The following is a 57,671-nucleotide window of genomic DNA, read 5'->3' as shown; positions in this document are numbered from 1 at the left end:
CCGAAAAATTTGGAATGACCAAGATTACACATCAGCTCGATTACTTCTAAAAAGTGCCGACGAAAGCCTAGCCCAAGCTGATGACCCGAGCCTATTACCAGCACGACAAGCCATTAGTAAAGATATCAATTCGCTTGCTCAAGTAAGTTTTATTGATACTGATGGCATTATTATGAAACTCATTGGTTTATCTGAATCGCTTACCGAATTACCTTTAGTGGGTAATTATAAAGATATCGATCTTGGCATGACCTTATATAACGAAGATACTACGAGTACACAAACCAATGACGCTCAAACAGAAAAGGCAGATGCAGGTAGCAATCAGCAAGCCCGAGCGCACAATGCAACTGATAAGTTTAATAATGATGTATCATCATCGGTCAATAATTGGTCGAGTAATTTATTAACTAGTGCCAAAACCTTTGTGGATAAATTTATTACCATTGAAAAGCTTGACGATAAAGATAACAACTTTAAAGCGTGCTTAGAACAAGCGGAAAAAGATGAAAAACAAATTGCCAAATGCCAAATATTAAAAGCGCCATTGAGTTTAGAACAGTCACTTTATTTACGCGAAAACATTCGCTTCCGACTACTGATTGCCGCACAAGCAGTGCCAAGACATCAAGATCTCATTTATCAACGTGCGCTTAATGATGCTGCAATTTGGGGGAATGCTTATTTTGATGGAAATGCACCAAGCGTTAAAGCCTTCATTGATGAGCTTGATAATTTGCAAAATCAACCCATCAGCAATCAAAACGTACCAGACAACCTAACTAGCATTGGCGAGCTTGAAAAACTAATGCAAACCCGTGTTCGCTCGACGTTGACAAAATAGGAGAATAATAATGATAAAAATACTAATTATTTTCTTAGTGTTAGTGGGCGGATTCTTTTTGGGACCATTATTGCAAGGACACCAAGGCTCAGCGGTATTTGAATTTGCTAGGTATCGTGTCAGTATGTCATTTTATTCATTTATCATTCTCGAATTAATTGGCCTGCTATGTCTTTATTTAATTTATTGTTTTTTTAACAAAATATTTAACTCCAAAACGGCGTTAGGCAATTGGTTACGCTTAAAGTCACCTCAAAAATCGATAAAACGCATAGAACAAGCGCAAATGTTATTGCTAGAGGGTGATTACCAACAAGCGGCTAAACTCTTTCTCAAAAGTGCTAAAGGGGCAAAAAATACCACCTTATCATATTTGCTTGCCGCACAAACCCAAATCGATAATAATGAATTCATTAAGGCCAATCAATCACTTGAACAAGCCGCTAGAAATTGTCAACCTAAAGCGTTATTTGCCTTCCAATTAGTACAAATTCGATTGCAACTAAAAAACCGTGAATACACTGCTGCTCGAATAACGTTAGATCAGTTACTAAACGAAAAACCTCGTCATGTTGAAGTACTTAAATTGGCAAATCAACTTTATTATGAAATAAGTGACTACCAAGCAATTATTGACCTATTGCCTGCAATGTACAAAGCTAAAGTGTATAGCGAATCCCAATTAGATCAGTTTAAACAAACAGCTTATATTGGTCGAATCGAGCAATTAGCGACTAACGGTGATGAACAAACACTCGTAAAATGGTGGAATTCACAACCAAGGGCTATTTTGAATAATATTACTTATCAAAAAGCAATGGCCAACTATCTTCAACAACTGGGACAAGATAGTGAAGCTAAAAAGCTATCAAAATCGATTAGCAAACTTGAGGCAAAAGAAAGAACATAAACAGGGCATTTGCCCTGTTTTTGCTCCTGCTCAACATAACAATTTGCCAAAACAACATTAAAAATCAGTTATTGCTCAATCAAACCATAAAATAACGAATTAACGCCATAAAGGACACACCAGCAACTACAATGCACATCAAGTTCTTAGTTAAAAAGGCAACAACTGCGGTTGGAATTGTTGCTAAACAGTATTCCACATTAAAATCTGGAAACTGCCCTTGTTTTGCCACAAATAGGTTTTGTACAAATAGCGCAGTTAAAATACATAAAGGCACGTACGACAAAAAACGAATGATAATATCAGGTAACTGAAACTTTCGAACTAACATAAATGGCATGACTCTTGGCAACCATGTTACGAGTCCACAACCTAAAATGATAAATAAACTATAAATTGTCATGTATCACGCTCCATTGCTATTCCCATAAAGCAACCACAAAAAGTGCTGATTAAAATTGCCATTTCAGGTGATACAAAGCGCATTAACAAAATCAACATAACAGCAACGGTTAACATGGCTAAAAGTCGGTTTTTAAGACTTTTGCTTTTATCACCAATTAATTGTAAATAAAGCAAACCAACAAACATAGCCACTAAAGCATAATCTAAGCCAAATTGAGTTGGGTCTGGTAACCACTCACCAATTAAAGCACCCAGCAAACAAGATACAATCCAAGTAAGATAAGCAGTTAAATTAAGCCCATGCATCCAAGCAGCATTAACAGGCACTTTATTGGTAATTGCATTCATTGCCACAGCAAAACTTTCGTCAGTCAATAAGCTACCAATACCAATATTATTGAATAAAGAGAATTTTCGAAAAGCTGGGGCAGTTGCCATGCTCATTAAAAAATGACGTGAATTAACCAAAAAAATCGTAAAAATAACAGCTGAAATGGGTGTCGCCACCATCATTAATCCAGCAATAATAAATTGTGCAGCACCAGCATAAACAATGATGGCTAATAATGTCACTTCTAATACCGATAGATGAGCTGATTTACCCACCACACCGGCGGCGATACCGATACCAATATAGCCAAGTAAAGTTGGAACACAGGCATAAACACCATCTTTAAAGGTCAAAGGCATAAGAATTCCTTGGTGATACAATATTCTTTAAATTAACGTTGTTTATATTGCAATATATGTAATAAAGCGTACTATTCGAGTCTATTATTTACTAAAACTTATGCACTAAATTAAATAACTTAACTCACAATAAACAACAATATATTACCAAATTTTGCTATAATATCGCTTAACTAATATCAATGACAACAAAAATAACTTCATAGCAATTAACGTGGCAAACATATCTATGTATACAGGAACTCTATTTATCATCTCTGCGCCAAGTGGTGCAGGTAAATCAAGTCTTATTCGAGCTTACTTATCCCAAAAAAACCATCATCAAGCCAAAGTGTCCATTTCGCATACTACGCGCAATCCTCGCCCTGGCGAAGCGCATGGCGAACATTATTATTTTGTAGATCACAAAGACTTTGAATCCTTAATTGAACAGCAGGCATTTGTCGAATATGCTAACGTATTTGACCACTATTACGGCACATCAAAAGCTGAAATCGAACAAAGCCTATTACAAGGGATTAATGTCTTTTTAGATATTGATTGGCAAGGTGCACAGCAAGTACGCAAAAAAATGCCTCAAGCAAAAAGCATATTTATCTTACCACCTTCGCTAAAAGAACTTGAAAATCGCCTAGTTAAACGCGGTCAAGATGACAGTAGTGTGATTGCCAAACGAATGCAAAAAGCACAAGCCGAAATTTCGCACTATAACGAATATGACTATGTCATTATTAATGACGATTTTGATACCTCATTACACGCCTTGAGTGTGATAATTACCGCTGCCAGCCTAGAACAACCAAAACAAACTATCATTAATAAGCAATTATTAGCAGATTTGTTAGGGAATAATTTTAATTAAGGTGCAAAATAATCGCCGAGTGATCGGCGATATTATGAATAGGATAACTTAATGACCTAATGCTTTATCAGCCTGATCGTTTTGAATCAACTCTAGCTTATATCCATCAGGATCTTCAACAAAAGCGATAATGGTTTTCCCCCCTTTTACTGGTCCTGCTTCACGTGTTACTTTGCCTCCAGCTTGTTTTACGTCATTGCACATTTTTGCAACATCATCAACACCAATAGCGATATGCCCAAATGCTGAACCATGATCGTATTTGTCAGTACCCCAATTGTAAGTTAACTCGATAACTGAGCTGGTTGTTTCATCCCCATATCCCACAAAGGCTAATGAATATTTGTATTGCGTGTTTTCGCTAGTTCTTAACACTCGCATTCCCATTACACGAGTATAAAAATCAATTGAACGCTGAAGATCGCCAACTCGGATCATAGTATGTAATATACGCATTGATTTATTGTCCCTTATAACGATTAAGAATTTATTTAAGTTTATACGTTAGTATTCAGACAGGCAAATTTTTGTTGAAGATTGAGTGATTATGGACAAAATGCAAGCAACAATGACAATTGAATCAAGTTAGTTGATAGGTGAGGTATTTCGCTCACCATCAAGATGAGCGAAAGTGACTGTTAGCTAAGGACAATATGCCCACAGCTTAAGATAAAAATTAACTATTATTTTTTTGGACTGCTATTATAACGTGGTGATGCGCTAATTTGCTTACCGTTAGTAACTAAACGAACATGTTGCCCAGCGTAGAACTCATTAACCGAACCCTTTTGGACAATAACTATATTTGAACCATTTTCTTGCTTGATTTCTAACTCAACACCACTAGCTTGGCTAGCTTTATTTTGAATTGCATCCCCTAAAATTGCACCACCAATAGCACCAGTAGCAGCAGCTAATACTCGTCCTGAACCATCGCCAATAGTATTACCTAAAACGCCACCTAACACAGCACCACCTATACTACCTGCTATATTTTCGCTCTTACCATTTGACGCATTAGCTTGAATTTTAACCTGGCGTACTGAAACAACTGTACCATAACTCACTTGTTGAACTTGTTTTGCTTGATCTGCAGTATAAACATCGCCGGAGTAAAGATCACTATTGCTACATCCAGATAAAATTGCAGCTAAAATAGTTAATGTGACGATTTTTTTCATAATTGATTCCTCATATAATATTCATATAAATTTGTTATATATGGTTTAGAATAATATTGTTTTATAAAAACAACAATATCATTTTCATTATTTTATCAATAGCCAATACAATTTATACTTAAGTTGAGTTATACTCAGCGCAATATTTTATCAAGCATACACTGGATATATGAAACGGTTATTTTTTCAATTAATATTATCGGTTATGATAACTGCCTGCCATGATGCTAATCAATCGCCTAAAAAAAACGATAGTGCTGTCTTTGAACAGCCATCGAATGATTGTTTAGATAACAAACCGGCTAATGGTACACATTTTGACAAGATTCCGGCTTTAAAATGTCCCGTAAAATAATCTAATAGGCATATGTAACATAATGAAAACTATCGAAATCGACGAAGAACTATACCAATTTATTGCAGGCCAAACCAAACACATTGGCGAAGATGCATCAAGTATATTACGACGTTTATTGAACATAAACCAACCTACGTTGGCAAAACAACATACTATCGCACAAAAGGAAAATCATTATCCTCTTTTTAATGACTTATTAACTAGCGACACATTCACAAGCGAAAAATCGATAATAAGTCGCTTTATATTATTACTTAGTGCACTGTATAACTATAACCCTGCACTTTTTGCTATTGCTGCCACATCATTACATGGTAGTAAGCGACAATATTTAGCCAAAGATAAACAATTACTCGAAAAATCGGGCAAAAACACTAAACCCCGCGAAATCATTGGCACACCTTATTGGGTGATTAGCAATACTAATACGGCCAGAAAGCTGTATATTATTGAATCAATAATGAGTGATATGGGAATATCTGAAACTATGATACACCAAGTCACCAACGCTTTTTTACCTTAACAGAATACTGAAAAGCAAATATAAAGCTAAAAACGCGATATGAGCTCAAGCAATTCACGTAGTTAGCTATTATAAAATCTTATTTTATGAAAAGGAGTAAAAAATGGCCCAGCAAAGCCGCGCAGGATTGTTAGCTCAACCATCGGATCTTATTAACGTTGAAACATTACGAAATGACTATTACCAAATCCAACCTGATACAGATGATGCTAGCCAATTAGTTATTTTTGGTACATCTGGTCATCGCGGCAGTGCTAACAAAGGTACATTTAATGAAGTACATATATTAGCCATTGCCCAAGCCATTGCCGAATACCGCAAAGCCAACACCATCACAGGCCCATGTTTTATTGGTCAAGATACCCATGCCTTGTCAGAACTCGCATTAAAATCAGTACTTGAAGTGTTTGCTGCTAACCAACAAACAGTGGTTATAGCGCGTGATTGGGGCTATACGCCAACGCCTGTCATTTCACATGCTATTTTAACCTATAATGAAGGCAAACAATCGCAACTGGCAGACGGCATTGTCATTACCCCATCGCATAATCCACCTGAAGATGGTGGCATAAAATATAATCCAATCAATGGCGGACCTGCGGATACCGACATCACCAAACAAATAGAAAACCGTGCTAACGAACTACTAAAAAACAAACTCAAAGGCGTAAAACGTATTACCTTAGATAAAGCTATAAATTCAAATTATATCCACACCAAAGAATACGAAACCGACTATATTAATGACCTTGAAAATATTTTAGATCTATCGCTTATCAAATCATCATCACTTAAAATTGGCGTTGATCCACTTGGTGGTGCAGGCATTACTTATTGGCCACGAATTGCTGAAAAATATGGTATTAACCTCAATATTGTCAATAATAAAATCGATCCAACCTTTAGCTTTATGCATTTAGATCATGACGAGGTCATTCGCATGGACTGCTCAAGTCGTTGGGCTATGGCAGGGTTATTAACATTAAAAGACCAATTTGACCTAGCCTTTGGCAATGACACCGACTTTGACCGTCACGGCATTGTGACGCCTAAAGGGTTAATGAATCCAAATGCCTACCTTTCAACCTGTGTTAATTACTTGTTCCAAAACCGCCCACAATGGCATAAAAATATCGCCATTGGTAAAACACTTGTCACAAGCTCAATGATTGACCGTGTGGCAAATAGCTTAAACAAACAGTACTTAGAATACCCAGTTGGTTTTAAATGGTATGCTGATGGACTTTATCAAGGCAAACTCGGCTTTGCAGGCGAAGAAAGCGCAGGCGCATCGTTTTTAAGATCCAATGGCAAAGTTTGGACAACAGATAAAGACGGTATTATTTTATGCCTACTTGCTGCCGAAATGACCGCGAAACTAGGTAAAAACCCACAAGAACAGTATCAAGAACTCGAAGCTAAATTTGGTTTTTCTTATTACGGACGAATCCAAGCACCCGCATCGTTTAGTGAAAAACAAAAACTAGCCAAACTAGATGCCAGCCAATTAACTACCGACAAGCTCGCAGGCGAAAACATCGCCCAATGCCTAACCACCGCACCAGCAAATAATGCACCAATTGGAGGGCTAAAAGTGATCACTGAAAACGGCTGGTTTGCCGCTCGCCCTTCAGGCACAGAAGATGCCTATAAAATTTATGCAGAAAGCTTTATAAGCAACCAGCATTTAAATACACTACAGCAAGAAGCACAAGAAATTGTAGCTAAAGTAATTAAATAATCGCAAAATAGCAGCCGTATGGTTGCTATTTTTTTATTAAAGTTGGTTAAATTGGTTTTTGGATATTTTATCTATTAGATGAAATAAATAACATTAGTGTCAAATTCTGGGTTGGAAATTTGCGAAATCCCTCAACTCCCTTACTAAACAGCCTTGCTTAATGTGCTAATCTTGCTTTATTGTTGATACATCCCGACGCAAAAATAAAACAACCATATTCGCACCTTTCGGTATTGTAAAAATTATTGTATTTTTGTATAAAAACCATTCAGGTATAGCTTTGATTTTATTTAAGCTTTAATTCAATGTTTCTTAATAAAATCAACATACTACGGAAAATTTTTGGGGGATTTATATTTTGATTAAAGTCTATTTAGTTTCAGCTAGGTTTCGGACGTGTTATCCATTTGTTGTAAAATCGCTACTGTGATAACATCCGAATAAGGGGGGGAATTTTGCAAAAAATCCCCCCCCTTTATTATTTGTATCATCCATAATACTTATCTTTTCAAAACCATCTTTTCTTTACTCTGATGTTCAAATTTTTCCCAGAAAAATTTACTTTTGGTCTTAATATTCCAGCTATTTTTTTGTTATGGTGCTACACAAGCAGCGCGAAGAGCATAAGTGGAATTTTGATCATAAGGATCGGTTATCCCATGACTTCCCCAAATCATAAGCCCTTTTCCATTATAACTATCACTACCGGTCGCATTCTTTGCCACACTGTCACTCCAATACCCTTCATATACATCCCAGTCACTCCCTGGATAACCACTACAGCGAATTGAGTCAATTGCCTCCGCGTTCAAATTATTTACCAAACATCCCCATTCATTGAATATACCTCCTTGCCACTTTGTTGCACTTTCTAGGTAACTTAATTGACGACGATAAGTATTTTCATTTCGACCAGGTACTCCCCCACGCCAGCCATGCGCTGGATAGTTCGAGTTTGTGTACTCATTCACTTCGGGTAATCGATACCCACTCCCTAAACTCTGACAATAGTCTTTGACTCGATTCCGAGCATCCACACCATCATCGGTTCCGCTATAGCTAACTTCTGGCTGTGCGATATACCAGCGCATTAGCTTAAATTCGTATAATAACTTGCTTTTACTTTTATCTGCATATAGTCTAAATGTTACGGGTTTAAAACTTTTATCCCCCGGCGTGTTATATCGCGGACCTTTCAAGGTTATCTTTAAGCCTGGCTCGATATGACCATATATTCCAGAGCCACGAGTTGTTTTATATCTCCAGCCTTGAGTGCTTTCGGCACTAAGTGTTAAACTTACATTTCCTCCCTCTTCTGCAGTAACAATATTGCCATTGGCAATTAATACTTCCTCTGGGGTTATATTTTTAAATAACAAATAAAAAAATAAATTGTGCGCCCCAGTGCTTGGAAAGTTATTTCTGATTATGGAAGATGCACCTTTATAATTTCCACTATTTGATGTGCTCAGTACCTTATAGCCTTTATTAGCAAACCATGTCGGTCCGTCCATATCAACACTTGCATCACCCCATGAAGTATTATCATATGCTAAATTAGGTTGCGCATATTCAACAGAACAAGGTACCATATTGTTTCGATTCGGTTTTATATAATATATATGTTCACTTGCATCAAAAGTACTTGTATTTGGAATACCGTAACGTGTTGATAATTCACCTGAAGTCGATTTTACTGTTATTTTATAACTTGCAGTACATGATGTACTTAATAATCCGGTTGGATTTGCTTTTACGCTTGCTGTTATATCGTTATCAGCGCTGTCTTCCCATTTTATTGTTACACTTCCTGTAGCACTAGCTCCTGTTTCTGCATCCCCATCATCATCACCAAAATAATAATAGGGAGCACCAATTAACTGATTTAAATCAATGCGCGGATAATCACTATTCCCTGCCGTTGGTAAAGGTACCACTGTTTTTATATCACTAAACCTTATTGAGGTTTGCGGTAACTCTATCGGATTTGTGATAGTTGAAACATCATCATTCGCTTTTATTATTGTTCCACTTGATAAACTTATGCCTAATAATGAATTAGTATCATTTATCTTTGTCATTCCACTATCAAAGGTTAAATATGGTGCACTACCATGAATCTCTTTAGAAGTTGTCGCATTTAAGGCTGAAACTATATTGACATTGGACATTAATAACATATTTATGCTAATAAATATTGGCTTTACAAAAAACGATGGAAATAAAAATCTTGAGGATTTTATTGATAAATATGTATTTGCCTTTGAATGGGTCTTTAAATTTACACTTAAATTTGAGTTTGTTTTTGAATAAAAAGGTATTGGTGAATTTGGATTACTTACAACCAAAAAATTGCTCCCGTATTAAAACTACTTTATGGCTAGCTAACTGGTGGGCTGGCCTCTAAATAACTGTATTTTAACATGTTTTCAATCCTTCTATCATGATATATATTTGTTTTATTTTAAATTTTTTCGAAGTATAAATAAGTTAATGGGATTTTGCAAATTTGAAATTAAAGATTTTGTAAGAGAAAGTCTTAGATGATATTTTTTTGTGCAAATATTCCCAACATCTCTTTGGATGGCAAAAAACAATGGTTTAAACTATTTAAGTTTGTGTATTTTGGTCCAACGGTATGTTGCTTGTGAAGAATTAGAATGATATTTACCTTTAATTAGCTCATATTGCCATAGTAAAATACCATTGCTTATTTTATTTATAAAGCTATCTACCATGTTATAAATTGATAGTAACAATCCACTGTTTACTTTTCTCATATTAATAATATGAAAGTTTTTAAAATTACAATTTTTTAAAGTACGCTGAACTACTAAATCACGTTCAATAATACTACCTTTAAAAATTCAGTCAAAACTCATTCTTTTACATATACCCTTTCTTCTGAACCAAGGGCTGGATTGTCTATTTCTGATATAAAAAACCGACCCCAAAAGGTCGGTTTGTCATTTGATGGTTAATTACTGCTTAGCTTCAATATTATCGCCAACAAGATCCAAATGGATAGTTTTTCCTGGAACTAATTTGCCAGACAATATTTGTTGCGCTAATGGGTTTTCAATCTCTTGCTGGATCGCGCGTTTTAGTGGTCTTGCTCCATAAATTGGGTCGAAGCCGACTTTAGCAAGTTGTTCCAACGCCGCATCCGAGATATCCAATTGGTAACCACGTTCATCTAAACGTTTTTCAACATGTGCTAATTGAATTTTTGCAATCGCTTTGATGTTTTCTTGACCAAGTGGATGGAAGACCACTGTTTCATCAATACGATTGATAAATTCTGGTCTAAAGTGTTTAGCAACAACTGTCATCACTAACGCTTTCATTTCGTCATAACTTAGCTCAACTTGACCTTGAATTAGGTCAGATCCTAAGTTTGATGTCATAATTATGACGGTATTACGAAAATCAACCGTGCGACCTTGGCCATCGGTTAAGCGTCCATCATCCAGAACTTGCAGTAAGATATTAAAGACATCTGGATGCGCTTTTTCGACTTCGTCAAGTAAAATGACTGAATAAGGTCGACGTCTAACTGCTTCTGTTAAGTATCCGCCTTCTTCATAACCAACATAACCCGGAGGTGCACCAATTAAGCGAGCAACAGAGTGTTTTTCCATAAACTCTGACATATCTATACGCACCATGGCATCTTCGCTATCAAACATAAAGTTAGCCAGTGATTTGCAAAGCTCGGTTTTACCCACCCCTGTTGGTCCTAAGAATAGGAACGATCCAATTGGTCTGTTTGGATCTGAAAGCCCAGCTCGGCTACGGCGAATCGCATTAGCAACCGCTAATACCGCTTCATTTTGGCCAATGACACGTTTATGTAAAGCATCTTCCATATGTAATAATTTGTCTTTTTCGCTCTCAAGCATTCTAGAAACAGGAATACCTGTCGCTTTAGATAGCACTTCGGCAATTTCGTTATCGGTCACTTTGTTACGCAATAACTTCATGGTTTTGCCTTCTAACTGAGTTGCTGAAACAAGTTTCTTTTCGAGCTCTGGTATTTTACCGTATTGTAATTCAGACATTTTGCTCAAGTCGCCAGCTCGACGTGCTTGCTCTATTTCAGTCCGCGCTTTTTCCAGTTCAGCTTTGATGCTTTGCGTGCCCGAAACAGCTGCTTTTTCTGATTTCCATTCTTCTTCAAGTGATGCATATTCCTTTTCTTTTTCAGAAAGTTCATCATTTAACATCTCAAGTCGTTTTTTACTGGCATCGTCAGACTCTTTTTTAAGCGCTTGTTGCTCAAGTTTAAGTTGAATTATGCGCCTTTCAAGTCGATCTAAAGATTCAGGTTTTGAATCCATTTGCATACGAATACTCGATGCGGCTTCGTCAATTAAGTCAATTGCTTTATCAGGCAACATACGATCAGAAATATAACGATGCGATAGCGTTGCCGCCGCCACAATTGCTGGATCGGTAATTTGTACATGATGATGCAATTCATAACGTTCTTTTAATCCACGCAAAATGGCAATAGTATCTTCAACTGTTGGCTCGGCAACATAGACTTTTTGGAAACGACGTTCTAACGCCAGATCTTTTTCGATATATTGACGATATTCATCAAGTGTTGTTGCGCCCACGCAGTGCAATTCTCCACGAGCTAATGCAGGTTTTAGCATATTACCAGCATCCATTGCACCATCACTTTTACCTGCACCAACCATGGTATGGATTTCGTCGATGAACAATATTATGCGACCTTCTTCTTTTGCTAAGTCTTTAAGCACGGCTTTTAACCGTTCTTCAAATTCACCACGATATTTAGCACCCGCAATTAATGCGCCCATATCTAGCGATAAAACGCGTTTATTCCGCAATCCTTCAGGCACTTCGCGGTTAACAATACGTTGAGCTAAACCTTCCACAATGGCGGTTTTACCAACACCTGGTTCACCAATTAATACCGGATTATTTTTAGTACGGCGTTGTAATACCTGAATTGTTCGGCGAATTTCTTCATCACGACCAATAACAGGATCAAGTTTACCTTGTTCTGCCCGTTGAGTTAAATCAATGGTATATTTTTTAAGAGCACCACGTTGATCTTCTGCATTAGGATCGTTCACGTTATCGCTACCTCTTACTTGATTGACTGCTTGGCTAAATTTGTCTTTATTGACACCCGATCTTTTAAGAATATCACTTAAGCTACCTTTGTCTTCTAAAGCAGCTAATATAAAGAGTTCTGATGATATATAACTATCGCCATTTTTTTGGGATAATTTGTCGCATAGATTTAATACGCGAATAAACTCTTGCGATGGCATAACATCCCCACCAACACCTTGAACTTGGGGTAATCGATCAATAGCTTGCGTTAATTCTTGTTGCAAAATAGCAATATTTGCACCAGCAGTAGTCAATAATGGTGTTATACTGCTACCTTCTTGATTAAGCATGGCTGATAGGACATGCACAGGCTCTATATATTGATTGTCTTTACCCAATGCAATAGACTGCGCACTAGCTAAAGCTTGTTGAAACTTGTTTGTTAATTTATCTAACCTCATAGTATTTATCTCCTGAGCAATAGATTTGGATTCAATGTTTAACACATTCAACCCATTTGCATGTGATCTAAATGTGTGTTGCAATCTAAATTTCAAGAGCAAATCCAGAATATTTTTTATAAAATTTATACAGCAAGATGAGCAAGTATTTAAAGCTTCACTAGCTTCAAAAATAAAGGTTACCGCAATTCAATCAATTACCACTCAATGTTGTTTTAAATAAAACTTGCAAGATGACAACTCAGCTTTTATCTATTATATTAGCGCCTTTATTTTGTTAGGTTAGCTAACCGTGGTTCGTAACCCATCCCACGTAAAAAAACTAGGAATATAAAATGTTCAAAATAGCTAAAGAGTTTCAATTTGACGCCTGTCATATGCTAGATGGGCACAATAAAAAGTGTCACAATCTGCACGGTCATACTTATCGCTTATTAGTCGAAATTAGCGGTGACCTTATCGATAATGGTTCAAGTCAAGACATGGTCATGGATTATGCTGATCTAAAAATGATTGTTAAACAGCATATTATTGATCCACTGGATCACGCTTATCTTTACAACCCAAATAACCCAAATGAGCGCCGTATCGCCACATTACTGCAAGAAATGGAGCGCAAAATCTTTGCCTTTCCATGCCGAACTACTGCCGAAGGAATGAGCAAATTTATATTTGATCGCCTGTCTCAATATTTGCCTGTTTCGATGATCAAATTATGGGAAACACCAACTTCGTATTGTGAATATCATCGGAGCCCAAAATGATCGAATTTCGCATCGTTGAAATCTTCGAATCTTTACAGGGCGAAGGTTATAATACAGGCATGCCTGCTGTTTTTATCCGTTTTGCTGGGTGCAATTTAAATTGTGCTTGGTGTGATACTAATTTCCGCCAATTTACCCGGTTTACGTTAGATACACTGCTTGCTAAAGTGAGTGAATATAACAGCAAAAACATTATCATTACTGGCGGCGAACCCACTATGGTCAAAGCGCTACCCGAACTGCTGTTATCATTAAAAAATGCAGGTTATTTTATTGCCATTGAAAGTAATGGACTTGGCAAAGTTGATCCGCTTATTGATTATATAGCACTTAGTCCCAAATTTTGCTATCAATCACATTATCAAAAAATTAAGCAAACAACAGCAAATGAAGTCCGAATTGTTACAGAAAAACATGATGATTTTCTTGATTTTTGCCAATATATTGAAAAACAGATTAATGCTAAACGTTATTATCTTTCACCTTGTGAAAAAAATGGCGAAATGAATATGCTTGAGACAATTGATCTTCTAGGAAAAATCAATCAATACCGTATAGATAATAAATGGCTATTAAGTCTGCAAACCCATAAATTTGCCAATATAGAATAATAGATTAGTATCAAATATTAATACTTAAATAACAACAGTTTTTATTAATTTTAATCAAATAATTAATCTATTATTTGATTAAAATTATGATTATACTATCCCTCATACCCCATTTTATAAAATTAAACACCATGCGTTTTTACTATTATTTATTCTTAACTGTGTTTTCAACTCCAGCCATAGCTTGGGATATGGTTTGTGATAATACGTTAACTTGTCGTGTTATAGAATATAGCGATATGTCTGATACAGGATTGATAAAATCATCAATATTATTTGAGCGAAAAGCGGGCGCTAATCAACCAGTTGAAATTTATGTTAGAACAAAAAATAGTGAAGAAAATATCGAAATTAAAGACACACAACAATTAGACAATTCATTGGCTCTGTTCATTAATCAAGAATATTTCGGTGAATTAAAAGAAATACGGAACAATATTTATCAGTTATCACAACATCAAGCCACAAAAGTTATTCAGGCGTTTACAAAAAATAATGAGGTTATATTCCGTAACAATAGAAGCAAATCATCCTTTACTAATAGTGGATTTGATGACGTTATGTTAAAAATGGATAAAAAACAAGGTCGTATTGGTACAGTTGGTGCAATTGTCGCACATGGCAATAAAAATGAATCAAACGTGTATGCACCAATACCTGTACCTACTATAATAAAAGGTAAAGTAATTGAGCCAGAACAAAGTGAAGAACTTAATATCGCTGAAGTAACCAAAATATTTCCTCAATTCAAAAAACGTTATATACATGAGGCTAAGTGTCATGCTTATGAATTGGAAAATCCTTATTATGATGAAATGCAAGGATATGATAAAAGATTTCGATTAATCAAATTAGATAATCACCACAACTTACTTGAAACTTTATGTTGGTTTGGTGCATATAACTCAGGCAACGCTTATTGGATAATCCCTAACACAGCTAAACCAAGCAATAAAAATATAAAATTTATAAATAGCCAAGGTAATTCATACAAAAATGGAACAATATTTAGTATTGCTAAGCTTAGAGGTGAGGGAGATTGTTTAGAAAAATCTAGTTGGACTTGGAATGGGCATAAATTTATCCTTTCTTCTGATATCAGCACAGGTGAGTGCTTGGGTTTTGATGGTGGAGCTTGGGAATTACCTTCTTTTGTTAGCAAAATAAAGTAACAATTAAGTAATAAAAAGTTTTCGGGGTTTACAGGCGGTTTAGACATTGTACGCTTTATATATTAGCATTTTACCGCCGATTTTATACTATGCTTACTTTATAACCATAGATAAAAGTTGACATTTTTTAGCTGAAAAACCACCTTTTATTCAAACCAGATCATTGATGCCATTCTGCCGGTTCTCTTTTCGCGCCGATAAGAAAAGAACTTATCTTGTTCAGTATAAGTACAATAATCACCACCAAAAATCTGTGTTATTCCCAGCGCTTGTAAACGTTGTTTAGCAATTAAATAGAGGTTGGCTAGATATTTTTGTTCAGTTGGATTGATTAATTTAAATGCTTCTTGTGCTTTTCGATCGACTTTTTCAAATTGCTGTTTAACTTCAAGACCAACTTCGAATTTTTTGGCACTAATTGCCGGCCCCATCCAAGCGATGATATTTGATGGTGAGCTTGAAAATTTTTTGATGGTTTCTTCTAATATGCCGTTACATAATCCTCGCCAACCGGCATGAGCGGCAGCAACTTCATCGCCTGTTTTTGTGCAAAAGAGTATTGGCATGCAATCTGCGGTTAATACCACGCAGACTTGCTTTGGTTGATTAGTATATGAAGCATCAGCTTCAAAAGTTTGATAGGAATTGATATTGCTGCTGGGTGCTTGTAAGGCAATTTGTGATATATCTAGTGCTATAGTGCTATGGGTTTGCACTAACCAATACGGTTCGCTTGGTATTTGTTCGACTTGAGTGATTCGACGACGATTTTCAGCAATATGCTCTAGATTATCACCAGTTCGATCACCCATATTTAAACTCGCAAATGGCGCTAAACTAACGCCACCTGTTCGTGTTGAGGTAAACGCATGTATGCTTTTGGGTGCTGTCCAATATGGGTAAATCGATTTAATCATATTTATCACCAATCTAATTCATCTTTATGCTGTTCAGTATCTTCTTGCAATGCTTGAATCAGTTTTTGCATATCATCAGGAATAGGCGCATGCCATTCCATTTGTTCGCCTGTTATAGGGTGATATAAGCGTAACATGGTAGCATGTAATGCTTGGCGGTCAAAATCGCGTAAGGTTTGAATAAACGATTCACTTGCGCCTTTGGGCGGTCTTGGACGCCCACCATAAAGTGGATCACCAATTAATGGGTGGGCAATATGTGCCATATGCACACGAATTTGGTGAGTTCGACCTGTTTCTAAGCGCAAGCGCAAGCGTGTATGTAGACGGTACTTTTCCATTACTCGATAATGGGTGACCGCAGGTTTCCCCGTTGGAAATACTGCCATATGGGTGCGTTTGGTTGGATGGCGCGTAATAGGCTGATCAACCGTGCCACCTGCAGTAATAATACCCATAACAACCGCTTCATATTCACGCGTAATTTCACGCAGTTGGAGTGATTCAACTAAGTGTGTTTGGGCCATAATGGTTTTAGCAACAACCATTAAGCCCGTTGTATCTTTATCTAGACGATGCACAATACCTGCCCGTGGTACTCGGGCTATATCGGGATAATAATGTAATAAGGCATTTAATACTGTACCATCAGGATTACCAGCACCAGGGTGTACAACTAAATCGCGGGGTTTGTTGATCACTAAAATATCGTCATCTTCATAAACAATATTGAGTTTTATATCTTCGGGTTGATGATAGGTTTCTTCTTCGATTTCAGCATTGATTATTATTTTCTCACCACCAAGCACTTTTTCTTTGGGTTTATTAACGATAACATCGTTGACAGTAACTTTATTATTCACAATCCAATCTTTTATTCTTGAACGTGAATAATCAGGAAAAAGCGCTGATAATGCTTGATCTAAACGCATCCCTAGTTGGGTTTGTTCTATTTCAGTTGATAATTTTAACTCGTGCATGTGTAATTTATCTATTTTAAGCTGTTTTGTTTTAGAGTATTATATACCAATCATCGCCTTTAATGTTTAATTATATTTGGATTGAAAACTGAATGAAATTGCGTTTACACTCTTTGTTAGCTATCGCTTTAAGTGGTATGTTAATTGGCTGTACTTCTTCCAAGTCCGATGTTGAAAATATGCCCGAAATTGAACTACATAACAAAGCGAAATCATATCTCGAGAATGGTAATATTAAATCCAGTATCACTGTCTTAGAGGCTTTGGACAAGAATTATCCATTTGGTCCCTATTCTCAACAGGTACAACTTGACTTGATTTATGCTTACTATAAATCAGGTGATTTAACACTAGCTGTTGCGTCAATTGACCGATTTTTAAAACTAAATCCAACGCATCCAAACATTGATTGGGTTATTTATATGCGCGGTATTTCGAATATGGCGCAAGATGATAATATGATTCAAGGGTGGTTCAACGTTGATCGTTCAGATCGCGATGCTGATTATGCCGCAGCAGCGTTTAAGGATTTTACTTATTTAACGACAAGCTTTCCAAACAGTCAATATGCCGCCGATGCGCAAAAACGCCTTGTGTTTTTGAAAAACAGATTGGCTCGCTATCAATTAAAAATTGCGCAGTTCTATACAAAACGCGGCGCTTATGTCGCAGTGATTAATCGTGTGACAGAAATGCTAGTTACGTTTCCAGATACCGATTCAACTAAAGAAGCATTGCTTTTAATGCGCAATGCCTATAACGAGTTAGGCCTAGTTGATGAAGCCCAAAAAGTCGAACAGTTGATTCTAGCAAATCTTGAAAATATGCCTAAAGAAGAACAACGTTCGTTATTATCACGCTTTACCAGCATTTTTAATGGTGGTTAGATATTCTAAATTTAAGATCCCGTTTTTGGCTAATTTTGTATGACTTCAATTGCTATTTAATTAGGCTTAAATAGCAATTAATTCTTTTTATTCTCACCCTTTATGCCTAAACTGTTACAGTTTAAGCATGTTATTTAACATTAGCAATAAAATATACTCAATAGTTTACAATTTATTATTCTTTAAATTTGCTACCGCAAGAAATCAATATCTTGATTCATATATCGTTTGTAAAACGTGTCAATAACCAATACAATTAGCAACATATTTTTATTAGCAATAATAGATAGGACATTAACTGGTCATGCAAGAACAATATCGCCCAGATGAAATTGAAGCCACTGTGCAAAAACACTGGCAAGACAATAAAACTTTTCACGTTACCGAAGATCCATCAAAAGAAAAATATTACTGTTTATCGATGCTACCTTACCCGTCTGGGCGTTTGCATCTTGGTCATGTTCGCAATTACACCATTGGTGATACCATTTCACGTTACCAACGCTTAAATGGTAAAAATGTACTACAACCAATTGGTTGGGATGCGTTTGGTTTACCTGCTGAAGGAGCTGCTGTTAAAAATAATACTGCACCGGCAAAATGGACCTACGAAAATATTGCCTATATGAAAAAGCAATTACAGCTTTTAGGCTTCGGTTATGATTGGGATCGCGAAGTGACAACTTGCCGTCCAGAATATTACAAATGGGAACAATGGTTTTTTACCAAGTTATACGAAAAAGGCCTAGTTTATAAAAAAACATCTGCGGTTAACTGGTGTCCAAATGACCAAACCGTACTTGCTAATGAGCAAGTGGTTGAAGGTTGCTGTTGGCGTTGTAGTACTCCTGTTGAGCGCAAAGAGATCCCGCAGTGGTTTATTAAAATCACCGAATATGCTGAAGAGCTACTTAATGATTTAGATATCTTAGAGGACTGGCCAGAGCAAGTTAAAACTATGCAACGTAACTGGATTGGTCGCTCTGAAGGGGTTGAGTTTGATTTTGCTGTTGAAAATTATGCAGATAAATTACGTGTTTATACAACACGCCCCGATACTTTAATGGGGGTGAGCTTTGTCTCAGTTGCCGCAGAGCATCCTCTTGCACAATTAGCAGCAAAAAACGATCCTAAAATTGCTGAATTTGTTGCTGAATGTAAAAATACCAAAACAGCCGAAGCCGATATGGCAACCATGGAAAAGAAAGGTATTGCAACGGGCTTTTATGCTATCCATCCATTAACAGGAAAAAAAGTCCCTGTTTGGATTGCTAACTTCGTGTTAATTGAATATGGTACTGGTGCAGTCATGGCGGTACCGGGTCACGATGAACGAGATTATGAGTTTGCCTCAAAATACAATTTACCAATTAATCCTGTTATTTTAACTCAAGACGGCAATGCACCCGACTTGTCTGAAAAAGCATATACTGAACATGGCAAATTATTTAATTCTGGCGAGTTTGATGGTCTGGATTTTGAGCAAGCATTTAATGCTGTTGCCGATAAATTAATTGCGTTAGGCATTGGTCAACGAAAAGTTAATTACCGTTTGCGTGATTGGGGCGTCTCACGCCAACGTTATTGGGGTGCGCCTATCCCAATGGTGACGCTTGAAGACGGTACAACTATTCCAACACCAGAAGATCAGTTACCGGTTATTTTGCCAGAAGACGTCGAAATGAACGGTATCACTAGTCCAATTAAGGCCGATCCTAACTGGGCAAAAACAATGGTGAACGGTCAGCCTGCTCTACGTGAAACCGATACGTTTGATACCTTTATGGAGTCATCTTGGTATTATGCCCGTTATACTTGTCCACAATTTGACAAAGGTATGTTAGACGAAAAAGCAGCTAATTATTGGTTGCCTGTCGATCAATATGTCGGTGGTATTGAACATGCGATTATGCATTTGCTTTATTTTAGATTTTTCCATAAATTAATGCGTGATTTTGGTTTAGTTTCGTCCGATGAGCCAGCAAAACGCTTACTATGCCAAGGCATGGTATTAGCCGATGCGTTTTATTATACCAGTCCAACCAATGAACGCATTTGGGTTTCACCAACCGAAGTCACTATTGAACGTGATGAAAAAGGTCGCATTGCTAAAGCCGTTGACAAACATGGCAATGAGCTAGTCCATGCGGGTATGACGAAGATGTCAAAATCCAAAAACAATGGTATCGACCCTCAAGAAATGGTTGAAAAATATGGAGCCGATACAGTTCGATTGTTTATGATGTTTGCTTCGCCAGCGGATATGACATTGGAATGGCAAGAGTCTGGTGTTGAAGGCGCTAACCGATTTATTAAACGTGTGTGGCGTTTAGTGTATGAACATACCCAAAAAGGTCAAATCGCTAAACTTGATATTACAGCCTTAGATAGTGAACAAAAATCATTACGCCGTGAGCTACATAAAACCATTGCGAAAGTGAGTGATGATATTGGACGCCGCCAAACGTTTAATACCGCGATTGCCGCTGTCATGGAGTTTATGAACCGCTTACAAAAAGCACCACAAGAAACCGAACAAGATCGTGCGCTAATGAGTGAGGCATTAAATGCGATTGTTCGTTTGCTTTACCCTATGATGCCACACGCTTGTTTTGCTATGTGGCAAGCTTTAGGCCATAACGAATCGATTGATAATACAACTTGGCCTGTTGCTGACCAATCAGCAATGATCGAGGATGAAAAACTTATAGTTGTGCAAATCAACGGTAAAGTCCGTGGTAAATTTACGGTGCCAGCTAATGCCGATCAAGATTTTGTTGTGTCGCAAGCGAAACAAGAGCCTAACATCCAAAAATACTTGAGCGATGTTACTATCCGTAAAGTAATTTACGTTCCAGGTAAATTATTAAATCTTGTTGTGGGTTAATATTGTTTAATAACTAAATTTAGGCGGTTATAGATATGAAAAAGTATTTAGCATTATTTATGTTATTAGCGATATCCTTAACAGGATGTGGATTTCATTTGCAGCATGAAACAGAAGTGCCTGAGCGGTTTAAAACGATGTCTTATGTAAGCTATGACCCTTATGGCCGACTGTCTCGCGATATTAAAGAGTTATTACACGATAACAAAGTGACTTTAACTACTAATAATGCTACAAGTCAGGTACCATCGTTAAGAATGTTAAGCGAAAATCTAAGCCGCAATACTATTTCGATTTATCAAGATGGTAAAGCAGCTGAGTATCAATTGGTATTAACCGTTGAAGCACAAGTTGTTATTGCTGGTCAACAAATATATCCAATTAGTATACGTGTATTTAGGACATTTTTTGATAATCCATCTGAAGCGTTGGCCAAAACTGTTGAGCAAGATTTAATTGAAAACGAGATGTTTAAACAAGCTGCTAAACAAATCATCCGTAAATTAAAATCGATTGATGCGGTAAATTAACGTTGTCATGATTAAAATTAGTGTCGATCAAATTAATCATAAATTAGGATCACCCTATTATTTAATTTTAGGTAGTGATCCTTATTTACAACATTATGCGAAAACTGAGTTACGGAAAGCTTTTACTCACGCAGGTTTTGATGAACAGCTTACGTTTGTTATTGATAATCAAACCGACTGGACCGCAATTTTTGATAGCTGTCAGGCGATGAATCTATTTTCTACCAATACTTTAATTTTACTTGATTTTGGTGACGGTTCGTTAAATGCAAGTATTACCACAAAACTCAATACACTAAGTGAAGTTTTAACCCCTGATATTGCGCTAATAATCACGCTTAATAAAATCACTAAATCGCAAGAAAATACTATTTGGTATAAGGCATTATCAGATAAGCTAACGGTTGTTAATTGTACCACGCCAGATACGTTGCAGTTACCGCAATGGATTAAAAATCATTTGCAGCAACAACATATAATCATTGACCCAAAAGCAATTGAATTGCTTTGCTATTATTACGAAGGTAATTTACTGGCGCTAACGCAAATTATTGCCCAGCTAAAATTGCTGTATCCCGATCAGAGCATTTCGTATGATGAAGTCGAAAGTAATATTAATGATTCAGCGATATTTACACCCTATCATTGGACTGATGCAATGATTGCCAATAAAAATAAGCGGGCTATTCACATTTTACAGCAGTTAAAAATAAATGAATTTGAACCGTTAATTTTGTTGCGGATTATTCAACGCGAGTTGATATTGATGATCAATTTAAAAAAAGGATTGCAACAAAAATCATTGAAACAAGTTTTTGATGAATATAAGATTTGGCAAAATAAAAGAACGATTTATACTAATTATCTAAACCGTTGCCAACTTAAAAGCCTGTTTAATTTATTAGCCAAACTGACTGAAGTCGAAATTAGTTTAAAACATGATAATCAAGCACAAATATGGGATGCTATGTTTAGCTTATCAATGCAGTTTATGGGATTAAATAAATGTTAACTGCGTTGTTAGGTGGAACTTTTGATCCGATACATTATGGACACCTTCGCCCTGCTATTTCGTTAGCTAGCGAAGTTGGGTTAAAACAAATTAGCTTATTGCCCAATCATATTCCACCACATAAACCACAACCCGAAGCGAGTACCGAGCAACGTTTGGCAATGTTAAAATTAGCCATTGAAGATTTGCCCTTATTTGCGTTAGATGTAAGAGAGCTTTTACCTAAAGTCTCAACCCGTCCTTCTTATACCATTGAAACGCTTCAAGCTTGGCGACAAGAAAATGGGGATAGTGAAGGATTAGCTTTTATTATGGGGCAAGATTCATTATTGAGTTTGCCAACTTGGAATAAATGGCAAACGTTACTTGATTATTGTCATTTACTCATTTGTCGTAGGCCGGGTTATGCAAAAAATACCAATAATATTGAACTACAGAAATGGATTGAGATGCATAACACCCTAAATGCACAAGATTTGCATGACTCACCGCATGGTTATATTTTTTTTGCGCATACACCACTTGAAGACATTTCAGCGACTGAAATCAGACTAAATATTAACAATCAAGCCAGTTGTGAAAATTTGTTGCCAGCCAAAGTGTGGCATTATATTCAGCAGCAAGAACTTTATTGTGCAAAGAAATAGTAGAAAGGGCTTTACTTCTGACAGTTTTTTCGGCATTATTTCGCCGCTGTGTTTATATATTTTAAATTCAGTTTTTTTGTGTTTATACTTAACTTTGCTTAGTCATCTAATACAACATCAATCAGATGGTAATAGCACGTTATTGTTTTGCCGTTAAACACTTAAACGTAGCAAAACAGTTAGTCAGTTAAATATATTTAATTTGTATTTATTATTAAGAGGCCCCAATGGCAAAAGAAGATAACATTGAAATGCAAGGTACTATACTTGATACACTTCCAAACACGATGTTTCGTGTTGAACTTGAAAATGGTCATGTCGTTACTGCACATATTTCTGGTAAGATGCGAAAAAACTATATTCGTATTTTAACCGGCGATAAAGTTACTGTTGAAATGACACCTTATGATCTGTCTAAAGCACGTATCATCTTCCGTAGTCGCTAATATCGTTATCAAGATAAACTATTTAAAACTATATAACAGTTTATTTCTCTCTTTTTTAATAAAAAACCGTCGACTTTAGTCGACGGAAAAGTAAAAAATTGGGACTAAACTTGCGAATTAATCTTCTTTAGAAAAGTCCATCTGTTCGTATTTAACCCATTTTGTCTTTTTCACTAGCTTGTAGCCAAAGTAAATCATTAAAAATAATGGTATACCAATATAGGTCGCAATAACACCATTCCAATCAATGGTATCTTGCAAGAAAGCTTCGTAATTTTGACCAAGGGTAATAATTAAGCATAATACAAAAGCGAAAATAGGGCCAAATGGGAAACAACTTGATTGATACGGTAATTGATTAACATCCTTACCTTGAATAGTGTAACCCTTTCTAAAACGATAATGGCTAATCGCTATTCCTAGCCAAGCAATAAAGCCTGTCATACCTGACATATTAAGCAACCATAAATAAACAGCCTGATCTTTGTACATCGAGGTTAAGAAACAAAGCATGGCCACAAATGTTGTTGCAAACAACGCAGCACGAGGCACCCCTGATGATGATAAGTTTGCAAATATTTTAGGCGCTTTACCTTCTTTAGCAAGTGCATATAGCATGCGGGTTGAAGCATACAGCCCTGAGTTACCCGCAGATAATACGGATGTTAAAATAACTGCATTCATTAATGCCGCAGCAGATAATAATCCTGCATGTTCAAATACAAGGGTGAATGGACTAACACTGACATCAGTTTCATCGTTACGTAGTAAATTAGGATCAGTATAAGGAATAATCAAGCTGATAACTAAAATCGCAAAGATATAAAATAACAAGATTCGCCAAAATACTTGTCGCATAGCTTTAGGGATGTTTTTTTCTGGATCTTTTGATTCACCCGCTGCAATACCTATTAATTCAGTACCTTGGAATGAAAATCCAACCACCATTGCTACACCAATCATTGATGAAAACCCACCCGCAAAAGGCGCTTCTTTGATAGTCCAATTTTGCCAACCAGCCACTTCGACGCCTCGAAAGATGCCAATAATCATTAATAAACCAACTACAATAAAAATAATCACAGTAACAACTTTAATTAATGAAAACCAAAATTCTGCTTCACCAAAACCTTTAACTGAAATATAGTTTAAGCAAAAGATGATACTTAAAAATAATAAGCTCCATAACCAGCTATAAGGTCCTGCATCAAACCAATAAGAGATAACTAATTGAGCTGCAACTAAATCTACAGCAACCGTAATTGCCCAGTTGTACCAATAGTTCCAACCAATGGCAAAACCAAAGGCTTCATCGACATAACGTGAACCATAAGTTGCAAAAGTACCTGAAACAGGCAAATAAGCTGCTAGCTCACCAAGGCTGGTCATTAAAAAATATACCATCACACCTATAATGGCATACGAAAGCAATGCACCTCCAGGACCTGCCTGAGCAACGGTTGCCCCTGATGCGACAAATAGCCCAGTTCCGATCGAGCCTCCAATAGCTATCATGGCTAAATGGCGGGCTTTTAAATCTCGTTTTAATTTGTTTTTCATAATCATTTTCTTCTGTCTAAAAAGATCAAATTTATCTGTAAAATTAGCCACTTATTTGATGTATAAAGATATATGTGGCTAAAATCTATCTCAAAAATTTATTGATATTTATCACTAAATAATGAAGTGCGGGAAGTTTATCAAAAAAACTACTGTGCGAGATAAATAATTCTAATAATCGGACTGTTTTGTTAAATTTAGGCAATACTTAACCTTTAGTTAGCTGTTCTAACTGTGTTAAATAATTCATCGCTTGCATTCTATTATTACCGCACATTTCGATGCTAGGTTTTAATCGACCACAAACTGTAGGCCTTGATGGGTGTAAAAATAATTTACATCGATAATTATTATCTAAATGAATGCAAGCAACGCCAGCAGGCTTCCCTTTAGGCATACCAGGAATAGTTGATGAAATCGATGGCGCAATACAACAAGCACCACAGTTTTGCCTGCATTTGAATAAATCTGCCATAGTTTTTCTTTAATTTAAGGTGCTTGAATAAATTTTGATGGTGACAATAGCAAGTTAGCGGTAAAATAGCGAGCTAATTTTTAACTCTTTTTATTAATTGTGAAGAATAAATATTATGGCTAAAGCAAATGAAATAAAACGTGGCGATGCAGTCGCCTTTAATGGCAAATTATTACTGGTTAAAGATATTGATGTCCAAAGCCCAAGTGCTCGTGGTGCAAGTACACTTTATAAAATGCGTTTTACCGATGTCAAAAATGGCGGTAAAGTTGAAGAGCGTTTTAAAGGTGATGATATCCTCGAAACAATTGAACTATCGCGCCGTCCTGTTAGTTTTTCGTATATTGATGGCGATGAATATGTGTTTATGGATAACGAAGATTTTACGCCTTATATCTTCAAAAAAGAGCAAATAGAAGATGAGCTATTATTTATTCCTGAAGGTGGTATGAATGGTATTCAAGTGCTAATGGCGGATGGTGAAGTCCTTGCTTTAGAATTACCGCAAACGGTTGATCTCGAAATTGTTGAAACTTCGCCAAGTATTAAAGGGGCGTCAGCCAGTGCGCGAACTAAACCAGCTACGTTATCAACCGGACTTGTTATCCAAGTTCCTGAATATATTGATAACCACGAAAAAGTTAAAATTCATATTGCTGAACGCCGTTATATGAGCCGTGCCGAATAACCAATAAAACTCTAATGAATATATATAATCAAAATAAACTACACAAACGATTGCGTCGCTTGACTGGCGAGGCAATCGCTGACTTTAATATGATCGAAGAAGGTGATCGTATTATGGTTTGCTTATCAGGTGGTAAAGATAGTTATACTTTGCTTGATATTCTAATTAACTTGAAAATCAGCGCACCAATAAACTTTGAGCTAATTGCCGTTAATTTAGATCAAAAGCAGCCTGGTTTCCCCGAACACGTTTTGCCTCAATATTTACAATCCCTAGGTATTGAATACAAAATCGTGCAAGAAAATACCTATGGTATTGTCAAAGAAAAGATCCCAGAAGGTAAAACAACTTGCTCGCTTTGTTCACGGCTGCGCCGAGGAATTTTATACCGCACAGCCACCGAACTTGGCGCAACAAAAATTGCCCTTGGTCATCATCGTGATGATATTTTAGAAACACTGTTTTTAAATATGTTCTATGGCGGTAAACTCAAAGCAATGCCACCGAAGCTAATGAATGATTCAGGTGAACATATCATTATTCGACCACTAGCTTATTGCAAAGAAAAGGACATTGCCAAATACGCTGAAATTAAACAATTTCCGATTATTCCTTGTAACCTTTGTGGTTCACAACCGAACTTACAAAGGCAAGTAATTAAAGAAATGCTCAATGAATGGGATAAAAAGTTCCCCGGACGCATTGAAACCATGTTCCGAGCAACACAAAATATCACCCTATCCCATCTGTGTGATACCAATTTGTTTGATTTTAAAGGAATTAAAAAAGGTGATCTTGCTGTTAATGGTGGCGATATCGCTTTTGACCGTGAAGATATCACACCAATCGGAGGCTTTGATGCTTCAGAGCTTAAAGATCAAGATATGATTTTATGGAAAGAAGCAAAATAACTCGTTAATATCACCATCGATAATAGTTATTTTTCAATTAATGCCACTAGTGTGGCATTAACTTTTATTTATATTACACAACAAACTTAACAAGCTGATATTTTAAAAAAGTTTAAGATCAGCCATACTTGAAATAAAATATCAATATTTAACCCGTTAAGTTAACCATTTTTGCCAGCATTGGTTGACTATTTGTTTTTCTTGTATAAAAAGTGAGTTATCAACCGTGCTAGGTTGTAATTGTAAGGCTAGTTGATGAATTTTATTGCGCATGTCGATATAAGCTTGTGTTAGCAGCTGTGCTTCATAACTGTTCATGATTTGATAATTTGTCGCAAGTTCTAAAATTCGCACATTATCGCTCCAAGCCGTCATTTTAGGATATTGATGAGCATAATTAAGCACAAGATATTGCGATAAAAACTCAATATCCCCAATTCCCCCTTCGTCAATCTTTAAATTAAATAATTTAGCTTGTGTCGTGCCAAGATGACTTCTCATTTTTTCACGCATTTGCCGAACTTCAGTTTTTAGTGTGTTTTCATCACGCTTTTTACAAAGTACATTATGACGAATTTGGTTAAAGCGTTTTATTAATTTATCTTCACCATAGACTGCTCTAGCTCGCACTAATGCTTGATGTTCCCATGTCCACGCTTCATTCATTTGGTAATCTGCAAACGAATCTAAACTACATGCAAGTAGCCCAGCATCGCCCTGAGGGCGAAGCCTTACATCGATTTCATATAAAATACCAAAGCTAGTACGCACATTAAATAAATGAATAATTCGCTGAACTAAACGCAAATAAAATTGACGGCTATCGATCTGTTTATTTCCATTAGTCATGCTATTGACTGGACAATCGTGTAAAAAAACCAGATCTAAATCAGACCCATAACCTAGCTCCCAGCCACCTAATTTACCGTAGGCAACCACAACTAAGCCTTTATCATTATCGCCCAAATGCTCTGGTTTGCCATAACGAGCAAGCATTTGGTTCCATGCCATTTGTAAAACAAAATCAAGTAATGCCTCAGCCACATAGGTTAAATGATCGCTGACTTTCATGGTTGATAAGACTTGTTCAACATCTGCTGCTGCAATATGCAGTAATTGCATCTGCTTAAATTGGCGTAAAGCTTCAAGTTGTTGTTCTTCATCATCCAACTGAATGCGTAATAAATACTGATAAAGCTGGCTTTTATATTCATTAGGTGCAACGGTTTGGTACAGCGAATTGATATCAATAAGTTCATCTAATAATATAGGATAATGAGCAAGTTGATCGCTAATCATTGGCGATGCACTACATAAACGAATTAACTGTTTTAATGCAGTCGGATACTCCAATAACAACTCTAAATAAGTCGTGCGACTAACAATATTAATTATCAATGGTAAAATTCTTGGTAATACCATTAATGCTTGTTTGTCAGCACAACAAGCTTCTAATAGTCTTGGCATTAATTGATCAAGTATTTCTCGTCCACGAACACCAATTGTTCGTTTACTTATATCATCTCTAAATTGCACAAGCATCTGCCAAAATTGATTTGCCTCACTATCTGAATAGTTAGGTAGTATTGCCATCACATCATTTAATTGTAGATCTGGTACCCAAAGATCATCAAATTGATCATTATGCTGTTTATCATTAGAGGAAAATTCAGGCTCTACCTCTCCAATAAGTTCATTGAATATTAAACGATTAATTTGCATTCGTGTCGATAATTCAGTTGCAAAATCAAACCAATTATTAAAACCCATACTTATCGCTAAACGTGACTGATCAAGATCATCCTCTGGGAGTGTTTGGGTTTGCTCATCACGAATCGCTTGCAATAAGTTTTCGCAACGGCGCAAAAAAAGGTAATTTTCGCGTAACGTCGATACTTCTTGATCGCTCAGTAATTGTTCATTCTCAATGACCTGTAAAGCAGATAATAATGAACGAGTTTGTAGGTTCACCACTCGACCACCGCGAATAAGCTGAAAAACTTGTACAATAAACTCTATCTCACGGATGCCACCTGCCCCAAGTTTAATATTGTTTTTTAAACCACGGCGACGGACTTCACGTTCAATCATGCTTTTCATATTACGCAATGATTGTAAGACGCTAAAGTCAATATAACGACGATACACAAAAGGTTTTAGCATTTGGTAAAGCTCTTTAGCATAAGGTGCTTGCTCATCACCTAGTACTTTTGCTTTAACCATCGCATAGCGTTCCCAGTCACGTCCTTGTTCTTGGTAATAATCTTCCATAGCCGCAAAACTTAATACTAAAGGCCCTCCATCACCAAGCGGGCGCAAACGCATATCTACACGGTAGACAAAACCATCTTCAGTAATTTGATCAAGTGTTTTAATTAAACGTTGACCTAATCGAGTGAAGAATACTGCATTATCTAACTCTCTCCGCCCTCCTTGTGTTTGCCCATGCTCCGGATAAGTAAAAATCAAATCAATATCAGACGAAAAATTAAGTTCTCCCCCGCCTAGTTTGCCCATCCCTAAAATCAATAATGGCTGTGGCTCACCTTGACAATTACAAGGTGTTCCCCACTCTTTACAACTAAGCTCATAGAGCCAATCACGAGCTGTAATAATGATCACCTCTGCCAGTTCACTCAATTGTAATAAAATTTGCTCATCATTGCTGCTATGTGTTAATTGAGACCACGCCAACCGGACTAAAATATAACGACGAAATTGTCTTAATATCTTCATTAATTCAGTTTCATCTGAAACTGCTGTTAATTTTTCACTCAACCAATTTTGGTAATATCGTCTTTCGTCGGCTTGTGGTGGATTTTTTACGATGTCAGAAAGCCACAGTGGAAATTGATAAAAAGCATCCACCAAAAAATCACTGTGTACTAAAATATCAAGATTAGCTTCCACCTCATTTGGGGTGCATTGCTTAAGTTGAAAGGTAATTTTTTGCTTTTGCTGTTCAAGCAAAGTGGAAAGCAAGTGGTTAAGTTCCAACATGGGTAAACTCTCTTAGAAATATTTTTACTAAAAGTAAAATCACTAAAATAGAACCATATTATAAATAACTTTTACTATTGATATAGTATTTTATATACAAAATGAAAACTTGCAGAAAAATAATAGATAATGCATACAAAAAATAAAAACTGTTTCAAGTTATTAGTCTTATCTTTGCCATATCAACAATACACATTTTGGAACGAGAGTTTTTTGCTAAGACAGCATAATTACCTTAATCCTAACAAAGACATGCCATAACAAGAGGAAGTAAAAATTTCAGGTATCGCTCTATATAATCAACAACAATATATAATACAAGACAGTACTACTTATTATAGCGCCACACTTGCTGTGCTTAATGTAAAATGTTGCCATTAATAATAACAGAAATTGAACTTGCTTAATGCCAATTTTACCAGTTCAATTACTGTTAAGTTAATTGGTGTAAGTCCTATTCAGGCGATAGCTTAACAAAACAGGATAAATTAGTTTTTTTACTAAAAAATGCCCTGGCTGTTTTGCGGACAACACCACAACCCGTTACACTTAAAATAAGAAATAATAATATAATATCGGCTATAACTATGACCAGCATTTCATTGTTTGTTAATGAGTTTGCCATCTTATCAAACCATTTTAGACAATATATATTTATAGAGATGACAATTATTGCTATTAGTAATGTCAACATAAAAGCAATAGCAGAACTAAAAATTAATGACTTCACTTGCAATTGACCATTAACTGCCATAAATTTTTTTCGTAAAGCAAAATAACCGATTATATTTATAATCAGCAAAAAAGCTGAATAAAACATAATAATTACAATATTATGTTCAAAGGGGGCTGTAGAATCTAGGGGATCTTTAGGAATGAAAAAGAAATTTAAACAGAACAAGACAATAGCTAGATAATAAAAATTAAACAATAAAATAAATAAAGATAAATGAATTTTTTGACTATTATCTGAGGATAATACAGTCATATCTGACTCTGTTACAAAAGCAGTCCGAAGTAGCTTTATCCCTAAATAAATCGCCACTGTTATCCAAATATAACAAGATAATCTAAATATGCCTATATAGAGACTTTCTATATGGGGAAAATAATATGGCGCTATAGCAGAATATAAAAACCCAAGAACCTGTCGCTCAAATAGAACTTGACAACCATTGATACCTATTATTATCAAAAAAACAATTAAGAATACACAAAGCAGATTCTTTTTATTAGCCCGATAAACCGAATTCTTGTGCAATATTATGGCTGAAGTAATAAAAATTAAAACTAGATTTGCTAGCTGATTAAAAATATTAGGCAAAACTATATGAATAATTAATGATACAAAAGAATCGGCCCAAATATATGGGTTAAGCTTTGCATAACTGAAAACCATGTTGTCAACAAGAAGTTCTCGCCCAACCAAAAAAGTGCTATCTAGCACCCCATACAACAGTACAAACAAGAACGGTAATTTAAAAAAGGAGAGTTTTGTCATTTTACTTTTCATTCAATTAATTAACAGTTAGATTTGCAATCAATATTAGTTTCAACTTTGTATTGATCTCACTAAAAGCAAATTCTTTTACAGAGTTAATGGACGATAATGCCATTTGCCATTGAGTAAATTCAGGTTCAAGAGGAAGATATTTATCTATTAGAATATAATTGATTTGATTTAGTGTCTGTTGGTATAGTTCCAGATCATTAACTTCTAACGCATACTCTTCGTTTTGTTGCCAAAACTTTAATAGCTGCACCAAATCTTGATGAACTTGTGGATCAAACTGGCAGATTTTTAATGGCGCATTTTTGAGTAAGCGATAACCTCTAGCGGCTTTACTTTGTGAAAAAAGATGCAAATTAAATCGACTTAATTCAAGCGCAAAATTGAGTAAATCCTGCTTATTACCTTGTTTGATCTCTAATTCGACCTCTTGAATTATTTTAATTTTTCCATTTGAGTGAATTTCACCTTGATCTAATGCTATTTCAATTTCGCTACTTGCAAACGAAATTAACCAAACTTGACGTTTAAAGTCAGTCGAAAATAACGGTAATAAATCTTGCTGTAATCGCTCAATATCACAATTATCAGGCAATGCCGAATAAGGTAATACGGTTAAATCAGGCTCTGAATTAGGCAAATCAGCATTAAACTCAGCTCGCTCGTGTAAACCCGCAATAGTTTTTTTATCACGTTTCAAGGTGATTTCAAAATGAGTTATCGTGCTGTCATTGCTTGTTCTGACTCGTAAACCACATCCATGATGACGCAAATAATAGTCCACTGTATCATAATAGGTGTTACAAAGTGTTAATTGCGAGAATGTACGTTTTTGATTTGATATTGCAGAAAACTCTAGCTCATCAGAGTGCGCCCATTGATTTAAATAAAGTTGCAACGCAGCAATATCACTATCATTTATTTCAAACTTTAATTCAATTTCGTTACTCATTAATCTATTTTTTATTCGTTACTATGATTCATCTATTGTTTAGTTATTATGTAAAGCAATCAATGACGGACAAATTAGGCATTAAATAGCACTTCGTGAACTAGATTACCAATTACTTTACGACACGAAATGGATTAGTTGGCTTAGGTTTGGATTGTTCGGATTGTTGAGTTGAGGCTTCACGCTGAGCATGATATTGCGGCTCATCTTCAAATCCCATGCCAACGCCATTTTCGCGTGCATAAATAGCCTCAATTGCAGCCATCGGCACCACAATGTGTTGGGGTACGCCAGAAAAACGAGCATTGAATTCAATTTGTTCATTAGTAGATAAATATTGACCTACCGATTGCGGAGCAATATTTAACACGATTTGATTGTTTTGGATAAATTCCTGCGGCACCAATACACCATATACCGAAGTATTCACTACAATATAAGGCGTTAAGTCGTTATCTAAAATCCAATCATAAAATGCCCTAAATATGTAAGGGCGACGCGGGGTCATTTGCTCAAGTTCCATTAAGGCCACCTTGTCTAAAATTTTCGTAAATAAGGATAAATTTAATTGATTAAGATCTTATCTTTTTTTCTTCTTCAGTTAATGAATTAACAAAAGCAGGACGTTCAAAAATTCGCGCCATATAGCCTAAATAATTCTTTTCAGCTATTTTTGGTAATTCAATGTCAAGCAGAGGTAATCGCCAAAGTAATGGCGCAAAGTAACAATCACTTAATGTAAAATCATCACTCATAAAATAATCTGCTTCTTTAAACATAACCGAGATGGAAACAAGATCATCAAGAAGATTTTTTCGTGCTGTTTTAGCTGCATCGCTATTAGGATCGGCAATGATTGTTTCGTAAGCACTGTACCACTCTTTTTTAATTCGATACATCGTTAATCTAGAATTCGCTCGAACAATCGGGTAAACTGGCATTAATGGCGGATGAGGAAAACGTTCATCAAGGTATTCCAATGCAATATGTGGTTCATATAACGTAAGATCTCGATCAATTAAAGTTGGAATTGAACCATATGGGTTAAGATCCAATAATTCTTGAGGTAAATTATCTGCCGTTACAAACTCTATTTCCGCAGTTACCCCTTTTTCTGCCAGAACAAAACGGATCTGATGTCCGTAAATATCTGTTGTATCACAAAATAATGTCATCACAGAACGTTTATTAACAGCAACAACCATATCCACTCCAAATATATAAAATTAAAATAAGTTTTATTGATGACCATTCTAACAAATTGAATAACAAATTTGTTAAAAAAAATGAATTTTCTTACGTTATTTTCTTGAATAATACAATATTGAAAAAAAGTTTCAGAAAAGCATACGTTTTAATATAAAAGATTGCCAAATGAGTTAGATTCGTCAAATTTAAGAAAATTTATCTGTTTGCCGATAGCTTTTCATCATTCCAAGTCACTTAATCAAAAAAAGGAATGTTTTTTAATAGACAAAAACCAGCATAAAAAAACCCAGCCAATGCTGGGTTTTTGAAACAAAGTTGTAACGTTTTTGTAATATCGAAATTAACGTTTGCTGAATTGTGGACGACGACGTGCTTTGCGTAGACCCACTTTTTTACGTTCAACTTGACGTGCATCACGAGTAACGAAACCTGCTTGACGTAATGCAGAACGTAAAGTTTCATCATATTCCATTAATGCACGAGTAATACCGTGACGAATTGCACCAGCTTGACCTGAAATACCACCACCTTTAACCGTGATATAAAGATCAAGTTTGTCAGTCATTTCGACTAACTCTAACGGTTGCATAACAACCATACGAGCAGTATCACGACCAAAGTATTGCTCTAATGAGCGTTTGTTAATAACGATGTTACCACTACCTGGTTTGATAAATACACGAGCAGCAGAACTTTTGCGGCGACCTGTACCGTAATATTGATTATCAGCCATCTTTTATCCCCTTAAATATCTAATACTTGCGGTTGTTGTGCCGCATGATTGTGCTCATTACCAGCATAAACTTTTAGTTTACGGTACATTGCACGACCAAGAGGACCTTTCGGTAACATGCCTTTTACAGCAATTTCGATAACTTGTTCAGGATGACGTTCAATCATCTCTTTAAAAGTCGCTTCTTTAAGTCCACCGATGTAACCAGTATGACGATAATAGATCTTATCAGTACGTTTTTTGCCTGTTACAGCAACTTTTTCTGCATTGATAACGATAATATAATCACCTGTATCAACATGTGGTGTGTATTCTGCTTTGTGTTTACCACGCAAACGGCTTGCGATTTCAGTAGCTAAACGACCTAACGTTTTACCTGCTGCATCAACAACATACCAGTCGCGTTTAACTGTTTCTGGTTTAGCTGAAAAAGTACTCATTCGTAATTATCCAATTTTTAATTAATCTCACGTTAATAAATCACTTGATTTATTTACACTTTTTGATCGAAACTATTAATTAACTCACCCCTTCGAGTGGCCATATTAATGTTGACAATCGAAAACAACGTTGGGAAGAACGTTGTCGTAACGTGGGTGGCAACATTATACAGAAATAATATAAAAGCGCTAGAGTTAAAAAGAAAAAATCATGGCGATAAGAAACGCTTACTGTTAAACTTTCACTTAACATTAAATAACGACACATATTGATATAAATGGACAATACAATTCTACTTTCTAAAGACGATTATATAGGCAAAGGGTTACACCGCAAATGCTATCATCATCCAATAGATCCTAATAAATGCATTAAAGTTAATTACAATGACGGCGCAGAAGAAGAAACAAACCGCGAAATAGCTTATTATAAACACATTATTAGGCGTAATATTGCATTTGATGCATTAGCAAAATATTATGGTCCAGTTTCAACCAATTACGGTAAAGGCCATGTTTTCGAGCTTATTCGAGATTATAATGGTGAAATAGCCATACCACTAGAAAAGTACCTTGCTGATAATAAATTAACTAAACAATATTATGATGATTTAGTTGTATCATTAAAAAGTTTAAAATCAGCTTTATTAAAAGATCGCATTATTACAATGACAATCAAAAGCAAGAATATCTTATTTCAGCATTTAAGTGCAGATAAAAGCCGCTTGATTATTATCGACAATATCGGTAATTCAACCCTTATCCCTATCGCTAATTATATTTCTTTTTTTGCGAAAGCTAAAATTGAACGAACTTGGCAACGTTTTTTAACATCAATTATTAAAGAAAATGACCACAATAAATTAATCACACGTTTAGTTGAAGATGTGAAGCAATGATACAAAATTATGCAATATCATCTTTCACATTATCGAGTCTATTTTTTTAAGGTAAATAGGTAATGATGTACTTTAACAATACTTAAACCAAGCCTAATGCTGTTATGCTTTCAAACCATGCGAAAAGGCTTGGGTTGCTTTTTCGCTTTTAGATTCATCTAAATTATTAATAAGTTAACTTAAAAACTTTGAGAGAACCTTAATAAAAATGCTTTATTTAATAATTAGATTAATGTGAACAAAAATAAATATAACAAAATGTCATTTAAAACGAAATGATCGGCATTTTGGCAAAATCGAAACAGCAAAATCAAACGATGCGCAAATAATAAAATAAACAACAATAGCAAATAAAAAGATCTCTGTTGGATAAACCATACTACGATTATTAACTTGAGTAGCTATAAAAGTAAATTCCGCCACCCCAACAATATAGGCCAAAGACGTATCTTTAATAAGCGATACCCACTGATTGACAAAAGACGGCAACATCATTTTAAGAGCTTGTGGTAGAATGATAAATAAAATAACTTGCTTCTTAGTCAACCCTAACGAAAATGCTGCTTGCCATTGTTCTTTAGCCACCGCAATCATACCGGCATGCACTGAATGACCAATATATGCAGCGCCAATTAAAGATAGTGCACATATCACCGTTGCGATAGCTGGCACATCAACATTAAGCAATACAGGTAATAAAAAGTAAGTCCAAAAAATAAGCATAATAACAGGGATTGCTCTTAAAAAACCAAGTATACCGACTAATAAATAGCGCACTGTTCCTTTTAAGACAGTCAACCCTACACCGGCCAAAATACCTAACAGCGTTGAAACGATAATTGCAGCAAAACTCATTAATAACGTTAAAAAAATGCCTCCGGGAAAGTTTCCCCACATCATATAACTTAAATTGTTATAAATAACCTCTAAACCTTTAAGTTCCATAATTGATTACACCTTACCTATTTGTAATCGTTTTGCTTGATAAATATTACCTAAAGTTCCAACCATCACTATTGCCAAAATATATAATAAAGTCGCAATGGCAAAATCTTGAAAGGTTTTTAATGATTCGGTTTCGACTTGACGTGATACATAAGAAAGCTCTAACACACCAATAGCCATTGTTAACGATGAATTTTTGATAATATTCATATACTGACCAATTAAAGGCGGAAAGGCAATACGAAAGCTTTGCGGTAAAATAATAAATCGCATACTTTGCCACCAAGTTAACCCTAATGCTAATGAAGCCTGTCCTTGCCCTTGCCTTACACCAGCAATGCCGGCTCTAAACTCTTCGGCAATAAAAGCACTGGAATAACAGGTTAAACCAACTAAACCAATCATAAATTCAAAGGAAGGCATTTTCAGTGAAAAAAAGGACAACGAAATTTGTGGTTCATCAAATAGCCATAACTTAAATTCAACTGGTAATAAATTACCCACACCAAAATACCAAAAAAAGAGTTGAGGTAATAATGGGGAATAACGAAAAATTGCGTTATACGCCATTACAATCCTTTGAATAATCTTAATCGGGCTTTGTTGAGCAATAACTAATAAAAAACCCAGTAATGTTGAAAAGACGATGGTAAGCAATGAGATAGCTAACGTAACTAAAAAACCATCCCATAACCACCACCAATAACGGGATTGAAGTAATTGCTCGTGCATAACTTACTGACCTTTACCTATTTTAAAATCACCACGAGGCATGGCTGATGTGGTTTCAGGTCCAAACCAACGATTATAAATTGTTAACGCCTGACCATCTTTTTCAAGTGTTAATAAAATTTGGTTCACTTTTTCTTTCAAGCGATCTTCTCCTTTTGGTATACCTACTGCTTGATATTCTTGGGTGATACTAAATGGCGAAATTTCAAATGCTGCACGTTGTTCTTCAGGTACATTAGCGAGTAAACCAATTAATTTGGCATCATCTTGAGTAATTGCCTGCACAACACCATTACGTAATGCCGCAAAGGCAAATGGCGTATCATCATAAGAAATCACTTTAGCCGTTGGGTATTTTTCACGCAGTGTGATTTCCATGACCGTACCTTTATCGGCACCAATTCGAAGGTTCTTTAAATCATCGACTGATTTTAAAACACCTTTTTTTGCTATAAATTTTTGACCAGTCGCAAAATAAGGCAGACTAAAATCAACAGTTTTTGCCCTTTCATCAGTTACAGTAAAGTTAGCAACAATTAAATCGGCTTTTTGGGAAGTTAATAGCGGAATTCGATTGGCTGGATTAGTTGGCACAAGATCAATTTTCACATTCAGTGCTTTAGCTATTTCATTGGCATAATCAACATCAAGACCAACAATTTTATTGGTCTTTTCATCAACATATCCAAATGGCGGGTTGCTATCAAACACGGCTATTTTGATTTCCCCGCGTTTTTCGATGTCATCAAGGCGATCTGCGTAAGCTGAATTTGCACCTAACAAACTACTTATTAATGCGACCACTGTTAGTGATTTAGTCAACAATTTCATCCTGATTCTCCCAAATAAAGGTTATGTTATTTTCAGTTAAAGTCTAACAACAAAGAACTGAATGAATAAATAACAAATACTCACATGGTTATAACTTAAAGTTATATCGTTCATGTTTTGAAAAAGAATCCTAGAATAACGGTAATACGCAATACAACAGGTATTTTATAAAATTAATTTACCCAACTATCTCACTATCGACAAAAAAGTAAGCAATTTCTTTTTCGGCCGCGGTTAAAGAATCTGAACCATGTACGGCATTTTCGGTCATGCTGTCAGCAAAATCGGCCCGCAAAGTGCCTGCAGTTGCTTTAGATAAATCAGTCGGTCCCATCAATTCCCGATAACGCCTAACAGCATTTTTTCCTTCTAGAACTTGAACTACTATCGGGCCAGATATCATAAATTTAACTAATTTATCAAAAAATGATTTACCTTGATGCTCTATATAAAAGCCTTCAGCTTGCTCTTTCGTTAATCTAAGCATTTTTAGGGCAATGATGTTAAGTTTTGCTTGGCTGATACGGGTTTCAATTTCACCAATCAATTGCTTTTTAACTGCATTGGGTTTGATGATGGATAATGTTCGTTCAATAGTCATATGCTTGTTCCTAGTTAATCAAGGGTAAAGGCCAGTCGCGAAATTTGCCCGCTTTGGTCTAATAATAATAGATGATGTAAACCTTTTTGAGTTACCGTTATAGCAACTTTTCGATCGTCATGCATTTGCTCAATGAGGTCACCATCTAAAAACCACCATTTATCACCTATTCCACCTTGTGGTGTTACATCAATGGTGACACCGTGTTGCCCTGGCAAACGCTTTACTAATTGGTTATCCCGTAATCCAATAATATTCAGTGGCAAAAAGATATCTTTACCAAATACAGGACAATTTTTATCAACCTCAGGGAGCAACGATTGCCTACGCTCTTTGGGTAACAGCCAATTTTCTAAAGCGATCGGCCAAAGTGCAATCTGTTTTTTATGCGCATTATTACAATCTGCAGACACCCGTTTTCCTTCATCATTGACCCAGATCGTCACCCACCCTGAACGGTAGAGATTGTTATTAAGCTCTGTAAGAGTATCAAGCGTTGGGGGAACCATGTTATTTAATATCCAAGCATTTTTCTGCCGGTGACAGTTTTCATCGTTTGCTGGCAGGACTTGCCCTGATGGCCAACAAATTTTTTCTGAAGTCACCGTTGCCGGTTTTGTTATTAAGGGTAATGATCGATTGAGTCGTCGCTCTTTATTTAATAATAACGAGTTAACCTGTTGTAAAATCGGCACTGCGGTAATACTGCCATATTGTCCAACAACAGGCGTTCCATCTGGACGACCAACCCAAACACCAATTAAATAACGAGGGTTCATACCAACCGCCCAAGCATCACGATAGCCATAACTAGTGCCTGTTTTATAGACAATTTGATGATTATTAACTAGCATCTTGCTAGTGATCCATGCGCTGCCATCGCTAATAAATGGCTTACTTAACAATGGTTCATCTTGCGTAAAACGTAAAGGGCTGACTTGTCCATGACGAGCAAAGGCACTATAGGCACTGACCAAATTATCCATTCTTAATGATGCACCACCTAATATATACGAAATATTAGGGTTATTACCAGTAGATACCAGTGGCAACCCAACACTGGCAAGTTTTCCAGCAAACCGTTTTGGACCATAGAGTTCAATTAACTGAACAGCGGGCAAGTTCAATGAATTTTTTAATGCTTCTGTAGCACTGATTGGACCATAAAAATCTTCATCAAAATTGGTAGGGCGGTAATCAGAACGGATTCGAGGCGTATCTTGCAATAGCGATTCAGAATGAATCATACCATCATCAATCGCGAGTGCATACATAAAAGGCTTTAATGTCGATCCAGGTGAGCGAAGCGCACTTACCATATCAACCTGTCCAAATCGATCTTTATCATTAAAATCAGCTGAACCTACATAGCCTTTTACTGACATATCGGTATGATCGACAACTAAAATAGCCAGCGAAGTTTTGGGTGGTAACTGGTTTTTCCGATTAGTCGCAATATCTTCAAGACTATATTGAAGAGAGTGATCGATATTTGAACGGATTATATCAACATCAGGATATTGCTGACTTAATCTACGAGCTAATAAAGGCGCTAGTTGTGGCTTTTTACGAGGATAAACCCATATATCTTCTTTTCGAACTTGCTCTATAATATCGGATGACCATACTTGATATTGAGCTAATCTTGCTAAAACCTTTTCTCGAGCTTGTTTGGCGCGCTGAGGATACCTATCAGGACGCAAGCGGCTAGGAGCTTGTGGCAATACCGCTAATAAAACCGCTTCGCCACGTGTTAACGCTTTTGGTGCTTTACCAAAATATGACCAGCTCGCAGCCCCCAAGCCTTCGATTGTTCCCCCAAATGGTGCACGGTTGATATATAAAGTTAAAATTTCATCTTTGGTAAAATGTAATTCAAGTTGTAGCGTTCGAAATATTTGTTGTAACTTTCCAGCTATGGAGCGATCGTGAGGATCAAGCAATCTTGCAACCTGCATCGAAATAGTACTGCCACCTGAAATAATTTTTTTATTGGTGATGTTTTGCCAAGCTGCCCGCATTAACGATGCGGGGTTAACACCAAAATGATCATAAAAATGGCGATCTTCATAATTTAGTAACACATCAAGATAATCATTGGGGACTTCATCTAAGTGAATTGGATACCGCCAAACGCCATTTTCATCAGCAAATCGCCAAAGTGGCGTACCATCTTGCGCAAGGATTGTTTGTGTGGATTTATTTGTTGCAATCGACAATGGAAATAAGTGATCGGCAACAAAAAAACTGCCTATTAACAATAAGATGAAAGAAAAAAAACAAAACAGAATGTTAAGCAGGTACTTTTTCATTTTGTCAAAAACTTTCAGAAAACCCTACGTTTTAGTATAAAAAGATACCGCTAACTTTCGTTAGCGGATAATCAATTTGTTTATATTATTAGTCATCAATCTGAATCGATGTATAAATACTATTGTTGCTTTGGCTTATTAGGTTCTACATTGCGTTCAACAATCGACATAACTTCAGTGGATTGACCAATTGCAAACCGATCCGGGCGATACATTGATTCAACATAAGGGTATGGAATCATATAATTACCTGCCGTCACAGCCCTAACTAAATAAGCAACACGAGTGCGATAAGTATCTTCACTCATATAATGATTAATATCAACGGCTGCGACGTATCTATCATCACGAAACTCTTGATATTTAACATCATTGCTATCTTCATCTTTCAACAAATTAGCTAATTCAGGGATCGCCTGTAAACTAACACTGCTGTTAGTTAGATTTTGGTTTTCTAATTCAAGACCAGCAGGTAAAAAGTCAACAATTAACGCATCATGAATAGCTTCTTTATGCGAATTAACATCTAATACAACTGCCATTAAATCTCCCACCTTCATTTGATCAGGTTGAATTTTATTACCTTTCAAATCATAGTAAGTACGTTTAATCGTTAATACATTTTCATCACTGGTTGGCGCGGGGGCATTTTTACCATAGCCTGACACTGTGAATTTGATATAAAGCGGCTGTGCGTCTTGTGGATTTGAAATCGTTAAGCCACTTGCTAAATTAACAAATCCAAAAGAACGCGATAATGTCGAATCAACCTGATTTGACTGTGCATTAATCACAACATTAAACTTGTGTGAAGATTTATGTTGATCTAATGACCAGCCTGCTACAAATAATGCATTAAGTTCCTGTGTTGAAAAATAACGAGTATCATTAAGTAGATCAGATAAATGAATTAAATAATCAGCTTGTTTATCAACACTTAACCCGTTTTCAATCAACAATGATAAGACTAACGCATTATCACGAATCGCACTACCATATTCGCCAAGCCAAGCATATTGATTATCATAATTGGTTGTAAATACTTGTGGCATCAAGCTGTTATAGACGTTGTCAAAACCAGCTAATTTAGCAGATAGTGCTAACTGAGCAACAGGTAATGGTGACAACACCTTAAAATTACTTTCTGTGATTTGTTGAGACATTCGATTGATCTCATTACGCATTGGTACCGTGATTTTATTTTGTTTTGCAAGCACTGCTAAAGCATACGCTTTAGTAGCAAATTGCGTATAATCGCTTATTTGTGAATTTTCATAATAGTTGTGTAAGCTATTAAATGCATTAGCATCATAAATATATTGGCTAATACGAGAAATAGCTGCACTAAGCGCATCGTTATTAATATTATAACCACGTTCTTTAGCTTGCAATAAAAAGTCGGTCGCATACACGGTTAACCAATGTTCTTCAGCACTCTCGTTATTCCATAAACCAAAACTACCATTATTACGTTGCATTGATAAGATTCGCGAAATACCTAATTGCACTTTTTCACGTCGCTGTTCATCCGATTCAGTTTTAATTCCCAAAGCTGCAAGCTGTTTTTGGTTTGCATATAATGACGGCATTAAGCCACTAATGGTCTGTTCCAAGCAGCCATATGGATAGGCAAATAATTCTTTAATATATTGAGCAATATTAAGTGGCGGTTGATCTGATATGATCAATTTGCCATCAACCGTATTTTCAATCATCTCAGCAATACTATCTTTAGGTAACTGCCAACTTTCACCACCATTTATTGCTGCCGCATAATATTTTGTTGTTGCGGCATAAGCAGGTCTAACACCAACCTTCCATGATCGTTTGATCTGGTAATCAGAACCATCATCTAACAAAATCCCTTTGACATTAATGGTTACAATACCTTGTCCATAGCCATAATCAGCAACAATGGGCACTTGAATAATTTGTCTTTGCTTGCTATCAAGTGTTGCTGTTACAGACTTAACTGCATTTTGATGAATCAAACCATCCGTTGAAACATCAACCTGCATTGTTTGCGTTTTTTCGGTTAGATTATTAAGATCTAACGCCAAAATAGCCTGATCACCACCCGATAAAAAGCGTGGCGTCGATAATTCAGCAACCACTGGCGATGCAACGGTCATCGCTTGTTCAGCCTTGCCATAACGACTATCGTCCCATGCTTGTGCCATGATGCGTAATTCGCCATTAAAATTAGGCAAAACTAGATCAACAACACCTTCACCTTCATCGTTAAGATCAATAGGTTGTAATTGTTGAGCCACAACATTGACTTCAGTTAATGCTTTTTTGCCTCCTGCTCCCGCTGCGCCAAGCATAGCATCACCACCAAAGCTCACATTTACATTGCGCCCTTTACCTTCAATCAATTTGCCGTATACATCGTAAAGATCAACATCATAACGTTTACGACCTAAAAACGCGCTGTAAGGATCGGGTGTGGCAAAATTGGTAATATTCAACACTCCTGAATCCACAGCCGAAACCAATACCGTTACCTTACGATCTTTCTGGATTGATTTTTTATCCAATTTAATTTTTATTGGAATGGTTTTTTCAGGCTCTGTCTTCGTCGGTGCCTCAATACTCAAATTTAATTGGCGATTAGAGGTATCAATGGGTAAATAAAGCAACCCTATTGCTCGTTTAACCGTTTGTACTGTTGCATCGGTTGATGGACGAATAATCATCGCATTAATATAAATATCATGACGTCCCCAATCTTGAATTGGAATTTCGACATCAAGGCCGTTTTCATCAACGGTAATATCTTGTTTCCATAACATACCGCCATTGGTTTCAAGGGATACATACCCCGATCCCGCTACAGGTGCTTGTACATGTATTTTAGCGGTATCGCCAACTGAATAAGCTGTTTTATCAAGGCTTAATTTAACCTGATCTGGGCGAACAGCATTGGTACCATTAGTGTTATCTTCCCAATTGTAACCACTTCTAAAACGTAGACTACTGGTGATGTTATTTTTAGTATCGACAATTTCAATACGATAAGAGCCATAATCATCTGTTTGGTAACTTACTTTGGTTGTGCCACTGGCATCAATAGAAAGCGGTTGTTCTTGCGCAACAAATTCACTTGAATTGTATTCTTGATGCCATCCAGCATCGTCAGACCAGCTCCAATAATAATTACGACGTTCACGAATAATTCTCGCCTTTAAATGATTTGCAGCCAGCTTCTCGCCATCGATGTTAACATAGGCGACTTCAAACTCTGCATTAGTCCCTTTATCAACTGTCGGACTGGTTTCGTACCGATCCGAAGACCAATCATAATAAGGCGATTGAGAAAACAACGCCCGCACTGCTGGCATTTGTAGATTTGGCCAAATAGTCTGACTAGCATAACGTGTAACAGGACGTCCCCCAGAATCAAGTAAACTAGCTTGCAAAATAAGTTTAATTGGAGAGGCCAATTTACCCCAATTGTTAGTATCTACCCCAACTTTTGCGATCCCATTTTTATCTAAAGTCGTCTCAATATTATCAAGTTGATGAGCAAGATTACTGTCAGTCACATCACCAATTTTATAATCGGCAAGTTCAGGAATTGAATCGATCTTCTTAACATAAACATGCCCCTCTAAACTATTACCTGCAGCAGGAGCACCATAAAGGTACCAGCCTTTCACATCAAAATTGATACTTTTATCCAACATAATAGGTTTATTTGATGCGGGCGTAATTTCCATTCCCATGCGCTCTGGCAAAAATTCTTCCACACGAAACCACGCATAACGGTAATTATCGTCGCCTAAATTAAAACGAAATACCCATTTACCCGTTGCCGCATTGGCGGGAATAATATATGGCCATTGATATAAACCATTGGAATCAGTTTGAGCATCGATAGTGAAAGTTTCAACAATTTGATTATCCGGAGACATAACATCAACCACAATAGGTTGAACAGGCAATGGCTTACCATCGGCATTACGCAAAAGCGCATTAAAATAGACCGTTTCTTGAGGGCGATATAAGTCACGAGGACCAAAAGCAAAAAGTTGTTTTTGATAAAAAGCCGAACCCGTTAAGTTATATTCGCTTAAATCTAATGCACCGCGATCCAAATTTAGCAACGAAATCTGTTTGCCATCATTGGCGGTAAGTAAGCCATAATCCATACCTCTTGGTAAAGCCACTTCAGCATAACCTGTGGCATCCGTTTTAGCTGAAATAGTTGTACAGTTTTTATTGCTATCTCGAATACTTTTGGTACATAGCACCGATAAATTAATATCAGCAAGCGGTTTGCCATTGTCGAGTCTATGGGTAATTACTGATAATTTACCGTTTTCATAAACATGTACAGCAATACCAATATTACTGATCGTAAACAGCGATGCAGGATTTGAATAATCATAGCTTCCTGCTTGACTCATAACTGCAAGATAAACACCTTCTTGCTGAAGTTGTGGAATGGAAGCAAGGTTAAGTAAAACAGTTTCTTGCGAATTACGTTTTGGATTCAGATCAAACCGAGACGTATAGACTAAATCAGTAAATTTATTAATATTCTTTGCGTTCCAACTGGTCATTTGGTTAATAAAACCATAATCAGCAATAAAATCAGATAACTGTTCAGGTTTAACTTTAAAGAAATTAACATCAATTTTATCCACATTAAGTGTGGTAACTGGCAAACCACTCATTGATTTACTTGGCAACAAAAAACCACTGCTAGCAAATCCCACCATCGGTTTGCGATCTTGGGTTTTAATTTCTGTTTGGTAGACTTCTTTTAAACTGTTGCCATTAATTGCTGCTAACATCTTATCAATTGTCAGTTCTAATTTACGATTTGGTTCAAGATATCGATGTCTTAACTCTAATCCGTTATCTGACAGTTCCCAAGTACCGTCAACATTGCCAGCTTGGCGATCAACTAAACGAAGCAAATTAGAAAAATTAAGATTAGGGTTTAAAGGCACTGAAAAGGTAATCACCAATGTACTTGAACCATCAACAATAACTTCAGAACTATCAATAACGGTTAACGCTTTATCATGATATTTTTCGATTAATTCAGGGGTTGGATTAAAAACAGGCTTTGCTGATTCATCTTGCGCTATTTTACTTGCATCATTGGGATCGCTAACATGGGCTGTTTCGTTATTATCAATCAATTCTGTTGCTGGTTGTGTGATGATTTGTTCAGTGCTTGCACTCTGCTTAGTATCATTATTATCACAGCCAGCTAATACTAACAGCAAGCTTAATACAGCTAAATGTTTTACTAATCGCATTTTCCACCCCGTATATAATTATTATTATTTGCTGATCTTCTTTATCTAAAATTTAATCACATATTATGTACTACCCTTTACCTTTTAGCAAAGAGTGTTTAATAAGGTTTGATAATTTTTTGTATAAAAAAGGAGTAAATAAAAAATCTATAAAATCAATATCTTTTCTGACTGCTTTTTGCAACAACCTATATCAGCTCTCGGCTTATTCTGATGCCAAATTAATGGCCCTATTCGCCTTTAGGTGTTGTGAAAAATTGGAATGTTTTTCTATAAAAATTGTTCAGGTAGATCCTTGATTTTAATTAAGTTGATTTTTAATAATTTTCAATTAAATCAAGTTGTTATGGAAATGTTTTTCAGTATTAAACATAAAACTCATCTAAAATAATAATGAGTTTTATGATTGTTCGGAAGAATAACTAAAATTTAGATTTTAATGATCAATTATTTTTGGGCGCTGAAACTAATTTTTTTAGGATAAAATTTAACATCACTCCATAAAGAGGCAAAAAGAATAATCCACAAATCAGAATTTTAAAACTATAGTCCATTAACGAAATTTCGGTCCAATGATTTGCCATAAATTCATCGCTACTTTGATAAAATGCGATAGCAAAAAAGACAATAGTATCAATACCATTACCAAAGATTGCTGATGCAGTTGGTGCAACCCACCATGATTTATTTTTTCTTAAATAATTAAAAACAGTGATATCCATCAATTGCCCAACCAGATAAGCGGCAAAACTCGCTAGCGCTATTCGAAATACAAAACTATTAAATTCGGTCAATGCCGACAAGCCAACCCAATGCGTCTCAAAAAATAATACCGAAATAAGGTATGAAAATAGCAATGCGGGGATCATAACCACAAAAATGATCTTTCTTGCCAAACTTGCACCATAAATTCGAATGGTCAAATCGGTGGTTAAAAAGATAAATGGAAAAGTGAAAGCCCCCCATGTGGTGTGAAAACCAAAAATATCAAATGGGATTTGGACTAAATAATTGCTTGAAGCAATAACTAAAATATGAAAAAAAGCCAACCAGTAAAGCGCTTTTTGCTGTTGTCCACGGGTAAAGTTTTTTTCTATCGATTCGAAATGATTCTTTAAATACATCTTTTTTCCTTTTTAATGGGGTGAGAGAACCCAGTTATTAATAAATCTATCTAGCCCTAGCCATATATTCTTGCAAGCCCTTATCGCGCAGCAAACAACTAGGACACTTGCCACATCCTCCTTCAACCCCGTAATAACAGGTGTGGGTATATTGTTGGACATAATCAAGATAGCCCAGTCTATCGGCCATTTCCCATGTTTGTGCTTTGGTCAAATACATCAGTGGTGTAATAAGATTAAACGCATAATCCATGGCTAAATTCATCGATACATTCATTGATTTAATAAAGATATCGCGACAATCTGGATAGCCACTAAAGTCGGTTTCACAAACTCCAATAATAATGTCAGAAATGCCCTGCTGCTTGGCATGGCAGCCAGCTAAAAGTAAAAAGAGCATATTACGCCCATCCACAAAGGTATTAGGATAATCGCCATCTTGAGCCGATTTAATTTCTTGTGAGTCGTCGATGAGCGCATTATTCGTGGTTTGTTTGATAACTGATGTATCAATGACAGTTTGCTTTATACCTAAATCTTTAGCGATCCATTTGGCTTTTTCAAGCTCAATTGCATGACGTTGACCATAATGAAAGCTGATTGCCTGAACATTTTCACGTCCATAATCAGCAATGGCTTGCAGTAAGCAGGTAGTTGAATCTTGCCCGCCAGAAAATATAACGAGTGCTTTACGAGTTTGCATTAACAGTTCCTGTTTGGATGGATTATAAATTAGCGATTATCCACTTTTTCTGGATACATATCGTGATTAGCTAATCGATTTGCCGCAACTTGTTGCCAATGGGTATCTGATTTTCCATAGTTGGCATAAGGATCAATCGAAATACCACCGCGTGGTGTAAATTTTCCCCAAACTTCAATATATTTAGGATCCATTAATTTAATTAGATCTTTCATGATGATATTAATACAATCTTCGTGATAATCACCATGATTACGAAAGCTAAATAAATAAAGCTTTAGCGATTTACTTTCAACCATTTTGATATTGGGTATGTACGAAATATAAATCGTTGCAAAATCAGGCTGACCAGTGATAGGGCAAAGGCTAGTAAACTCTGGGCAATTAAATTTAACAAAATAGTCGTTATTCGGATGTTTATTATCGAACGTTTCGAGTATTTCAGGACAATAGGTTGTAGGATAGCGAACAGACTGATCGCCTAGTAGTGTAATTTTACTCATGATGTTTCCTTAGTTTTTTAGCGTGGGAGGTTTACGAACCACGTAACAAGCCGCACACCATACTCTTTTTAAATAAAAAAGTCTAGTGTGACAAAGAATGCAAAATATCAAACTAACCCCATCAACAGTAACTATTGATGGGGTTAATGATAAAAACATAGTAGAAAGGCAATCGAAGCGGGTGAATAATCTACCTGTTACCGCTTATCTTAATTTTAATTCTTGATAAAATTTAGCTAATTCAGTTTTTGCTTCATTGAGTTCTTGTTCTGCCTCGGATAATTTTGCTTGTTGTTTGGCAATTTTGTGTTCATCACCTTTTGTTTTTGCCTGATTCAATTCTTGAGATCTTTTGACAACTTTATCTGTCTTTTCTTGAATTTTTTTATTATATTTTTCTTCTAACTTATCATTTGAACAATAATTATTGACATCATGTAATGCCTTTTCAAGCCCTTGAACTTGATGAGAATTATTATTTTTTTTAGCATAATCAATCTGTGTTTCAATAGTTTGTTTTGTGCTTTCACACGTTAATCCTTCAGAATGTTCTGAAGCATAAGCGCCAAGCGAAAAAAAAACCGCCATAGTAATAATGGTTACTTTAGTCATGACTCGAATTACTGATTTCATATCAATTTACCCCTTTACCTTATTTTCTTAACTGAACCAAATTCACTTTATGATCTTTACCTTTAGTCAGGATTAAACTCGCTCTTTCTCTTGTAGGTAAGATGTTTTCAACCAAATTTAATTCATTAATTTCACGCCAAAGGCGATTAGCAATGTTTACGGCCTCTTGTTCTGGCAGTTTTGAGTAGTGGTTAAAGTAAGAGTTGGGGTCACTAAATGCACCAGCTCTAAATTTTAAAAAGCGGTTCACATACCAATCATGTAATAACGAAACCTCGGCATCAACATAAATGGAAAAATCGACATAATCAGAGACAAAAACACGATTATTTGCTTGCGGATAATTCAAGGTGCTTTGTAGTACATTTAATCCTTCAAGAATCAAAATATCAGGACTATCAATCACCATTTCTTCACCTTCGACAATATCATAAACCAGATGAGAATACACCGGTGCTTTAACGTTAGCTTGCCCTGATTTTATATCCGCAACAAAATTGATCAGTTTTTTAATATTATATGATTGTGGAAAACCTTTTTTGTTCATTATTCCACGCTCTTCAAGGCATTTATTAGGATATAAAAATCCATCGGTTGTCACTAAAGCTACTTTACGATGCTCTGGCCAACGCGTTAACAATGCCTGCAATACCCTTGCTGTTGTGCTTTTGCCTACTGCAACGCTACCGGCAATACCGATGATATAAGGGATTTTGTGACTTTTGCCTAAAAACTTAGACAGTACCGCCTGCCGGCTAAAGCTATTACTAATATAATAATTAAGTAACCTTGATAAAGGTAAATAGATGTCACTGACTTCATCCATAGATAAGTCTTCATTAATGCCTTGTAAAGAAGTTAACTCGTCAGGAGTTAACGTCATCGGTACTGCGTTACGCAAACTTGCCCATTCTTGACGGTTAAATTGCATATAAGGGCTCAAATGATTTTTCATTTTATTTTGTTCTCTAATTCGATCTGACAAATTTATTGGGCTCAGATTATACATAAATCTCTTTTTTTACAATCTTAAATTAGCATGACTGCTTCATCATAGCTATATTTAAAACTTACTGATAAAATACGCTGGTTAACTGATTAACCCTAATATTAAACAGAGATTGTATGTTAAAGAATAAATCGAAACAAAAAACTAAAAAAAGCCGTCAAGAGATTAATGAAGAGTCTCGTGAGCTAAAGCGCAAACGTAAGCACAAAGGCTTACCAAGTGGATCTCGCTTTAATAATCAAGATAATAACAAAAATAAAAATTCGACAAGCAAAAGCAAAGATCCACGCATTGGCAGTAAAAAACCGATTTCATTAGTTGTTGAAAGTGCTAGCAATGCAATAAAACCCGTTAAACAACCGAAACCGGCTAAAACAGTTTTATCGCCACAACAAGAATTAAAACAATTAGAAAACGATCCAAAATTAGATATGTTACTGGATCTAGTCGAGCAAAATGCCAAACTCACTAAAGAGCAACAAATTTATTTTGATAGCAAATTAAATCGTATTGATGAGTTGATGCAAGAGCTGGGTTATACTGATGATGATTTTGAAGATGAAGACGAAAAAAAAGAAGATATTGTTAGTTTATTAAAACGAAACTCATAAGAGACAACTGTCATTAGTACTTATGAGTATCTTCTCAATGCAAGCAGAAATACGATCCTAATCATTTAATTTCTGCTCATAATTTAAAATTAAAAACTATTATTTTTTATAAAATCTATTAATAACTTAAAAAGCGAGCGGATCATAATGCCAATATTAATTATGTTAAGTTTATATTTTGGGTTATTAATCTGCACATTGTTATATTTAAATAAAACTAATCGAATCAAAATTAAAACAAAAATCAGAAACCAACAAAAGCAACCACTAAAAATTTACAAAAATAACAACATTAAACACAGCTCTAAACGGAAGCAAAAGCATGACTGATATGCAATTATGGGATCAGGCGTTAATTGAAAAATATAACTATTCTGGTCCAAGATATACCTCTTACCCTACTGCACTTGAATTTAATGAAAATTTTAATGAACAGGATTTTTTATCGGCAGCAGCACGTTACACAACAAAGCCATTATCGCTTTATGTGCATATTCCGTTTTGCCATAAGCTTTGTTATTTTTGCGGTTGTAATAAACTCATTACTCGCCAAACGCAAAAAGTCACCAAATACTTAGATATTTTAGATATTGAAATTGCCGAACGTGCCAAATTGTTTAACAATCGAACAGTAACCCAAATGCACTGGGGTGGCGGCACGCCGACTTTTTTAACTGATGATGAAATCACTCGACTAATAACTTCGCTAAAAAAGCATTTCAACTTTGCCGATAACGCTGAACTTTCGATCGAAATCGATCCGCGAGAAATTACCCCACAAACTATTGATCATTTAGCTCACGTTGGGTTTAATCGATTAAGCATGGGAATTCAAGATTTTAATCATGAAATTCAAAATCTGATTAATCGCGAACAAGATGAAACATTAATACGTTCTCTTATTGATCAAGCTCGCAAAAATAATTTTGACTCCATTAGTCTAGATCTCATTTATGGCTTACCCAAACAAACAGTCGCTAGTTTTACCGAAACGCTTAATAAAGTGATTGATATCTCGCCCGATCGTTTAAGTGTATTTAATTACGCCCACTTGCCGAGCCGTTTTGCAGCACAACGTAAAATTAAAGATGCTGATTTACCTAATGCTAATCAAAAATTACAGATTTTATACACAAGTATTCAAAAACTAACCGAAGCGGGATATCAATTTATCGGCATGGATCATTTTGCCAAACCTACTGATGAATTAGCGATTGCACAAAAAGAAAATCTGCTGCACCGTAATTTTCAGGGCTACACAACGCAAGGAGATGCAGATTTACTTGGGCTGGGGGTATCAGCCATTAGTATGTTAGGTGATAGTTATGCACAAAACCAGAAAGATCTTAGAGCTTATCAAAGTCAAGTTGAACAAAAAGGTCATGGATTATGGAAAGGATTTAATTTACATCAAGATGATATTATTCGTCGTGATGTAATCAAGCAACTCATTTGCCACTTTTATTTAGATAAAAAAGCAATAGAAGAACACTTTCATATCCAGTTCGATAACTATTTTGCTGAAGACTTAAAACTACTCGCTCCATTGCAACAAGATGGATTAGTCACAGTAAATGACAAGATAATTAAAGTTCAACCTAAAGGGCATTTATTGATACGCAATATTTGCATGTGCTTTGATATTTATATGCGAAAAATGGCAAGGCAGCAACAGTTTTCCAGAGTTATTTAATTTGATATCGTTTTTCAAATTACTGAAACAACGCGAGTGATTCCTATAAAATAAATATTATGATAAGATTTAGTCCAAATTAATAAAAAAAGTAATAACTTGTTAATTTTATTGTGTTATTAAAGGTTAGCCCTTAATAACACAATTTTAGTCTTTAAACATGAAATTTTATTTTTAATAAGGAGTATATTTATAAAATGGGATTGACGAATAAATTAGTAGAAGTATTTCCAACTCGCCCTTTAAAAGTTATGAAACTAAAGCAAGAAGGCTCATTTCATCAAATAAGAAGAATAAGTGCAGCAATAATTTTATTTGTGTTAGCTATGTTTATGGGCATAAGAAATTATCCTGGATTAATTGATGATTATAAAATATCACGGAATCCAGTTGTGGTTAACTATGATGTAGAAGGAACATGTCGTGCAAAACGTGCGGTTGATAACTGTTCAGTGAAAATTACCACTGATACAGGACAAGTTATTAAGCGTGATTATACTTTCATTGGAGGGAAAAAAGGAAATTATCAAGTTGTAACTGTAGCTTCGGCCGATGATCCATCACTAGTAACAATCGATTTAGCTATTGAGAATATGCGAACTGTATTTGTGGCTACTACTGGTCTTATTCTTTTGTTGTTGTTGGTTACATGGATGAGTTTAGGATGTTTCTTAAGAACACATAAAATGACAAAAGTTATCAAGGAAATTAACGGGCAAAAATTAACACCTGTTATTGTGCCAGTTAAATTAGTTTCTTATGGTAAAACAATAACAGCTTTATATCGTGCAAACAATGCACAAGGAATAAATGCTAAATATGCAGCCAATTTTAATAAAGACTTAAACGGTGGACCAATCATTATAGGTGATAGGATTAGAAATAAATGTAATGTGTTGGCCGTAGTCGGAGAAAGCAACTCTGTTCCTATTCTTCTTGATCAAGAATTTACGCGCTGTGATTTTACCTATAATGAAATGCAGGCATTAAAAGAAGCTCTCTCTTAATCCAGATATGATATCAAGAATAGTGAAATCAGTTTAAGTTTAAATATTTAAATTTTATACATAGGGCGATAACATCGCCCTCAGATTGATGACAAACCTCGATATAATTCGGAGTTTATTTTTTTATTTAAACCATAAATAGGATTTTTAATTTGGATTTTATTAAATAAATTAGGGGCTGTTGATCTTTACTGTACATAAATTACTCAACAATACATTGGCAGCCACATTAACATAAATGCCAGTGATACCATACTGGCATAATTCCTTTCTAACTTATCGTATCTAGTTGATATTGAACGATATTGCTTGATTCTAGCAAAGGCATTCTCGACTAAATGACGATAGCGATAAAGGCACCTATCCATACTGCTTTTATCTATATCCTTACCATCATTACGTTTAGCAATCACCGTTCGTCCGCCTTTTTGACGAACAAAGCACCGAAATGGCTCGCTGTCATAACCTTTATCGGCTATCACTGTATTCACTTCATCGAGCTTTTCAACTAGGTTTTCTGCATAAGTGATATCATGTCGTTGTCCTTCAGAAAGATCAAAACAAATAGGCAAACCACCACTATCAACCGCAAGATGAATTTTAGTTGAATGACCACCACAGCTCTGACCTATTTGCTCGGAATGCTCCGTTGCAGCGCCTGTACTATGTTGATGAGCCCTGATAATCGAGCCATCTAGGAACACCCATTCAAAATCCGCTAGTTGTGATAAATGTTTGAAAATATCAACTAATATTCCTTTTTTAGACCACAAATTAAATCGTCTATAGACGGTGCTCCATTCACCAAACTCTTCTGGCAAATCTCGCCAAGGAATACCGGTTCTCATTCGGAAAAGGAGCCCTTCAAACGTCATCCGATGCTCGGATTTATTATAAACTCGGCCGGTATTTTTCATTATTTGTAGTAGCTTTTCCCACCGTTTATCTGTTAGCATTGTTCTTGGCATGATGAATCGAGTTATGGTTGTTTTTTGCAGAATTATTATAACTCACATCATGCCGTCTAAAAAATAATCACGAAAGATCAACACGCCCTAATAACTTATTTATTTTATTGTGATTAAAGGTTAGCTTTTAAATTCACAATTTCAGCCTTTAAGCATGAAATTTTTATTTTTAATAAGGAAACGATAAAATGGGATTGATGAATAAAGTAGTGGAAGTATTTCCAACTCGCCCTTTAAAAGTTATGAAACTAAAGCAAGAAGGCATATTACATCAAATAAAAACAATATTTGCGATAATATTTTGCTTTGCATTAGCTATGTTTATGGCCCTGAATCATTATCCTGGATTAATTGATGATTATAAAATATCACGGAATCCAGTTGTGGTTGACTATCATGCAGAAGTAAAATGTAATACAAGACGTATTATTGAGAATTGTTCAGTGAAAATTACCACTAATACAGGACAAGTTATTAAGCGAGCTCTCCCTGGTGGAATAAGCAAAAATAATCAAGTTGTAACTGTGGCTTCTGCCGATGATCCTTCACTAGTAACAATCAATTTAGCTATTGATAATATGCTGAAGGTATTTGTGATTACGACTGTTCTTACTCTTTTATTTATGTTGCCTGTATGGATGGGTTTAGTAACTATCTTAAGAATACATAAAATGAGAAAAGTTATCAATGAAATCAATGGACAAAGATTAACTCTTGCTATTGTTCCGATTAAATTAACATCTTATGGTAAAACAATAACTGCTATATATCATGCAAAAAATGCACAAGGTGTAGATGTTAAATGTGTAGCCGTTTTTAATAAAGACTCAAACGGTGGACCAATTATTATAGGTGATATGACTAAAAATAAATGTAATGTCTTGGCCATAATCGGGAAAAATAATCCTGTTCCTATTATTCTTGATCAAAACTTTACGCGTTGTGATTTTACTGATAATGAAATTCAAGCATTAAAAACAGTTCTTATCAATAGTAGTGAATTCAGGTTAAGTCTAAATATTCACATGTTATAAATAGAGCGATAGCATCGCCCTATTTTTTAGGGCTTATGATATGTATTGCAACTTATTTCTCTTTTAAGACAAAATAAACAAACTGCACTTATTAATGGCTTGCTAGATAAACCTTAAATTTTGTCGTTTGGGCAATCACTTCAACGCTTTTAAATGTTTCATCTAAAATAGTTTGATACGGTAAAAATGAATTTGCCACAATGCACAAATAACCATTTAATTTTAGGTGTTTTTTCGCCTCTTTAATTAACGCATTAACGGCTGTGTAATTTGTCTCTTTGCCATCATGAAAAGGTGGATTCGAAACAATAAGATGATATTTATCATTTAGATTTGAAAAAACGTCACTCGCCACAACTGTGGCATTAACATGATTACGGTTTAACGTGGCTTTACTTGATTCAATTGCTGAACTGCTTACATCAGATAACGTTAATGTAGTAATATCAGGGTATAATTTACCTAGCACCGTGGATAAGATGCCTGAACCACATCCCACATCTAATACATTACCTTTAATAATATCAGCATGATCCATCAATGCATTTAAGAGTAATTCGCTGCCAGCATCTAACCCTTTTTGGCTAAAAACACCGGGTAAACTTTTGATTTCAATATTTTGATTTTCAATAGTTAAATGATAACTTAACCACCATTCATCAAGATTAAAGGCTAAACGGCTATCCGCCTGAAAATGATATAAACCACAACGCCTTGCACTATCGATTTTTTGAATTGTACCAAAATCACTCAATAAAGCTTCCACGCTTTTTACACCTGTTCTATTTTCACCGATGATAAAAATATCACTGCCTTTTGGCATATTATGCAATAAATAAGAAAGTTGAAATTGCGCTTCGCTTTTTGTTTTTGGCCAATAGTAAATTAGCGTATCCATACCGGCATAGAGTTCTGCTTCTGGCAACAATGAAAAATAGGTATACTTGCCACGAACACTATTTTTTAAACGCAAATAAGTATGAAATTGTGTGCAATGAATCTTAACTTGATTTGCTGCCATGATAGCGGGATAACTGTCTTGAATATCACCAGCGATGATCACATTTTTATCGTTAAATAATGTTTGATGACGCTCAATTACTTGACTTGCTGGAGTAAAAGCAGATGTTGCCATATTTCCTCAATGAAAAAACTTTATAATTTGATGAGATGATTATACAATTAACTACCCTTAATCTCTAATAAAAAACAGTAAGTCAATAATGGCGCAACAAGATTGGTATCTAAAACAATGCAATATAACGCAATATGTTTTGCGTAACACGCATGTCTTTAAAGGTGAAATCGCACCCCATATCAGTGATAAGATCCGATTAATTGTTGTTGCCAAAGCGCAACCAACCCAAAAAATCTATTGGGATATATTAAATGC

The 57,671-nt window shown here is 35.7% G+C and carries 52 protein-coding genes, 1 pseudogene and 2 riboswitches (2 of these 55 running past the window's edge); of the genes and pseudogenes, 23 read left to right on the top strand and 30 right to left on the bottom strand.

Translation table 11 applies throughout. The features are described from left to right. On the top strand, window positions 1-844 hold the 3' portion of the coding sequence (locus tag GYY69_RS02895) for a uroporphyrinogen-III C-methyltransferase (RefSeq protein WP_174796337.1). Its footprint begins 626 nt before the window's first position; the window shows 844 of its 1,470 coding nt (coding positions 627-1,470); the start codon falls outside the window, past its left edge; it ends in the stop codon at window positions 842-844. Window positions 845-854: 10 nt separating this feature from the next. Next, on the top strand, window positions 855-1,754 hold the full coding sequence (locus tag GYY69_RS02890; protein WP_174796336.1) for a heme biosynthesis HemY N-terminal domain-containing protein: 900 nt from the start codon (window positions 855-857) through the stop codon (window positions 1,752-1,754). Between the two features lie 79 nt (window positions 1,755-1,833). On the opposite strand, the gene GYY69_RS02885 is transcribed toward GYY69_RS02890, so the two are convergent. Together GYY69_RS02885 and GYY69_RS02880 are read right to left on the bottom strand one after the other, a co-directional pair. Next, window positions 1,834-2,157, bottom strand: a complete 324-nt coding sequence (locus GYY69_RS02885; protein ID WP_174796335.1) for an AzlD domain-containing protein — start codon at window positions 2,155-2,157, stop codon at window positions 1,834-1,836. After that, on the bottom strand, window positions 2,154-2,849 hold the full coding sequence (locus GYY69_RS02880; RefSeq protein WP_174796334.1) for an AzlC family ABC transporter permease: 696 nt from the start codon (window positions 2,847-2,849) through the stop codon (window positions 2,154-2,156). The genes GYY69_RS02885 and GYY69_RS02880 overlap by 4 nt, the downstream gene beginning before the upstream one ends. 229 nt (window positions 2,850-3,078) lie before the next feature. Between GYY69_RS02880 and gmk the strand changes: the two genes are divergently transcribed. Then, on the top strand, window positions 3,079-3,711 hold the full coding sequence (gmk, locus tag GYY69_RS02875; protein WP_174796333.1) for a guanylate kinase: 633 nt from the start codon (window positions 3,079-3,081) through the stop codon (window positions 3,709-3,711). 48 nt (window positions 3,712-3,759) lie between these two features. On the opposite strand, the gene gloA is transcribed toward gmk, so the two are convergent. Then, window positions 3,760-4,167: a lactoylglutathione lyase gene (gene gloA / locus GYY69_RS02870; RefSeq protein WP_174796332.1), complete on the bottom strand. Its 408-nt coding sequence runs from the start codon at window positions 4,165-4,167 to the stop codon at window positions 3,760-3,762. 227 nt (window positions 4,168-4,394) lie between these two features. Continuing rightward, window positions 4,395-4,895: a glycine zipper 2TM domain-containing protein gene (locus tag GYY69_RS02865; protein WP_174796392.1), complete on the bottom strand. Its 501-nt coding sequence runs from the start codon at window positions 4,893-4,895 to the stop codon at window positions 4,395-4,397. Window positions 4,896-5,061: 166 nt separating this feature from the next. Between GYY69_RS02865 and GYY69_RS02860 the strand changes: the two genes are divergently transcribed. The 3 genes from GYY69_RS02860 (at window position 5,062) to pgm (ending at window position 7,514) form a co-directional block, all read left to right on the top strand. Beyond that, window positions 5,062-5,247, top strand: a complete 186-nt coding sequence (locus tag GYY69_RS02860) for a hypothetical protein (RefSeq protein ID WP_174796331.1) — start codon at window positions 5,062-5,064, stop codon at window positions 5,245-5,247. A gap of 22 nt (window positions 5,248-5,269) precedes the next feature. Beyond that, entirely contained in the window at window positions 5,270-5,773 is a 504-nt protein-coding gene (locus tag GYY69_RS02855; RefSeq protein ID WP_174796330.1) for a replication initiation regulator SeqA, read from the top strand. A gap of 103 nt (window positions 5,774-5,876) precedes the next feature. After that, window positions 5,877-7,514 (top strand): phosphoglucomutase (alpha-D-glucose-1,6-bisphosphate-dependent), encoded by a 1,638-nt coding sequence (pgm, locus tag GYY69_RS02850; RefSeq protein ID WP_174796329.1) that lies wholly within the window; start codon window positions 5,877-5,879, stop codon window positions 7,512-7,514. Between the two features lie 593 nt (window positions 7,515-8,107). Here the strand turns inward: pgm and GYY69_RS02845 are convergent. Both GYY69_RS02845 and clpB read right to left on the bottom strand, forming a co-directional pair. After that, entirely contained in the window at window positions 8,108-9,694 is a 1,587-nt protein-coding gene (locus GYY69_RS02845; protein ID WP_174796328.1) for a hypothetical protein, read from the bottom strand. Window positions 9,695-10,495: 801 nt separating this feature from the next. After that, window positions 10,496-13,066, bottom strand: coding sequence for an ATP-dependent chaperone ClpB (gene clpB / locus GYY69_RS02840; protein ID WP_174796327.1), 2,571 nt, complete (start codon window positions 13,064-13,066; stop codon window positions 10,496-10,498). A gap of 286 nt (window positions 13,067-13,352) precedes the next feature. Beyond that, a riboswitch (PreQ1 riboswitch) is annotated at window positions 13,353-13,398 on the top strand. Window positions 13,399-13,401: 3 nt separating this feature from the next. Here clpB and queD point away from each other — a divergent pair. The 3 genes from queD (at window position 13,402) to GYY69_RS02825 (ending at window position 15,613) form a co-directional block, all read left to right on the top strand. After that, window positions 13,402-13,830 (top strand): 6-carboxytetrahydropterin synthase QueD, encoded by a 429-nt coding sequence (gene queD / locus GYY69_RS02835; RefSeq protein WP_174796326.1) that lies wholly within the window; start codon window positions 13,402-13,404, stop codon window positions 13,828-13,830. Continuing rightward, window positions 13,827-14,441, top strand: a complete 615-nt coding sequence (locus tag GYY69_RS02830; protein WP_174796325.1) for a 7-carboxy-7-deazaguanine synthase QueE — start codon at window positions 13,827-13,829, stop codon at window positions 14,439-14,441. Before queD ends, GYY69_RS02830 begins: the two co-directional genes overlap by 4 nt. A gap of 86 nt (window positions 14,442-14,527) precedes the next feature. Then, window positions 14,528-15,613, top strand: coding sequence for a DUF1176 domain-containing protein (locus GYY69_RS02825; RefSeq protein ID WP_174796324.1), 1,086 nt, complete (start codon window positions 14,528-14,530; stop codon window positions 15,611-15,613). 146 nt (window positions 15,614-15,759) lie between these two features. Here GYY69_RS02825 and pgeF read toward each other — a convergent pair whose 3' ends face one another. Together pgeF and rluD are read right to left on the bottom strand one after the other, a co-directional pair. Next, window positions 15,760-16,530 carry a peptidoglycan editing factor PgeF gene (gene pgeF, locus GYY69_RS02820; protein ID WP_194240586.1) on the bottom strand — a complete coding sequence of 257 codons (771 nt, stop codon included), beginning with the start codon at window positions 16,528-16,530 and terminating at the stop codon, window positions 15,760-15,762. Between the two features lie 5 nt (window positions 16,531-16,535). Then, entirely contained in the window at window positions 16,536-17,510 is a 975-nt protein-coding gene (gene rluD / locus GYY69_RS02815; protein ID WP_174796323.1) for a 23S rRNA pseudouridine(1911/1915/1917) synthase RluD, read from the bottom strand. 92 nt (window positions 17,511-17,602) lie between these two features. Between rluD and bamD the strand changes: the two are divergent. From bamD to infA, 6 genes and pseudogenes are all read left to right on the top strand, one after another. Continuing rightward, window positions 17,603-18,325 (top strand): annotated as a pseudogene (gene bamD, locus GYY69_RS02810) (outer membrane protein assembly factor BamD); the annotation flags it as partial. Between the two features lie 376 nt (window positions 18,326-18,701). Further along, a complete protein-coding gene (gene leuS / locus GYY69_RS02805) occupies window positions 18,702-21,284 on the top strand; it encodes a leucine--tRNA ligase (protein ID WP_174796321.1) in 2,583 nt (860 codons plus the stop codon). Between the two features lie 35 nt (window positions 21,285-21,319). After that, on the top strand, window positions 21,320-21,814 hold the full coding sequence (gene lptE, locus GYY69_RS02800; protein ID WP_174796320.1) for an LPS assembly lipoprotein LptE: 495 nt from the start codon (window positions 21,320-21,322) through the stop codon (window positions 21,812-21,814). A 7-nt stretch (window positions 21,815-21,821) separates the two neighbouring features. Beyond that, window positions 21,822-22,826: a DNA polymerase III subunit delta gene (holA, locus tag GYY69_RS02795; protein WP_174796319.1), complete on the top strand. Its 1,005-nt coding sequence runs from the start codon at window positions 21,822-21,824 to the stop codon at window positions 22,824-22,826. Beyond that, window positions 22,820-23,473 carry a nicotinate-nucleotide adenylyltransferase gene (nadD, locus tag GYY69_RS02790; RefSeq protein WP_174796318.1) on the top strand — a complete coding sequence of 218 codons (654 nt, stop codon included), beginning with the start codon at window positions 22,820-22,822 and terminating at the stop codon, window positions 23,471-23,473. Before holA ends, nadD begins: the two co-directional genes overlap by 7 nt. A gap of 227 nt (window positions 23,474-23,700) precedes the next feature. Then, window positions 23,701-23,919: a translation initiation factor IF-1 gene (gene infA / locus GYY69_RS02785; protein ID WP_025315083.1), complete on the top strand. Its 219-nt coding sequence runs from the start codon at window positions 23,701-23,703 to the stop codon at window positions 23,917-23,919. A 117-nt stretch (window positions 23,920-24,036) separates the two neighbouring features. Here the strand turns inward: infA and GYY69_RS02780 are convergent, their stop codons facing one another. Together GYY69_RS02780 and GYY69_RS02775 are read right to left on the bottom strand one after the other, a co-directional pair. After that, window positions 24,037-25,485 (bottom strand): amino acid permease, encoded by a 1,449-nt coding sequence (locus GYY69_RS02780; protein ID WP_174796317.1) that lies wholly within the window; start codon window positions 25,483-25,485, stop codon window positions 24,037-24,039. A gap of 202 nt (window positions 25,486-25,687) precedes the next feature. Further along, window positions 25,688-25,954 (bottom strand): YkgJ family cysteine cluster protein, encoded by a 267-nt coding sequence (locus tag GYY69_RS02775; RefSeq protein WP_174796316.1) that lies wholly within the window; start codon window positions 25,952-25,954, stop codon window positions 25,688-25,690. A gap of 115 nt (window positions 25,955-26,069) precedes the next feature. On the opposite strand from GYY69_RS02775, the gene yeiP reads away from it, so the two are divergent. Beyond that, window positions 26,070-26,642: an elongation factor P-like protein YeiP gene (gene yeiP, locus GYY69_RS02770; RefSeq protein ID WP_160432338.1), complete on the top strand. Its 573-nt coding sequence runs from the start codon at window positions 26,070-26,072 to the stop codon at window positions 26,640-26,642. Window positions 26,643-26,656: 14 nt separating this feature from the next. Next, window positions 26,657-27,553: a tRNA 2-thiocytidine(32) synthetase TtcA gene (gene ttcA / locus GYY69_RS02765; RefSeq protein ID WP_174796315.1), complete on the top strand. Its 897-nt coding sequence runs from the start codon at window positions 26,657-26,659 to the stop codon at window positions 27,551-27,553. A gap of 156 nt (window positions 27,554-27,709) precedes the next feature. Here the strand turns inward: ttcA and glnE are convergent, their stop codons facing one another. The 7 genes from glnE to rplM form a co-directional block, all read right to left on the bottom strand. Further along, window positions 27,710-30,553 (bottom strand): bifunctional [glutamate--ammonia ligase]-adenylyl-L-tyrosine phosphorylase/[glutamate--ammonia-ligase] adenylyltransferase, encoded by a 2,844-nt coding sequence (glnE, locus tag GYY69_RS02760; RefSeq protein WP_174796314.1) that lies wholly within the window; start codon window positions 30,551-30,553, stop codon window positions 27,710-27,712. A gap of 454 nt (window positions 30,554-31,007) precedes the next feature. Further along, entirely contained in the window at window positions 31,008-32,054 is a 1,047-nt protein-coding gene (locus GYY69_RS02755; protein ID WP_174796313.1) for a hypothetical protein, read from the bottom strand. Between the two features lie 16 nt (window positions 32,055-32,070). Continuing rightward, window positions 32,071-33,015 carry a CYTH domain-containing protein gene (locus GYY69_RS02750; protein ID WP_174796312.1) on the bottom strand — a complete coding sequence of 315 codons (945 nt, stop codon included), beginning with the start codon at window positions 33,013-33,015 and terminating at the stop codon, window positions 32,071-32,073. Window positions 33,016-33,127: 112 nt separating this feature from the next. Then, window positions 33,128-33,538, bottom strand: a complete 411-nt coding sequence (locus tag GYY69_RS02745) for a ClpXP protease specificity-enhancing factor (RefSeq protein ID WP_174796311.1) — start codon at window positions 33,536-33,538, stop codon at window positions 33,128-33,130. 49 nt (window positions 33,539-33,587) lie between these two features. Next, window positions 33,588-34,220, bottom strand: coding sequence for a glutathione S-transferase N-terminal domain-containing protein (locus GYY69_RS02740; RefSeq protein ID WP_174796310.1), 633 nt, complete (start codon window positions 34,218-34,220; stop codon window positions 33,588-33,590). Between the two features lie 344 nt (window positions 34,221-34,564). Continuing rightward, on the bottom strand, window positions 34,565-34,957 hold the full coding sequence (gene rpsI, locus GYY69_RS02735) for a 30S ribosomal protein S9 (protein WP_034915459.1): 393 nt from the start codon (window positions 34,955-34,957) through the stop codon (window positions 34,565-34,567). An 11-nt stretch (window positions 34,958-34,968) separates the two neighbouring features. Continuing rightward, a complete protein-coding gene (gene rplM, locus GYY69_RS02730; RefSeq protein WP_065566227.1) occupies window positions 34,969-35,397 on the bottom strand; it encodes a 50S ribosomal protein L13 in 429 nt (142 codons plus the stop codon). 278 nt (window positions 35,398-35,675) lie between these two features. Here rplM and GYY69_RS02725 point away from each other — a divergent pair, with 278 nt between their 5' ends. Beyond that, window positions 35,676-36,296, top strand: a complete 621-nt coding sequence (locus GYY69_RS02725; protein WP_174796309.1) for a YrbL family protein — start codon at window positions 35,676-35,678, stop codon at window positions 36,294-36,296. 261 nt (window positions 36,297-36,557) lie between these two features. Here GYY69_RS02725 and GYY69_RS02720 read toward each other — a convergent pair whose 3' ends face one another. From GYY69_RS02720 to coaA, 11 genes are all read right to left on the bottom strand, one after another. Beyond that, window positions 36,558-37,241, bottom strand: a complete 684-nt coding sequence (locus GYY69_RS02720; protein ID WP_174796308.1) for an amino acid ABC transporter permease — start codon at window positions 37,239-37,241, stop codon at window positions 36,558-36,560. A 6-nt stretch (window positions 37,242-37,247) separates the two neighbouring features. Then, window positions 37,248-37,973 carry an amino acid ABC transporter permease gene (locus tag GYY69_RS02715; protein ID WP_174796307.1) on the bottom strand — a complete coding sequence of 242 codons (726 nt, stop codon included), beginning with the start codon at window positions 37,971-37,973 and terminating at the stop codon, window positions 37,248-37,250. Window positions 37,974-37,976: 3 nt separating this feature from the next. Beyond that, a complete protein-coding gene (locus GYY69_RS02710) occupies window positions 37,977-38,810 on the bottom strand; it encodes an ABC transporter substrate-binding protein (RefSeq protein WP_446718876.1) in 834 nt (277 codons plus the stop codon). A 172-nt stretch (window positions 38,811-38,982) separates the two neighbouring features. Then, window positions 38,983-39,405: a nucleoside-diphosphate kinase gene (gene ndk / locus GYY69_RS02705; RefSeq protein ID WP_174796305.1), complete on the bottom strand. Its 423-nt coding sequence runs from the start codon at window positions 39,403-39,405 to the stop codon at window positions 38,983-38,985. A 14-nt stretch (window positions 39,406-39,419) separates the two neighbouring features. Further along, window positions 39,420-41,717 (bottom strand): penicillin-binding protein 1C, encoded by a 2,298-nt coding sequence (pbpC, locus tag GYY69_RS02700; RefSeq protein WP_174796304.1) that lies wholly within the window; start codon window positions 41,715-41,717, stop codon window positions 39,420-39,422. Between the two features lie 119 nt (window positions 41,718-41,836). Beyond that, on the bottom strand, window positions 41,837-46,993 hold the full coding sequence (locus GYY69_RS02695) for an alpha-2-macroglobulin family protein (protein ID WP_174796303.1): 5,157 nt from the start codon (window positions 46,991-46,993) through the stop codon (window positions 41,837-41,839). Between the two features lie 443 nt (window positions 46,994-47,436). Then, window positions 47,437-48,117, bottom strand: coding sequence for a 7-cyano-7-deazaguanine/7-aminomethyl-7-deazaguanine transporter (locus GYY69_RS02690; RefSeq protein ID WP_174796302.1), 681 nt, complete (start codon window positions 48,115-48,117; stop codon window positions 47,437-47,439). A 46-nt stretch (window positions 48,118-48,163) separates the two neighbouring features. Beyond that, window positions 48,164-48,820 carry a 7-cyano-7-deazaguanine synthase QueC gene (gene queC, locus GYY69_RS02685; protein ID WP_174796301.1) on the bottom strand — a complete coding sequence of 219 codons (657 nt, stop codon included), beginning with the start codon at window positions 48,818-48,820 and terminating at the stop codon, window positions 48,164-48,166. Between the two features lie 29 nt (window positions 48,821-48,849). Then, on the bottom strand, window positions 48,850-49,323 hold the full coding sequence (gene queF / locus GYY69_RS02680; protein ID WP_174796300.1) for a preQ(1) synthase: 474 nt from the start codon (window positions 49,321-49,323) through the stop codon (window positions 48,850-48,852). A gap of 3 nt (window positions 49,324-49,326) precedes the next feature. Beyond that, a riboswitch (PreQ1 riboswitch) is annotated at window positions 49,327-49,371 on the bottom strand. A 156-nt stretch (window positions 49,372-49,527) separates the two neighbouring features. Then, on the bottom strand, window positions 49,528-49,956 hold the full coding sequence (locus tag GYY69_RS02675) for a DUF1090 domain-containing protein (RefSeq protein WP_174796299.1): 429 nt from the start codon (window positions 49,954-49,956) through the stop codon (window positions 49,528-49,530). Window positions 49,957-49,975: 19 nt separating this feature from the next. Continuing rightward, the gene (coaA, locus tag GYY69_RS02670) at window positions 49,976-50,911 is read right to left on the bottom strand and encodes a type I pantothenate kinase (RefSeq protein ID WP_202984932.1); all 936 of its coding nucleotides are present in this window, start codon (window positions 50,909-50,911) and stop codon (window positions 49,976-49,978) included. Between the two features lie 170 nt (window positions 50,912-51,081). Here coaA and yihI point away from each other — a divergent pair, with 170 nt between their 5' ends. The 3 genes from yihI to GYY69_RS02655 all read left to right on the top strand — a co-directional run bounded on the left by yihI (window position 51,082) and on the right by GYY69_RS02655 (window position 54,276). Continuing rightward, complete coding sequence (yihI, locus tag GYY69_RS02665; protein WP_174796297.1) at window positions 51,082-51,576, top strand: Der GTPase-activating protein YihI; 495 nt, start codon at window positions 51,082-51,084, stop codon at window positions 51,574-51,576. A 322-nt stretch (window positions 51,577-51,898) separates the two neighbouring features. Beyond that, window positions 51,899-53,269: an oxygen-independent coproporphyrinogen III oxidase gene (gene hemN, locus GYY69_RS02660; protein ID WP_174796296.1), complete on the top strand. Its 1,371-nt coding sequence runs from the start codon at window positions 51,899-51,901 to the stop codon at window positions 53,267-53,269. Window positions 53,270-53,466: 197 nt separating this feature from the next. Further along, window positions 53,467-54,276 (top strand): hypothetical protein, encoded by an 810-nt coding sequence (locus tag GYY69_RS02655; protein ID WP_174796295.1) that lies wholly within the window; start codon window positions 53,467-53,469, stop codon window positions 54,274-54,276. A gap of 206 nt (window positions 54,277-54,482) precedes the next feature. Here GYY69_RS02655 and GYY69_RS02650 read toward each other — a convergent pair whose 3' ends face one another. Continuing rightward, on the bottom strand, window positions 54,483-55,244 hold the full coding sequence (locus tag GYY69_RS02650) for an IS5 family transposase (protein ID WP_174796294.1): 762 nt from the start codon (window positions 55,242-55,244) through the stop codon (window positions 54,483-54,485). Window positions 55,245-55,432: 188 nt separating this feature from the next. Here GYY69_RS02650 and GYY69_RS02645 point away from each other — a divergent pair, with 188 nt between their 5' ends. After that, window positions 55,433-56,278 (top strand): hypothetical protein, encoded by an 846-nt coding sequence (locus GYY69_RS02645; RefSeq protein WP_174796293.1) that lies wholly within the window; start codon window positions 55,433-55,435, stop codon window positions 56,276-56,278. 91 nt (window positions 56,279-56,369) lie between these two features. On the opposite strand, the gene rsmC is transcribed toward GYY69_RS02645, so the two are convergent. Then, window positions 56,370-57,413 (bottom strand): 16S rRNA (guanine(1207)-N(2))-methyltransferase RsmC, encoded by a 1,044-nt coding sequence (gene rsmC / locus GYY69_RS02640; RefSeq protein ID WP_174796292.1) that lies wholly within the window; start codon window positions 57,411-57,413, stop codon window positions 56,370-56,372. A gap of 88 nt (window positions 57,414-57,501) precedes the next feature. Between rsmC and GYY69_RS02635 the strand changes: the two genes are divergently transcribed. Then, window positions 57,502-57,671, top strand: partial view of a DNA polymerase III subunit psi gene (locus tag GYY69_RS02635; RefSeq protein WP_174796291.1) — the 5' end (the start) only. It continues 238 nt past the right edge of the window; the window shows 170 of its 408 coding nt (coding positions 1-170); its start codon is at window positions 57,502-57,504; its stop codon lies beyond the right edge, outside the window.

Origin of the sequence: Gilliamella sp. ESL0250, from assembly GCF_013345045.1 — a bacterium.
GTDB classification, from domain to species: Bacteria; Pseudomonadota; Gammaproteobacteria; order Enterobacterales; family Orbaceae; genus Gilliamella; species Gilliamella apicola_H.
The sequence above is the reverse complement of the archived record's forward strand: the minus strand, read 5'-3'. Positions and strand labels throughout refer to the sequence as shown.

Coding starts and splice junctions, on each gene's coding strand:
- yeiP (WP_160432338.1), top strand. CDS start 26,070: ATGGCTAAAGCAAATGAAATAAAACGTGGCGATGCAGTCGCCTTTAAT.
- GYY69_RS02740 (WP_174796310.1), bottom strand. CDS start 34,220: ATGGTTGTTGCTGTTAATAAACGTTCTGTGATGACATTATTTTGTGAT.
- lptE (WP_174796320.1), top strand. CDS start 21,320: ATGAAAAAGTATTTAGCATTATTTATGTTATTAGCGATATCCTTAACA.
- GYY69_RS02695 (WP_174796303.1), bottom strand. CDS start 46,993: ATGCGATTAGTAAAACATTTAGCTGTATTAAGCTTGCTGTTAGTATTA.
- GYY69_RS02650 (WP_174796294.1), bottom strand. CDS start 55,244: ATGCCAAGAACAATGCTAACAGATAAACGGTGGGAAAAGCTACTACAA.
- GYY69_RS02890 (WP_174796336.1), top strand. CDS start 855: ATGATAAAAATACTAATTATTTTCTTAGTGTTAGTGGGCGGATTCTTT.
- GYY69_RS02715 (WP_174796307.1), bottom strand. CDS start 37,973: ATGCACGAGCAATTACTTCAATCCCGTTATTGGTGGTGGTTATGGGAT.
- GYY69_RS02880 (WP_174796334.1), bottom strand. CDS start 2,849: ATGCCTTTGACCTTTAAAGATGGTGTTTATGCCTGTGTTCCAACTTTA.
- GYY69_RS02885 (WP_174796335.1), bottom strand. CDS start 2,157: ATGACAATTTATAGTTTATTTATCATTTTAGGTTGTGGACTCGTAACA.
- hemN (WP_174796296.1), top strand. CDS start 51,899: ATGACTGATATGCAATTATGGGATCAGGCGTTAATTGAAAAATATAAC.
- GYY69_RS02720 (WP_174796308.1), bottom strand. CDS start 37,241: ATGGAACTTAAAGGTTTAGAGGTTATTTATAACAATTTAAGTTATATG.
- GYY69_RS02725 (WP_174796309.1), top strand. CDS start 35,676: ATGGACAATACAATTCTACTTTCTAAAGACGATTATATAGGCAAAGGG.
- queF (WP_174796300.1), bottom strand. CDS start 49,323: ATGAGTAAAATTACACTACTAGGCGATCAGTCTGTTCGCTATCCTACA.
- nadD (WP_174796318.1), top strand. CDS start 22,820: ATGTTAACTGCGTTGTTAGGTGGAACTTTTGATCCGATACATTATGGA.
- rplM (WP_065566227.1), bottom strand. CDS start 35,397: ATGAGTACTTTTTCAGCTAAACCAGAAACAGTTAAACGCGACTGGTAT.
- GYY69_RS02825 (WP_174796324.1), top strand. CDS start 14,528: ATGATTATACTATCCCTCATACCCCATTTTATAAAATTAAACACCATG.
- GYY69_RS02845 (WP_174796328.1), bottom strand. CDS start 9,694: ATGTTATTAATGTCCAATGTCAATATAGTTTCAGCCTTAAATGCGACA.
- GYY69_RS02645 (WP_174796293.1), top strand. CDS start 55,433: ATGGGATTGATGAATAAAGTAGTGGAAGTATTTCCAACTCGCCCTTTA.
- GYY69_RS02750 (WP_174796312.1), bottom strand. CDS start 33,015: ATGAGTAACGAAATTGAATTAAAGTTTGAAATAAATGATAGTGATATT.
- GYY69_RS02755 (WP_174796313.1), bottom strand. CDS start 32,054: ATGACAAAACTCTCCTTTTTTAAATTACCGTTCTTGTTTGTACTGTTG.
- coaA (WP_202984932.1), bottom strand. CDS start 50,911: ATGAAAAATCATTTGAGCCCTTATATGCAATTTAACCGTCAAGAATGG.
- leuS (WP_174796321.1), top strand. CDS start 18,702: ATGCAAGAACAATATCGCCCAGATGAAATTGAAGCCACTGTGCAAAAA.
- pgeF (WP_194240586.1), bottom strand. CDS start 16,530: ATGATTAAATCGATTTACCCATATTGGACAGCACCCAAAAGCATACAT.
- pbpC (WP_174796304.1), bottom strand. CDS start 41,717: ATGAAAAAGTACCTGCTTAACATTCTGTTTTGTTTTTTTTCTTTCATC.
- gmk (WP_174796333.1), top strand. CDS start 3,079: ATGTATACAGGAACTCTATTTATCATCTCTGCGCCAAGTGGTGCAGGT.
- pgm (WP_174796329.1), top strand. CDS start 5,877: ATGGCCCAGCAAAGCCGCGCAGGATTGTTAGCTCAACCATCGGATCTT.
- yihI (WP_174796297.1), top strand. CDS start 51,082: ATGTTAAAGAATAAATCGAAACAAAAAACTAAAAAAAGCCGTCAAGAG.
- clpB (WP_174796327.1), bottom strand. CDS start 13,066: ATGAGGTTAGATAAATTAACAAACAAGTTTCAACAAGCTTTAGCTAGT.
- queD (WP_174796326.1), top strand. CDS start 13,402: ATGTTCAAAATAGCTAAAGAGTTTCAATTTGACGCCTGTCATATGCTA.
- GYY69_RS02655 (WP_174796295.1), top strand. CDS start 53,467: ATGGGATTGACGAATAAATTAGTAGAAGTATTTCCAACTCGCCCTTTA.
- glnE (WP_174796314.1), bottom strand. CDS start 30,553: ATGTTGGAACTTAACCACTTGCTTTCCACTTTGCTTGAACAGCAAAAG.
- holA (WP_174796319.1), top strand. CDS start 21,822: ATGATTAAAATTAGTGTCGATCAAATTAATCATAAATTAGGATCACCC.
- rluD (WP_174796323.1), bottom strand. CDS start 17,510: ATGCACGAGTTAAAATTATCAACTGAAATAGAACAAACCCAACTAGGG.
- infA (WP_025315083.1), top strand. CDS start 23,701: ATGGCAAAAGAAGATAACATTGAAATGCAAGGTACTATACTTGATACA.
- GYY69_RS02690 (WP_174796302.1), bottom strand. CDS start 48,117: ATGTATTTAAAGAATCATTTCGAATCGATAGAAAAAAACTTTACCCGT.
- GYY69_RS02855 (WP_174796330.1), top strand. CDS start 5,270: ATGAAAACTATCGAAATCGACGAAGAACTATACCAATTTATTGCAGGC.
- GYY69_RS02780 (WP_174796317.1), bottom strand. CDS start 25,485: ATGATTATGAAAAACAAATTAAAACGAGATTTAAAAGCCCGCCATTTA.
- gloA (WP_174796332.1), bottom strand. CDS start 4,167: ATGCGTATATTACATACTATGATCCGAGTTGGCGATCTTCAGCGTTCA.
- rpsI (WP_034915459.1), bottom strand. CDS start 34,957: ATGGCTGATAATCAATATTACGGTACAGGTCGCCGCAAAAGTTCTGCT.
- ndk (WP_174796305.1), bottom strand. CDS start 39,405: ATGACTATTGAACGAACATTATCCATCATCAAACCCAATGCAGTTAAA.
- GYY69_RS02830 (WP_174796325.1), top strand. CDS start 13,827: ATGATCGAATTTCGCATCGTTGAAATCTTCGAATCTTTACAGGGCGAA.
- GYY69_RS02860 (WP_174796331.1), top strand. CDS start 5,062: ATGAAACGGTTATTTTTTCAATTAATATTATCGGTTATGATAACTGCC.
- ttcA (WP_174796315.1), top strand. CDS start 26,657: ATGAATATATATAATCAAAATAAACTACACAAACGATTGCGTCGCTTG.
- GYY69_RS02775 (WP_174796316.1), bottom strand. CDS start 25,954: ATGGCAGATTTATTCAAATGCAGGCAAAACTGTGGTGCTTGTTGTATT.
- GYY69_RS02675 (WP_174796299.1), bottom strand. CDS start 49,956: ATGAAATCAGTAATTCGAGTCATGACTAAAGTAACCATTATTACTATG.
- rsmC (WP_174796292.1), bottom strand. CDS start 57,413: ATGGCAACATCTGCTTTTACTCCAGCAAGTCAAGTAATTGAGCGTCAT.
- GYY69_RS02745 (WP_174796311.1), bottom strand. CDS start 33,538: ATGGAACTTGAGCAAATGACCCCGCGTCGCCCTTACATATTTAGGGCA.
- queC (WP_174796301.1), bottom strand. CDS start 48,820: ATGCAAACTCGTAAAGCACTCGTTATATTTTCTGGCGGGCAAGATTCA.